Below are 55,469 nucleotides of genomic sequence, written 5' to 3'. Positions count from 1 at the left end.
GCGGCAGGTGACGGGAGTGGACAGCACCCGAAAGGGCGCCGCCGCTGGGGGGTGTTTCCCTCAGCGGCGGCGCCCCCGGTGCGATGCGCTCCGGTCCGGCGCAGCAGCCACCGGTTTCGGAGCGGCTCGCGGTTCGGGCCGACGGTCACAGCAGCCAGCGGTTGCGGTTGACGAAGGGCAGCCGTGCCCAGACCCTGCCCAGGCCCCAGGTGGCGCCGGCGCCCGCCGCCGCGAGGGCGACCAGCACGACGGCGTAGACGAGGTGGTAGTCGGCGAACGGGTTGGTGGACATGCTCAGCGACCCGTCCGAGAGGTGCTTGGCCGGGGGCCACTCCGCCATCCACATCAGGGCCATCATCGCCGTGCCCGCCACCGCGGTGAGCCGCAGCGCGACGCCCGAGACGAGTGCCAGGCCGATGCCCAGCAGGCCGAGCATGAACAGCCAGTCCGCCCAGCCGGCCCCGGCCCAGTCGTGGAACGTGGACTCCAGCGGCCCGGCCGCGACCGAGCTCAGGAAGCCCTTGGTCGGCGAACCGCCGTCGATCCAGCCCTTGCCGGACGGTGTGGCGTAGCCGAAGCCGAAGGTCTTGTCGAGGAACGCCCACAGGAAGACGAACCCGGTCAGCAGGCGCAGCCCGGCGAGCACGTGCGCACCGGTCACGGTCGCCGTCGCGGTGTCCGCGGCCTGCGGAGCCGCTTCCGCCCGGTGCCGGGACGGGAGACGGAATCCCAGGTGGCGTTGCGGGTGGTGGTGCACTGCCATGATCTTCATCCCCTCCGAGGAGTGTCACGCGGGGGCTGTCGCGGCCCTCGTCGCGTTTCCAATGTCCCGCCTGCGCGCCGCCGGCCGGAGGGGCTGCACGGGCCCCACCGACGGCCCGAACGTCCCCTGTCGCAGGACCACTTGGCGACAGCGGACGCTCATGTCACCGGCCCGTGGGCACCAGTACGACCGGACAGTGCGAGCGGTGCAGCAGGGTGTGTGCGACGGGGCCGAGGTGCGGCCCGGGGTGGCCCTTCCGGCGGTGGGCGCCGATGACCACGACAGCCGCCTCACGGGTCGCCGCCAGCAGGGCGTGGGAAGGTCCGGAGCGCACGGTGCGGCCATCGACGCTCACGCCGGGGTAACGCTCCTGCAGACGCGAGAGGCTGAAGCGGGGCACGGCCGCCTCCGCCCGGTCCCGCTGGGCCAGACGCTGCCCACCGGGGCCCGACGCGGGGACCTGCCAGGGCAACTCCGGTGTGACGTACCGGTGGTCGGGTGCGTGCAGGGCCCACAGCCAGGCGCCACGACGTTCCGCCTCCTCGAAGGCGTACACCGCTGCCCGAACGTCGGTGTCGTCCCGCAGGCCGAGCAGCACCGCCGGCCGCTCACCGAGGCGCGCGTCGCCGGTGTCGCACGGGTGGTCCTCCCTCACGACCATCAGCGGACCGTGCACATGCGCGGCCAGCCTCAGGCTCACCGAGCCGAACAGGGCGCCGGTGACCCCGCCGAACCCTCGCGTGCCGACGACGGTGAGGGCGGCGCACCTGCTCTCTTCGGTCAACACCTTTACGGCACTTCCCTGTACGGCCTTGGTCACCACACGCAGGCCGGGGTGGCGAACGGCGACGCGCGCGGCGGCCGACGCCAGGATGGGCCCGGCCTCGTCGTCGTCCGGCACCGCATAGACGACGCGCAGTTCGGTGTGGCGGCGTACGGCTTCGCCGGCGGCCCGGTCCAGGGCCCGGACGGCTACCAGCGAACCGTCCACTCCGACGGTCACGTGATGGAGAGTCATGTCCCTTTTCCCTTCTGTGCCTTGCTGCTCGCACGCGGCGGAAGGGGCCGCCGGGACCAGGGCGCGGACACCGCCGGGCGGCTCGCGGGTTCCGATACGGCTCCGAGGACGATGCTGGTGCCGCGCGCACACCCGGGGCAGGGACCGCGAGAACCCCACCGCACGCCGTACGGCCCCTTGTCGTGGGGCCGTACGGTCCGTTGGCGGTTCTCGTCCTCGGTGGCGCGTTCCGCGGCGTCGGGCATGCGCACCGTCTTGTCCACGGGTTCTCCCGGTCGGCCACTCAGCCGGAGGTCCTCAGGTCCACGCCGTACATGGTGCGTCCGGCGACCAGTTCGCGTCCGGTCACCAGCTCCGGCTCGATACGGACGAAGACCTCCTCCGGGGAAGCCACCCAGGAGCGGGGCCCGGTAAGGGCAAGGCGCTGCTGCTCGACGGGGTCGGTGACGACCGTGGCACGCCCGGTGACGACGACGCTCCAGCCCGAGTGGGCCTCCGCATCGACCTCGTCGGCCTCGAAGGCGACCACCGCGCCGTCGATCGCGTGGACAAGCTCCGAGGCGGCCGAGGTACGCAGCAGCACCGCACCGTCCCGGTCCAGGCAGAAATTGACCGGAAGCACGGCGGGCAGGGCGTGGCGCGTGTGAACGATACGGCCGACAGCCGCCCGCGTCAGCAGCCGCAGGCACTCGTACCGATCGAGTTCACGGAATCCGTCGTCGGGGTACATGAGCCGGCCATTCCTCAGCTCGTCGTCCACCGCCGGGTGCGGCGGTATGGGTACAACCCCATCTTTCGCTTCGCAAAGCCGAGTACCAGGGGCCGTCCGTCCCGGCCTGTGCGGACAGTGGCCCCTTGTGGCGGGTCGGCTCCGGCTGACGGCAAGGCGCGGTCCCCGCGTGACGACTGTTCACAAGTGCGGCGACAGCAGACGGAGACGGCCCTCCTCTCGGGAGGCCCGAATCCGGGGCCGAACGTCCCGTTCCGGGGTCCGAGCGGCCTGTGGCGTTCGGACATTCCACCGCACACCCTGAGAAGAGGGACCCCTCGGGCCCGCCCGTCCATCCGAGGAGGAGACCATGCACGGCAAGCCGCATACCGTGAGCGAGGTCATGACGCACGCCGTGGCCGCCGTGGGCCGCGATGCCCCGTTCAAGGACGTCGTGACCCTGATGGAGCAGCGGAAGGTCAGTGCCGTGCCCGTCGTGGAGGGTGACGGCCGGGTGATCGGTGTCGTGTCCGAGGCCGATCTGCTGCGCAAGGAGGAGTTCCGGGACAGCGCCCCGGACCGGTTCACACAGCTGCGGCGTCTGGACGATCTGGCGAAGGCCGGCGCGGCGACCGCCCAGGAGTTGATGAGTTCGCCCGCCGTGACCGTGCATCCCGGTGCCACCCTCGCCCAGGCGGCGCGCATCATGGCGCACCGCAAGGTCAAGCGGCTTCCCGTGATCGACGACGAGGGCCTGCTCAAGGGCGTCGTCAGCCGTTCCGACCTGCTGAAGGTCTTCCTGCGCGACGACAAGGAACTCGCCGAAGAGGTGCGTCACGAGGTCGTCGACCGCCTCTTCCCCCTCTCCGCCGACCACATTCAGGTCGAGGTCGCAGAAGGCGTCGTCACCCTCACCGGGTGGATCGACGGCTCCGGCCTGGCCCCGGTCGCCGAGCGGCTGGCCCGCGCCGTCGAGGGCGTGGTGGACGTCCACTGTCTTCTCGTGCCGGTGTCCGCACGGAGTGACCTGGGATGACGGAGCCCTACGCGACAGGACCCCGGTATCGCAGGTTCTCCTGTCCGGCATCCGAGATCATCCCTTGCCCCCGCTGAAGTTCCGCCACTGGGGACCGATCTGCCGCCACTCCGCGTCCCACTCGTCGAGGCGGTGTCGCATCAACTGCCTGCGGAGCACCCAGCCGGCACCCCACACACCCGTGCCGGCGAGCGGGGCCACGAGGGCAGCGGTCATGACGGTCTCGAAGGTCGCCTCCGCCTGGCTCGGCGGCGGGCCGACGAGCCGTTCGCCGTGGTTCACCCAGACCTGGAGCCGACTGCCCGTGGTGGCCATGGGGTCGGCCTTCGCCAGACCGGTGTGCGTGGAGCCGTCGGCGGCCGTCCAGCGCACCGTGACCCACACCTTCCCCACGTCGTAGCCGGCGACGACCGGTGAGCCGACGGCCCCGTTCTCGGTCAGTTCGGCGGACACGGTACGAACGGCGGCGCGCCGTTCGGTGAACGTCTGGTCCACGGCATGGCCCGCGGCCCATCCGGCGAGCAGCCCCCCGAGGAGGGTCACCGTCCAGACGGCGAGCACGATCCAGGCTTCGACGACGTCGCTGTGCCGGCGCAGCGCATTGTGCCGCCAGCGCCAGAGCGGTCTGGTGGTCGCGTGCGCTCGGTCGGTCGGTGCCATGGTCTCCGTCGCCTCCTTCCGGGACCCGCGACATGCGGGCGCCCGCGCCCTCAGACCGGGGAGACGCGCTCGTCGCCGGGGAGGTGCGGGACGATCGTGTGCCGGATCTCCTCGGTGATGTCCTCCTTGCGCAGCAGATCCGCTTCGGAGACGACACCGACCACACGTCCGTCGTCGTCCAGGACGGGTGTGCCGGTCATGGCGACCTCCAGGGCTCGGCTTCCGGGGTCCGACACGCTCAGACTCGGTCACCTGTCCGCGCGGGTCTTGGGCCGAACGGCCCCGTTCCCGGTGCCGGCCTTCCCCGATCCCGTCGGCTTGTACACCCGCAGCTGACATCGGCGCCATCGTGCCCGCGCGCGGGGAGCGCGCAACGGCACGTGGACTCGCGGACCGGCTGTGGGACCGGTTGCGCACCCGGGAGCGTAGGGGCCGGTCGGCACCGCGCACGTGACCATCGGCACCTGTGCGGGTCCGTGGCCCGCGAGAGACTGGCATCAGGAGCGGCACCGATCCCCCGCGGTGCCGCTCCGTGCGTACCCACAGCGCCTTTCCCGGCGGCCTCGAACAGACCGTGTACGACGCCCGGAACCCGTCGTCAGCTCGCGCGGACGGCGACCTCGTGCTGCTCCCCGCCGAGCACGACCTTGAGCGCGCCGGTGTCGGCGGCGCCGGCGAAGACGTCGTACGCCTCGGCCATGTGGTCCAGCGGGAAGGTGTGGGTGACCAGCTGTGCGGTGGGCAGCCGGCCGGCCGCCGTCATCCGCAGCAGGGTGGGCGTGGAGTGGGTGTCCACCAGACCCGTCGTGATGGTGACGTTCTTGATCCACAGGGTTTCGAGGTGGAGCGTGGCCGGCCTGCCGTGCACGCCGATGTTGGCGACGCGACCGCCGGGCCGCACCATGCGGGTGCACAGCTCGAAGGTCTCCGGCACGCCCACGGCTTCCAACGGCGGTTCTGTGCCGGGCGCGCAACCGCGTCCGCGCACGGAGGGGCAGACTCCGGCTCGTCCCGCCCGGCGGTGATCTCCCACGACTGTTGCGCGGCACGGGCCTCGGCGGTGCCTTCGAGCTGTACCCGGGAGTCCCCGAGGCCCTTGCCGAAAAGGCCGCACCGGGACCGACCGCCGCCGCGGTCGCGCGACCCGTCCCCGACAGGGGCTGAACGTCCCTTGCCGACGGCGGAGTTGGCCTGAGCGGCCCCGCGCCTGTCCCTGGTCGGCCCCTGCCCCGGCCCACGGCCTGCTGCCACTTTCGGAAGTGTCATCACGACCAGGAGGAGGTGCGCACCGATGCGCCGGACCAGGCACACGAAAAAGCTGCTGTGGCGGTGGCGGAGCAACCCGTTGCGGCGACGCGACGACATCATCGAGGCCTGGATCGTCCTGGCCGTATGGACGCTCGTCGCGGTGGGCGGGACCGTCACCGCACTGGTGACCGCCCGGGCCGCGGACGACGTCTTCGCACAGCAACGAACGGAGCGGGAGTCCGTACGGGCCGTGCTTCTCTTCGACGTCCCGCAGAGCGTCAGCGGGATCGGCACGACGGGCGAGCGCACGACGACCACGGTGGTCTGGACCGCACCCGACGGCACCACGCACACCGGCCGGACCCTCGTGGACACCGGCAGCCGGGCCGGCTCCACGGTCACGGTCTGGGAGGACCGCCAGGGCCGGCTGACCAGCCGGCCGCCCAGCCCCACGGCGGCCGCGGTCGAGGCCGGCGTCCTGGGGACGGCGGCCGGCACCGCACTGGCAGGAGCGGTCGTGGGCGCGGGTGCGATCGCCCGCTGGCGACTGGAGCAGCGGCGGCTGGACCTGTGGGGCCGCGAGTGGACGTCCGTCGGACCGCGCTGGGGTCACAAGACCGGCTGACCCATGACAAAGCGCGTGAACGGCGCGGCCGTTGCGAATGCTCGGCCGGGCGCCGGTGACCGTCCACGGCGTGACCGGGTGGACGGCACCGCGCCCTTTCCGTGCCGCTCGGCGCTCGGCCGCGTCTCGTCCGACGGCGGTCACCCGGCGCGTCGACGGCGGTCACCCGGCGCGTCGACGCCGGCGCAACCCGGGCCGCCCCGTCGGTCCACGGCCGACACGAGGTCAGCCGTGGGCGACCACGGCAACGGGCGCGGCGACATGGTGCAGAGCCGCATGGGCGACATGACCGATGTGGGCGCCGATCGAACCGGTGCGGATACGACGGCCGACCACGGCCAGCGAGGCATCGCGGGCGGCACTGACCAGGACCTGTGCGGCGCTCCCGCACCGGCTCGCCTCGATCACTTCGACGCCCGGGAACTTCTGCCGCCAAGGACGCAGTGCCTCGGTCAGAGCGGCGGCGTTCTGGCGTTCCAGCTCGTCGTAGAGTTCGGCGTCGCCGGGGAAGCGGTAGTAGGAGATGGACGGATCGGGCCAGGCGTGGACCGCCCGCAGCGGTGCCTCGCGGTGCGCCGCGGCGTCGAAGGCGAACTCCAGCAGCGTGTCGTCCGGGTGCCTGGTGTCCAGGCCGAGCACGACGGGCCGGAACGGCGTGGCGGCGGACGGGACGCCCGCCGGATCCATCCCGTGCTCGTCGGCGGCCTGCTCCCCCGCGCGCACGAGGACCACGGGGCGTTCCGCGCGGGCTACGACGGCAAGGCTCACCGAGCCGACCATGAACCCGCCGATGCCGCCGAAGCCCCGCGAGCCCAGCGCGAGCAGGTCGGCGCGGCCGGCCGCCTCGCACAGCGCGTCGGCGACCGTACCGGCCGGCTGTTCCGTGAGTACGTCGACACCGGGGTGCCGCAGCCGGATGCCTTCCGCGAACTCCTGTGGCATCTGCTCGGTCCACCGCTGGTGCGTCTCAGGCCCCACCAGGGGAGCCTGTGCCAGAGGCTCGGGAGCCGGCTCCCTGACGTGCACGATGTTCAGAGGCAGTCCGCGCAGCCGTGCTTCGCGCGCTGCCCACTCGGCGGCGGCCCGGCTCTCGGGCGATCCGTCGAGTCCTACGGTGACGGTTCGGACCATGATCTTCACCTCGGCCTGCCCGCTCTCCGTGGATGTAGCGGCTGCCACGACCTGTGACGTCGTGCCCGTCGGGAGCCCGCCGGGCGTCCGGAGTCGGGTACAGCACCATTCTGGGGAACGGGCAGCGGTCCTGCGAACTCACCTCGCGTCACCCGGCCACGGGAGCGGGCCTCACCAGGACGTCCCGGTAAGGCCCGATGCCGCCGTCGTCTGCCCGGCCTGTCGGGCACCGTCAGTGTTTCAGCTCGCCTGCGATCCCGGCCGCCCACGCCTGGACGGCCTCGAAGTCACGGAAGTCGCCGCCCTTTCCGGAGTGCAGGATCCTCCGGGCCAGCCAGCCGTCCGCATCGGTGTCGAGGCAGCCGCCGAAGGTGGCATGGTCTCGGGCGTGCACCTCGTCCATGGCGTGCCGCACCCCGCGCACGGGCGGGATGTCGCGGCCGGAGGCAGAGGTGTCGAGCGGGCCACTGCTGAAGAACCACACGGGCCGCTCGGCGAGGTCGTTGCGGTGCCTGCGGATGAACGTCCGGGCGTCCTTGTGCCAGCGGCCGGCGTACAGTGCGCCGCCGATGACGACCGCGTCGTACCGCGTGACGAAGGGCACGGACGCGGCCGCCATCGTCTCGACGGTCAGCCCTTTCTCACGCAAGGTGTCGGCGATCGACTCCGCGATGTGCGCCGTCGAACCGTTCCTGGTGCCATAAGTGACCAACACGGTGCCAGTCATGGGGATGATCCTCCTCTCACAGTCCGCGCGGCCAGTCGTCGGCCGCGCCGTGCAGTGCCTGTTCCTCGCGGATCCGGGAGTCGTCCAGGCGGTAGGTGAGCCTGTCGACGACGTCGGCCACGCCGTCGATCCGGCGGGTCATGGAGACGGCGATCTCGGAGCAGGTCGTCCGTCATCGCTCTCCAAACCGGTCGGCACTGCGAGCATCGGGCGCGCCGGAGCCGGGTCCCATGGGCTGTCCGGGGCGAGGGGAGGGGCCGACCGGCCCCGACTGTGGCCCGCGCCGAGCGTGCGTCGGCCGTCCTCGCTCTGATCGAAGGCGCTCGGCCAACCGCCGGATCGACAACCGTGCCGGAGGGGCCGCACGGGCCCGGCCTGTGACCAATGGCCCCATGACGCCGTCGCCCCCGCCGGGAAGCGTGGGACGTGCGGATTCCATGCACGGACGCAAGCGACGAGGAGTGGTGTCATGGCGAAGGCATATCTGGTGGGCAGCGGAATCGCGGCGCTGGCCGCGGCCGGTTTCCTGATCCGTGACGGCGGTTTCGACGGCGCGGACATCCATCTCTTCGAGGAGCAGATGGGCATCGGGGGCAGCCTGGACGCGGGCGGCACGGCGGAGGCCGGCTACACCATGCGTGGCGGGCGGATGTTCGAGGCTGAATTCCGCTGCACCTACGACCTGTTGTCCGGCATTCCCTCGCTGGACGATCCCTCGGTGTCGGTGACCGAGGAGATCCTGGCCGGGCACGAGGACTTCGCCTGGGACGACATCGCCCGTCTGGTCGACGGCGACGGCAAGATCGTCGACACCCGCTCGATGGGATTCTCCGAGCGAGACCGGCTGGACCTGGTCCGGTGCCTGGCGAGTCGCGAGGGACACCTGGACGGCAAACGGATCACGGACTGCTTCGGCGAACACTTCTTCACCACGAACTTCTGGTTCATGTGGTGCACCACGTTCGCCTTCCAGCCCTGGCACAGCGCGATCGAGTTCCGCCGCTACCTCAGGCGCTTCGTCCACCTCTTCCCCGAGTTCGCCTCCATGTCCGGCATCCACCGCACCCGCTACAACCAGTACGACTCCATCGTGCGGCCCCTGGCCGACTGGCTGCGCGGGCAGGGCGTGACCATCCACCCCGGGTGCAAGGTCACCGACCTCGACCTCGCCCCCGGAACCGGCAACGTCACCGTGGAGGCCATCAGGATGTCCCGGGCCGGCCGCGAGGACAGGATCGCCGTCACTCCCGAGGACCTGGTCCTGGTGACCAACGGCTCCATGACCGACGCCTCCAGCCGGGGCACCCACACCTCACCCCCGCCTCCGCCCACTTCCCGCTCGGACGCATGGCTGCTCTGGCACCGGCTGGCCCGCGGACACGAGAACTTCGGTAACCCCGACGTCTTCGACAAGCATGTGAAGGAATCCCGCTGGGAGTCATTCACGGTCACCGCCAAGGACCCCGCCTTCCTCGACGCGCTGGCCGAGTTCAGCGGGCGGGAGACCGGCAGGGGCGGGCTGATGACGTTCACCGACTCCAACTGGCTGCTCACCATCGTCGCCAACCGCCAGCCCGTGTACCGCGACCAGCCCGAGGGCGTCTCGGTCTGGTGGGGCTACGGCCTCTTCCCCGCCCGGGCCGGCAACCACACGCCCAAGCCCATGACCATGTGCTCGGGCCGGGAGATCCTCGAAGAGGTCCTGCACCACCTTCACTTCGACGACCGCACCAGCGCCCGCGTCCTGGAGACCTCCACCGTCATCCCCTGCGTGATGCCCTACATCACCAGCCAGTTCCTGGCCCGCCGCCGCGACGACCGCCCGGACGTGGTCCCGGAGGGGTCGGTGAACCTCGCCTTCATCGGACAGTTCACCGAGGTACCCGACGACGTCGTCTTCACCGTCGAGTACTCGGTACGAACGGCCTGGACTGCCGTGTCCCAGCTGCTGCACCTCGGCACACAGCCGCCGGCGGTCTACAAGGGCCACCACGATCCGCATGTCCTGGCCGCGGCCCTGGAGACCCTGCACCGCCGGTAGCGCGTGCAGCGCAGGGGAACATGGGGCAGCCCTTGTCCTTGGCCATGGACGCCGACGGAATGGCCGCCGTTACGGTGCCGTGCTCTCGCGCGGGATGTCGAACTCCACGTCCACGACCCCTTCGACGGCCCTGACCAGACGCGCTGCCACGGGGACGAGGGCCGTGTCGTGGATGCGTCCGGCGAGCGTCACGACACCTTCGCTCACCTCCACCCGCACGGCCGACGTCGGGAAGAGGTACGACCCGATGTCGCGCCGCACCTCGTCGGCGATCTCCGCGTCGCCCCGCAGGAAGACCTTGAGCAGATCGCCCCGGCTGACGATCCCCGTGAGCAGCCCGGCTTCGTCCACCACGGGCAGCCTCTTGACTCCTTCTCGCGCCATGGTGCCCGCGGCCTCGGAGAGGGTGGCGTCGGGCCGGACCGTGACGGCGGGGAGCGACATGAGGTCTCCCGCGGTGAGGGCGTCCGCCTTCGCCACGTCGACCGCCTGGCGCAGCTGGAGGTAGGCCGCGTCGGGGTCGTCCCGGAGTTCCTCGTTGGCCAGCAGGTCTGCCTCGGACACCACGCCGACCACCCGGCCCGCACCCTCGATCACCGGCAGGGCGCTGACCTGCCGGTCCCGCATGAGCCGCACGATCTCCTTGAAGGGGGCTCGGCGGCCGACGGCAGCGACCGTGCGGGTCATGACATCGCTGACGTGGTGCGGGGTGCCGGACATGGCGACTCCGTCGGGCTCGGGGGACATATCGGGGTCCCTTCCAGGGTGCGCCGGACGGACAGAACGAGCCAAGGGCTGCCCGGCCCTTCCACCGGCCGTTCGGCTTCCGTGCCGGAAGGGCCGCTCGCGCCGCACTGGGGACTTGTGGCCCTTGACCCCGACCACCGCGTCAACGCCACGCTGGTTGTCTCAGCCCTTGCCTCGGGAGGTGGAGACCATGTCCGCTACCGTCACCGTAGGTCTCGACGGGTCGCCGGAGAGCCGGGCGGCAGCCGAGTGGGCGGCGCGGGAGGCGCTGCTGCGGGCGCTGCCCCTGAAGATCATGTGTGTCCGGGAGCCGACGCCCCGGCGCGTTGCCCAGACCCTGTTGTTCGACCCCGACGCCTATCAGCACTGGGCCGAGCGGACGGCGCACGAGTCAGCGGAGAGCATCCGGCTGCGTCACCCGGGCATCACGGTGTTCACCGAGCACCCCACGGGGACCGTGGCCGACGTCCTGAACGAGGCGGCGGGCTTCGCCGAGCTTCTGGTGCTCGGCTCCCAGGGCCTCGGTGCCTTCGGCGGCTTCGTGGTCGGCTCGGTGAGTCTGGCGGTCGTGGCGCGCGCCGAGCGCCCGGTGGTGCTGGTTCGCGCGGCAGAGCAGGCCGCCGACGAACACCGGGCGGCCCCGGTCGGCGTGCCGTCCGCCGAGGCGCCGTTCCGGCCGGTGGTACTCGGCCTCGACATCGATCACGCCGACGACACCCTGTTGGAGTTCGCCTTCGACGCGGCCGCACGCCGGAAGGCCGCCCTGCGGGTCGTCCATGCCTGGCCCGAGCCGCCGGCCTCCCGCGGCCACCGCCATGAGGCTGAACTCCACGACTCGCTCGAGCGCGGACAGGCCGCTCTCCTGAGGAAGTCCCTGCGTCCCTGGGGGCAGAAGTTCCCGGACGTCGAGGTGATCGAGGCGAGCCGGTGCGGCAGCGCGGCGCAGATCGTCGTCGACGACGCCCGTGACGCCTCGCTGGTGGTCGTCGGCCGTCGTATTCGCACCGGATCGTTCGGTCCGCACATCGGCCATGTCACCCACGCCGCCCTGCACCACATCGCGGTCCCCGTCGCGGTTGTCGCACACGGCTGACCTGCTAACCCAGCGGAGGGCAAGCCACGGGCGCACCGTTGGTACATCGCTGACGGCCGTCCCGCAGGCGCCGGCCCCAGCGGGCCCGGCCTGGGCCGGTCGGGCCGGCACTCGGCTGACCGTCCGGGCCGGAGGGTCTGCCGTGCGGGCCGCTCGGCCCATGCCCGGGGGCAGCTCGTGGCGCAGCCTGAAGGTGTCGCGGAACGGCACCCAGCTCCTGGAGGACGCCATGAACGGCGTGCACTGCGAGCTGTCGGGCCCGCGCCGCCGTCCGGACCTCCCCGCCTCCCAGCGAGCGGCCCCCGCCTGATCCCGGGTCCCGGCAGGTCCGTCGCCGGATCGGGGTTCACGCGGCGTCGGCGGCGGTGAGCCGGCAGTTGACGCCGATCACGCCTTCGACGCCCCGGACCAGACGTGCGGCCAGCGGGATCCGGGCGGCATCCGCGACACGTCCGGTCAGGGTCACGACGCCCTCGGTGACCACGACGTGCACGGGTTCGATCGGGGCCGGGAAAAGGACGTCGACGATGTCGCGGCGGATTTCGTCGGCGAGATCGTTGTCCGGGCGCAGAAAGACCTTCAGCAGGTCGCCGCGGCTGACCACGCCTTCAAGTGCGCCCTCGGCATTCACCACGGGCAGCCGTTTGACGTGCCGCAGGGCCATGATCCGTGCTGCCTCGGCCAGCGCGGCGTCGCTGTGAACGGTGACCGCCGGTGTGCTCATCAGCTCCTCGGCGCGCACCGCCCCGGCCTTGGCCAGGTCGGGCAACCGGCGCAGCTGGGTGAACCGGTCCGGATCACTGTCCCGGAATTCCTCCTTGGGCAGCAGGTCGGCCTCGGAGATCACTCCGATCACCCGCCCGTCGCCCTCAAGCACGGGCAGAGCACTGACCTTGAACTGCTCCATGCGCTCCACGATGTCCTTGAACAGGGTCTCGCGGCCCACGGCCACGACGGCGCGTGTCATGACGTCACCGACCCTGTGCGGGCTGCCGTGCATGGTCCTCTCCTCAAGAGCCGCGTTCATGGCCGTGCGGAGGTCATCCCACCGACTGCCCTTCCTGTGCTGATGAAACCAGCGTGCGCGCGCCCGGGCTCCGGCGCCACAGGCCACCCGGTCCGGCACAGGACCCTGCCCCGCAGTGCAGGGATGTCCATGCCTTCGCCGCTCGCACGTGGTCCTGGACGTCCGCGGCCCGACGCGAGCGGCGCCACCCCTTTTCGAGGGTGTGCGCGGCCGGCGAGCGACCGGCCGCGCACACCTGGTGCGACTCCGGCATGCCCTGTCTCAGCCGCGCCGCACCGGGATGGTCCTCGTTCCCGCCTTCTCCTCCGGGACCGGGACCGTGATGGTCAGCACACCGTCCTTGTACTGCGCGGTCGCCTCGTCGCCCTTCGCACCGGAGGGCAGGCGGACCGAACGGGCGAAGGTGCCGTAGCGGAACTCGGTGCGGTGCTTCTCCGTCTTCTCCTCACCGCGTTCGGCGCGCAGGGTCAGAACGTTCTCCTCCACCGTGATCTCGACGTCCTTCTCGGAGTCGATGCCGGGGAGTTCGGCGCGCAGGACGTAGATCCCGTCCTTCAGGTGTTCCTCGATGCGGATGCCGTGGACTCCCGCAGGCATATGTGTCCCGGGGATTCCTCCCTCGACCCAGCCGAACAGCTCGGGCAGTGCCGGGAAACCGGGCAGCCGCTCCATCACGCCGCTCATGCTCCGCCTCCTCTCCTGAGTGGTCGCGTCAAGCGTCCCGCCGGCGCGGCACGGTACGCGTGGGCCGTCCGGGCCCCTGATGGACCCGGACGGCCCTCGCCTCCGCCGCCCGTCACGGTGTCGCCCCGTCAGTCGTGCGGCACCACGGCGACCGGCGCGGAGGCGTGTTGCAGCACCGCATGGGTCACCGGGCCGATGTGACCGCCGAGCGAGGCCTGGCGCCGCTTTCGTCCCACGACGACCAGCGCCGCGTCCCGTGAGGCGTGTACGAGGTGACGGCCGGCGCCGCCGACCACGGCCTGTGCCCTCACCTCCACGCCGGGGAACTTGTCCCGCCAGGGCCGCAGGGCATCGCCCAGCTCCTGCCGTATCTCCTCCGCCAGTTCGAGGTTCAACCCTGCATCCAGGACGGCGCCATAGCCGTAGGGGGCCGCCTGGGTCCAGCCGTGGACCACCCGCAGACCGGCCGCCCGGCGCCGGGCGGCCTCGAACGCGAACTCGATGACGGCGTCGTCCGGGTCGGCGGCATCGAGTCCGAGCACGATGTCGCGGAAGGGGGCGGTGATCGACCCGGCGCCCGTGGCGTCCGGCAGATGCTCGTCCTCGGCGCGCTCACCGGCCCGTACGAGGACGACCGGCCGCTCGGCGCGCGCCACGAGGGCGAGTGCGACGGAGCCGACGATGAACCCGGGCACGGTCCCGAGTCCCCTGGACCCGAGGACCAGCAGTTCCCCGTCCTCGGCGGCTGCCAACAGGGCGGGGACGGCCTTCTCCTCGACGTCCCGGCTCGTGATCCGGAGCCCGGGGTGGCGCCCGGCGAGCCGGGTCTCCGCGTCGCGCAACAGGCCGTCGGACCGTCTGCGCCGTACGTCGAGCACGTCGAGTGCCGGAAATGCCGCGCACGGGGCGTACATGGGGCGCGGTGGGTCATCGGCATGTACGAGGCACAGGGGCACATCACGTTGTGCCGCCTCGCGGGCGGCCCAGTCTGCGGCGGCCAGGCTTTCGGGCGAGCCGTCGAGACCGACGATGATGCCGGACATGTGCGGACCTCCTTGAGGGATACACGCTCAGTCTCCGACGCACGCGCATGTGACAGCAGGGGCCCGAGGTCCCTGCCACGGGGCCCGATCGGCCCTCCGGGACCAGGGAGACGTGCGGCTCCACCGCGAGGGAAAGCCCGGCGTGACCGCCGTGTCGTCGGCGCACCGACCGCAGCGGGGGGGGGGGGGGGGGGGGGGGGGGGGCGGGGGGGGGGGGGGGGGGGGGAGGGGGGGGGGGTCCCCACGCGGGGAGGAAAGCCCTGGTCTCCTTTTCGTTTCCCCCCCCCCCCCCCCCGCCGGGGCCCCCCCCCCCCCCCCCCCCCCGCTCTGGGCCCTGACTGCCACGCGCGTCAGGAGTGCACCGCCGTGCGGTGGTCCTTCCGGACCACCCCGTGCCGGATCGGCTGGTGCGCCGGAGACCTCCGGTGCGCCCGACGGCGCTGCAGCCGGACCACGAGGTCGTCGAAGAACGCGGCTAGGACGCACGTGAGTCCCGTCGCCAGCACGAGCAACACCGCGAACCTCTCCCAGAACTCCGGTGTGAGACTGGTACCCAATGTCCTCGCCCTCCCTGATCTGCGTCGTTCTTCTTGCTTCCAGCACACTCCGGCGCCGGGTGCGGCGCATGAGCCGAGGGGGTCGGGCGGAGGTCCGACGGGGCCCTTGCGCGCGGGACCGCATGGGCCCCGGGGCCGTCGGCGCTGGATGGCCTCTCGTGGCCACGGCGACCGACGGCCGTAGGACGCGGTGGCTCCGGGCTCCCGCCTGGGCCGGTCGGCCCAGTGGCGGGGACCGACAGCACCTGCCAGCACGGGCCCTGCGCTCCGACGCTGGAGCTGTACGCCGCCCCGAGACCGACGGAGGAGACCGGCGCCATGATCCGTTACGTGTACGACTTCACAGAGGGCGGCCGTGACAGGGCCGACCTGCTCGGCGGCAAGGGGGCGAACCTGGCCGAGATGACCCGGCTGGGGCTGCCCGTCCCGCCGGGCTTCACCGTCACCACCGAGGCCTGCCGGGCGTTTCTCGCCACCGGCGCCGAGCCGGACGGTCTGGCCGGCGAGATCGCCGAGCACCTGACGGCCCTGGAGCGAGCGTCCGGACGGCGGCTGGGCCGGTCCGACGACCCGCTCCTGCTGTCCGTCCGCTCCGGGGCGCGGTTCTCGATGCCCGGCATGATGGAGACCATCCTCGACATCGGGCTCAACGACGACTCCGTCCTCGGCCTGGCCAAGGTGTCCGGGAACGAACGCTTCGCCTGGGACTCCTACCGTCGTCTCGTGCAGATGTTCGGCAGCACCGTCATGGGGGTCGACGGCGCTCTCTTCGAGAACGCCATGGCCGATCTCAAACGGGACCGTGGCGCGGCGAACGACCTGGGCCTGGACGCGGCGGACCTGGCGGGGCTCGTCGGGACGTACAAGGAACTCATCCGGCGGGAGACCGGGAAGGACTTCCCGCAGTCCCCGGACGAGCAGCTGCGCCGGGCCGTCCTCGCCGTCTTCGAGTCCTGGCAGGGCGAACGCGCCCGCGTCTACCGCCGACGCGAGCACATCGCCGACGACCTGGGCACCGCGGTCAACGTGCAGACCATGGTCTTCGGCAACCTCGGCCCCGACTCCGGCAGCGGCGTCGCCTTCACCCGCGACCCGGCCACGGGACTGCGCGGCCTCTACGGGGACTATCTGGCGAACGCGCAGGGCGAGGACGTCGTCGCCGGCATCCGCAACACCGTCCCGCTGACCGCGCTGGAGGAACTGGACCCGGCCTCGTACACCCAACTGCTCGGCCACCTGCGGACGCTGGAGACCCACTACCGCGACCTGTGCGACATCGAGTTCACCATCGAGCGCGGCCGGCTGTGGATGCTGCAGACCCGGGTGGGCAAGCGCACCGCCGAAGCCGCGTTCGCCATCGCCTCCGAGCTGACCGACGAGGGCCTGATCACCGCCGACGAGGGCCTGGCCCGCGTGAGCGGGGACGGCCTCGCCCGGCTGATGTTCCCCCGATTCGACACCAAGGCCGTCGGCGAGGCGCTGGCGCACGGTCTGCCGGCCTCGCCGGGTGCGGCCGTGGGCGCCGCCGTGTTCGACTCGGCCGAAGCCGTCCGCCGCGCCGCCGCAGGCGAGAAGGTCGTCCTCGTACGCCAGGAGACCACCCCCGACGACCTCCCGGGCATGCTCGCCGCACAGGCGGTGCTGACCAGCCGGGGCGGCAAGACCAGCCACGCGGCCGTGGTCGCCCGCGGCATGGGCAGGGTGTGCGTGTGCGGCGCGGAAGCACTCATCGTGGACACCGCGGCGCGACGCTTCGCCGTGGACGACACCGTGGTCGAGGAGGGCACCGTCGTCTCCGTCGACGGCTCCGGGGGTGCCGTGTACCTGGGTGCCGCGCCGCTGGTCGACTCCGAGGTGATGCGGTACTTCGAGACCGGTGAGCGGTCGGCGGGGCTGGTCGACGCCGTGGCCCGGGCCATGTCGCGGGCCGACGGGGTGCGGCGTCTTGAGGTGCGGGTGAACGCCGACACGCCCGAGGACGCCGCCCGGGCCCGGCGGTTCGGCGCGCAGGGCGTCGGGTTGTGCCGCACCGAGCACATGTTCCTCGGTGAGCGCCGCAAGCTGGTCGAGGCGATGATCCTGGCCCGAAACGAGACCGAGCGCGAGGCGGCGCTCGGCGCGCTGCTGCCGCTCCAGCGCCAGGACTTCACCGGCATCCTGGAGGCGATGGACGGCCTGCCGGTCACCATCCGGCTCATCGACCCGCCGCTGCACGAGTTCCTGCCCGACCGCACCGACCTCGCCGTGCGCATCGCCACCGCCGAGGCCCGGGGCGAGCACCCGGACCCGCACGACACCGAGCTGCTCGACGCGGTCAACCGGATGCACGAGGAGAACCCGATGCTCGGGCTGCGGGGGGTGCGCCTGGGCCTGGTGGTGCCCGGTCTGGTCGCCATGCAGGTGCGGGCGATCGCCGAGGCGGTCGTGGCGCGTACGAGGGCCGGGGGCTCCCCCGAGGCCGAGATCATGGTGCCGCTCGTCGGCGCGGTCGAGGAGCTGCGGATCGAACGCGAAGAGGTGGAACGCGTCCTTGCCGAGGTCTCCGAGGAGTCCGGCGTCCCGGTGCACTGCCCGGTCGGCACCATGATCGAGCTGCCCCGGGCCGCGCTCACGGCCGGCCGGATCGCTGAGGAGGCGGAGTTCTTCTCCTTCGGCACCAACGACCTCACCCAGACCACCTGGGGCTTCTCCCGCGACGACGTCGAGGCCGCGTTCTTCTCCGCCTATCTCGACAAGGGCATCTTCGCCACCTCACCGTTCGAGACGCTGGACGTCACGGGCGTGGGCCGGCTGGTGCGGATCGCCGTCGACGAGGGGCGCGCGCGGCGACCGGACCTGAAGATCGGCGTCTGCGGTGAGCACGGCGGGGATCCGGACTCCGTCCACTTCTTCCATGCGGCGGGCCTCGACTACGTCTCCTGCTCGCCGTTCCGCGTACCGGTCGCCCGACTGGAGGCCGGACGGGCCGCGCTCCCCGAGCCGGGGACGAGCGACAGCAGGTGACAGGGGGCGGGCTCCGTGGCGGAGCGGCCCTCACCGACGGCAGCGGGACCTTCTGTTCTCGAGTCCCGGAGACCCGCCCACCGAGACGTGGGCGGGTCGGACCCTCCGCACAGGACGCTCGGCCCTGCTCGGGCCGAGGCACGGGAGGGAGCCTGGAACCAGGTATCGGATCCGGCCGGCGACGGCCCGCCCCGCACGCAGGCCCGGTGGACGACCCGACCTGGACACCGGACGAGGAAGGAAGTGGGTGCCATGGCCCGCATCGTCGGCGAGGTGATGACAGGCGACGTCGTCGAGGCGCACCGGGACACGTCGTTCAAGGATCTGGTGCGGTTGCTGGACCGGCATCGGATCAGCGGGCTGCCCGTCGTGGATCACGACGACAAGGTCGTGGGCGTGGTCTCCGAGACGGATCTGATCCGGCACCAGGCAACCAGGTCGGCATCCGGCCGGGCGGGAAGGCTCCGTATCCCTCCGCTGAGGCGCGCGGCCCGTCGGGCCGCCGCGGTCACCCGCGCCGGGTCCGGCACCGCACAGGAGCTGATGACGACGCCCGCGGTCACCGTGCATCCGGAACAGCGGATCGCGGACGCCGCGCGCGTGATGGAGCGGCACGGCGTGGAGCGTCTCCCGGTCGTCGACGAGGAGGACCGGCTGATCGGCATCGCCACCCGCCGGGATCTGCTGCGTGTCTTCCTGCGCACCGACGACGAGATCCGCCAGGAGGTGTCCGACGACGTGGTGACCCGTGCCCTGGGCCTGCCGGCCGACAACGTGGCCGTGTCGGTCCGCGACGGCATGGTCACGCTCGCCGGGGCCGTCGGGCGACGGGACGACATCCCGCTCGCGATCCGGCTGACGTATCGGGTGGACGGAGTGGTCGGCGTTGTCAACGGGCTGAACGTCCGCATCGGTTCGGGGCCGGTCAGCCCTCCGAAGGGACCGGCGGGACCTGGGGGCGGGCTCCGCTGAAGAGAGACGCTGCTGGTGGGAGCGGTACCGATCCCCCGCAGTGCCGATCCCACCCCGTGCTCTCACCCCGCACCGCCGCCCCCGCGGCGGCGGTCTCCCGACGACGGAGGCCCGCCCACCATGACCCGCCACGACGACCGCAGCGCGACCACCGGACTCACCGAGGCGCCGTCCGACATCGCCATCGCGGTGGACCGGCTGGTGACGAACGGACTCAAGGCACTGGCCGACTACGAGGCGCTGGACCAGGAACAGGTCGACCACATCGTGAAGAAGGCCTCGGTCGCCGCCCTCGACCAGCACACCGCGCTCGCGCGGCTCGCCGTGGACGAGACCGGACGCGGTGTCTTCGAGGACAAGGCCGCCAAGAACATGTTCGCCTGTGAACACGTCACCCACAGCATGGGCCGGATGAAGACGGTCGGGGTCATCGCCCGCGACGACATCGACGACATGATCGAGGTCGCCGAGCCCGTCGGCGTCGTGTGCGCGGTCACACCCGTCACCAACCCGACCTCCACCACGATCTTCAAGGGGCTGATGGCGCTGAAGACCCGCAACCCGGTCGTGTTCGCCTTCCACCCCTCCGCCCAGCGCTGCAGCGCGCAGGCGGCCCGTGTCGTGCGCGACGCGGCGGTCGCCGCGGGCGCGCCCGAGCACTGCGTGCAGTGGATCGAAACCCCCTCCGTCGAGGCGACCGGCGCCCTCATGCGCCACCCGGGCGTCTCGCTCATCCTCGCCACCGGCGGCAACGCCATGGTCAAGGCCGCCTACTCGGCCGGCAAACCCGCCCTGGGCGTGGGCGCCGGCAACGTCCCCGCGTACATACACAAGAGCGCCGAGTTGCGCCGGGCCGTCAACGACCTGGTGCTGTCCAAGTCGTTCGACAACGGCATGATCTGCGCCTCCGAACAGGCCGTCATCCTGGACGAGGAGATCTACGACGCGGCCCTGGCCGAATTCCGCACGCTGCACGCCCACGTGGCGACCGCCGAGGAGAAGGCGAAGCTGGAGGCGTTCCTGTTCCCGGCCTCCCGGTCGGCCGACAAGGACACGGGGGTGGGCTGCGAGCCCAAGGTGAACTCCGCGGCCGTCGGCCGGAGCCCGGCGTGGATCGCCGAGCAGGCCGGGTTCGCCGTACCGGCCGACACGTCGCTCATCCTGGTCGAGGCCGCTCAGGTCGGCCCGCAGGAACCGCTCACCCGGGAGAAACTGTGCCCGGTCCTCGCCGTCCTGCGCGCCGACTCCGAGCAGCGGGGCTTCGACCTCGCCGCCGACATGGTCGCCTTCCACGGGCAGGGCCACAGCGCCGTCATCCACACCGAGGACAGCGCCCTGGCCGAGGCGTACGGCCGCCGCATGAAGACCGTACGGATCATCGTCAACTCACCCTCGTCGCAGGGCGCGATCGGCGGGATCTACAACAGCCTGCTCCCGTCACTGACACTGGGATGCGGCTCCTGGGGCAGCACCTCGGTCTCCAACAACGTCTCCGCGGCCCAGCTCCTGAACGTCAAGCGCGTCTCGGTGCGCCACAACAACCTCCAGTGGTTCAAGGTCCCACCGAAGATCTACTTCGAGCCGCAGTCCATCCGCTACCTGACCTCCATGCCGGACGTCCACCGCGTCACCGTCGTCACGGACGCGACGATGACCCGCCTCGGTCTCGTCGACCGGGTCGAGCGGGTGCTGCGCCGACGCCGGGAGCCGGTCACCATCCAGGTCATCGACAACGTCGAACCCGAGCCCAGCATCGACTCCGTGCGGCGCGGCGCCCGGCTGATGGGCGACTTCCGCCCCGACACCGTCATCGCGCTCGGCGGCGGCTCCCCCATGGACGCGGCCAAGGTGATGTGGCTGCTGTACGAGCAGCAGGCGGAGGGCAAGGACGTCGACTTCGCCGACATGCGGCACAAGTTCTCCGACATCCGCAAGCGCGCCTTCCGCTTCCCGACACTGGGCGGGCTGGCCCGCCTGGTGTGCATCCCCACCACCTCCGGCACCGGTGCCGAGGTGACCCCGTTCGCCGTCATCTCGGATCCCGCCACCGGCAAGAAGTACCCGCTGGCCGACTACGCGCTCACCCCCAGCGTGGCCATCATCGACCCGCTGCTCACGACCGGGCTGCCCAGGGCACTGGCCGCCGACAGCGGATTCGACGCCCTCACCCACGCCGTCGAGGCGTATGTGTCCGTCTACGCCAACGACTTCACCGACGGCCCGGCCCTGCACGCGATCCGGCTGATCTTCGACAACATCGAGGCCGCGGTGAACGACCGTGCGGCACAGCCCGGGGCCCGGGAGAAGATGCACAACGCCGGCACCATCGCGGGCATGGCGTTCGGCAACGCCTTCCTCGGCATCGTCCACGCGATGTCCCACACCCTCGGCGCCACCTTCCACATCGCGCACGGCCGCACCAACGCCGTTCTCCTGCCGCACGTCATCCGCTACAACGGCACCGTCCCCACGAAGCTCACCGGCTGGCCCAAGTACGAGAACTACCGTGCTCCGGAACGCTTCCAGGACATCGCCCGCACCCTCGGCCTGCCCGCCACCACGCCCGGCGAGGGCGTCGACTCGCTGGCCTCGGCGGTGGAGCGGCTCCGCGACGCGGTGGGCATCGAGCCGACGTTCCAGGCCCTCGGCGTCGACGAGCGCGCGTTCCTCGACGCCCTGCCCCAGCAGGCCCTCAACGCCTACGAGGACCAGTGCGCGCCCGCCAACCCGCGGATGCCCATGCTCGACGACATGCAGGATCTCATGCGCCTCGCCTACTACGGCCGTCCGCAGGACCGTCCCGGGACTGAGCAGTCGGCACGGCCGTAGCGCGAGGGCGCCACCGTCGCGCCGGCGTCCGCTCCGACCGCCGGTCGTGACAGGGGCCGCCGGGCCGGTACCGCAGAGGTGGCGGGCCCTTCGGCCCCTCTCCGGACCCCCGCCCTTGGAACGGCACCGCTCCTGGCCGACGCACTGCGCCCGTGGCACGAGAAGTACCCGGACGTGCCGGTGCTCCAGGACGTACTTCTGCTGCCTCCGGTGCAGGCGCTGCTGCACCACTGCGGGAGCGCCGCGCTGGTCGTGGTGAGTGCCGGCCCCGGTCCGGAGTGCGGCGAGGTGATACGGACCCTCCAACACGAGGCCGAATGCCCCGTCACCGTGATGCCGACGCCGACGGCATCGAACTGACCCGCCCCGGCACCCCGCGCTGAACGGCCCTGGCACACGACGTGAGCCGTGTGCCAGGGCCGTTCGGTGTCGACGGAGCACCGCCCCCGGTCCTCCTGCCACATGTACGCCACGGCACCGGCGCCCGGAACCGGTCGGGCCTCGGTCACAGGGGCCGGCGGCGACTCGACGGTCAGGCCGTCCTTGCGCGGTGCGTCGGCGACGACCTCGGCGATCCGTGCCGTCGATCCGGCGGGTCGTGCACCGGGCGATCTCCGTCCCGCTCTTGCGGGGCCCGGCCGCGGGGGTCAGTCGTCGGCCACCAGGGCGGTGAGGTCGAGGAGCCGGTTGGTGTAGCCCCACTCGTTGTCGTACCAGCCGAACACCTTGGCCAGGGTGCCGTTGGCCTGTGTCAGGGCCGGGTCGAAGACGCACGAGGAGGGGTCACCGATGACGTCACGGGAGACGATCGGGGCCTTGGACACTCGCAGGATGCCGTTCAGCGGTCCGTCCGCGGCCGCCTCGAACACGGCGTTGATCTCGTCCACGCTCGCCTCCCGGCCGAGCACCACCGCAAGGTCGGTGAGCGAACCGTCCTCCACCGGTACCCGGACCGCGATCCCGTCCAGCGCCCCGGCCAGCTCCGGCACCACCAGCCCCACCGCGCGGGCGGCACCCGTGCTGGTCGGGATAATGCTCAGGGCCGCCGAGCGAGCCCGCCGCAGGTCCTTGTGCGGGCCGTCGAGCAGGGACTGATCATTGGTGTAGCCGTGGATCGTGGTCATCACACCGCGCTCGATACCGAAGGCGTCGTCGAGCACCTTCACCATCGGAGCGACACAGTTGGTGGTGCAGGACGCGGCGGAGACGATCCGGTGCTGATGCCGGTCGTAGGAGGCGTCGTTGACGCCCATCACGATCGTGGCGTCGACGTCCTTGCCCGGCGCCGACAGCAGCACGGTGTGGGCGCCCGCCTTCAGGTGCAGGGCGGCGGAGTCGCGGTCACGGAAGCGGCCGGTGGACTCGACGACGATCCCCGCGCCGTAGTCCGACCAGTGCAGGGCGGCCGGGTCGCGCTCCGCGGTGACGGCGATGCGCCGGCCGTCCACCGTGATGGAGCTGTCGTCGTGCAGGACGTCGCGTCCGATGTGCCCGAACGTCGAGTCGTACTCCAGCAGATGGGCGAGCGTGGCGGGCGAGGTGACGTCGTTGATCGCGACCACCTCGACGTCCTGCGTGCCCGCCTCGGCACGGTCCAGGGCGGCGCGCAGGTAGGTGCGGCCGATGCGGCCGAAGCCGTTGATGCCGACGCGTACGGTCATGGCGGTGAACTCCTTACAGGGTCGGTGGTGCTCAGGCGTTCCAGGTCCAGTCGGCGACCTCGGGCAGGTCGGTGCCGTGCTCGCGGATCCAGGCCTGGTGGCGGGTGCGGGCGTCGGCCATCTGCTGGCGTACGGCGGCGGCCCGGACCCCGAGGCCGGGCACCCGGTCGATGACGTCCATGACCAGCCGGTAACGGTCCAGGTCGTTGCGGACGACCATGTCGAACGGCGTGGTCGTGGTCCCCGACTCCTTGTAACCGCGCACGTGGTTGTGGTGGGTGTACACGAGGTTCAGGCCCGGTGAGGTGCCCCAGTGGCCGAGCAGCCGGGGCTTGATGTGCTCGGGACGCAGCGGCTCGGTGAGCAGCGGGTTGGACATCAGGTAGATCTGGCCCGCCGCCAGGTAGTTGGCGGCACGCCAGTGCGCGTCCAGGGTGCGTACTTCCTCGTCGGACAGTACGGTGGCGTCCTGGTGTTCGACCGTGGACATCGATGACACTCCGGAAGTCGTCGGTGTGAAGGCCGCCAAGGGGCCTTGGCGGCCGCAGAGTTCAGCGGGTGGCCGAAGCGGCACGGTCGGCGAGACGGCGGCGGGTCGCTGGGCAGCCGGCCACCGCGCTCACGCCTGTTCGGGTACGACGGCCACCGGGCAGGCGGAGTGGTGCAGCACCGCATGTGCGACGCGCCCCAGTTGGAGTCCGAGGTTCTCCGGGTTGCGCCGGGCGCCGACCACCAGGAGGTCGGCCTCGTGGGAGGCGGCCAGGAGCAGTCGGCGGGCCGGACCCTCGACCGTGCGGGAACGCACCTTCACATCGGCAGGGGCGTCCTTCAGCGCGTCGGCGAGGACTTCGGCGGCGTGCTGTTCGTGCAGCCGCGCGGGTTCACCGGCGAGCAGGGGGTGGTCGGTGGTCTCGTGGGCCGGGCACCGCCAGGCCCGTACGGCGTCCAGGGTCGCGCCGCGCAGCCTCGCCTCCTGGACGGCGAAGCGCAGGGCGGCGGAATCCGTCCCGCGCTCGCCGACGCCCAGGAGGACGTGGCCGTGATCTCCCGCACGGACCTGGTTGTCGTGACTGCCGCGCAGCACGATCACCGGGCAGGCCGCGTGGGCGGCGACGGCCAGGCTGACCGAGCCGAGCAGCATGTCGACGAAACCACTGCGACCACGGGTGCCGAGAACCAGCGCGGAGGCGCTGCGGCTCTCATGTACCAGCGCGTACTCGGGTTCCTCGGGCAGCACCTCGGTGGAGATCCTGACACCGGTCTGGCGCTGGTGGGCCCGCTGTGCGGCGGTCCGGACGACGTCCTCGGCCATGACCTGCTCGGACGGCTTGCCCAGGTCCTCGGCCAGTGAGAAGCCCTCGTACCGCTCCCAGAGAGAGGCGTACACCAGCCGCAGCGGCGCCCCGCGCAGGGCCGCCTCGTCGGCCGCCCAGTCGACGGCCCGCAGGCTGGGCTCGGAGCCGTCGACGCCGACGACGAGGGGGAGGTCCATCGTCCTCACCGCCCCGCGCCCATGTCGAAGACGATCCGGGCCTTGACCTCGCCGCGCAGCACCTCGTCGATGGACTCGTTCACGGAGGCCAGGGGGCGCGTCTCGCAGATCACCTGGGTCTGTCCGGCGGCGTGCAGCTGGAAGACCTCGGCGAGGTCCTGGCGGGTGCCGACGATCGAGCCGATGACGCTCGTGCCGTTCAGGACGGTGTCGAAGATCGGGACGCGGACCGTGCCGTGGGCGGGCAGCGCGACCATGACCAGCTTGCCGCCGCGCCGCAGTCCGGAGTTGACGGCCTCGAAGGCGGCGTCGTTCACCGCGAGCGCGATCGCGGCGTGCGCGCCGCCGTGGCGCTTGAGGACCTCGCCGACGTCGTCCTTGCGGGCGTCGATGACGAGGTCCGCACCGAGCGCGGTGGCGAGTTCGAGCTTCTCGTCGGTGACGTCGACGGCCGCCACCGTGGCACCGGCGATCTTCGCGTACTGCACGGCGAGGTGGCCGAGCCCGCCGATGCCGGAGATCGCGACGAGCTGGGTCGGCCGCACTCCGGCGACCTTGAGCGCCTTGTACGTCGTCACGCCGGCGCAGGTCAGCGGGGCGGCGTCGACGGCGCTGACGCCGTCGGGCACGGGCTGCGCGAAGTCGGCCCAGGCCAGCATCTTCTCCGCGTACCCGCCGTCGCAGCCGTAGCCGGTGTTGACCTGCTGCTCGCACAGGGTCTCCCAGCCGGACAGGCAGTGCTCGCACCGCCCGCACGCCTTGCCCAGCCACGGCACGGCGACCCGCTGGCCGACGGCCAGGTGGGTGACGCCCTCGCCGAGCTTCTCGACGAGTCCGACGCCCTCGTGACCGGGGACGAACGGCGGGTTCGGCTTCACCGGCCAGTCGCCGTGCGCGGCATGGATGTCGGTGTGGCAGAGCCCGGAGGCCTCGACGCGGACGCGGACCTGGCCGGGGCCGGGCTCGGGGTCGGGGCGCTCCTCGATGACCAGGGGCTCGCCGAAGGCTCGTACGACTGCTGCCTTCATGGTGGTTCTCTCCTCGCAGTATCGGGGTGGTCAGTCGTGCGGGACGACGGCGACGGGGGCGGTGGAGTGGTGCAGCACGGCGTGCGTGACGTGGCCGATGTGGGCGCCGAGGGGATTGCGCCGGATGCGCCGGCCGACGACGACGAGGGACGCCGTCCGTGCCGCGTCGACGAGGAGTACGGCGGCGCTGCCGTAGTGGGACTCCTCCACGACCTCGACGTCCGGGTACTTCTGCCGCCAGGGGCGCAGCACCTCGGCGAGTGCCTTTTGCTCGCTCAGGGAGAGCGCTTCGTGCAGGGGCGGATTCACGGGCATCCCGTACGCGTAGTACGGCGGCGGGAACCAGCCGTGCACGACACGCAGGGAGGTGGCGCGGAGCCTTGCGGCCTCGCATGCGAATTCGATCAGCGTGCCGTCGGGGTGATCGGTGTCCAGTCCCAGGACGACGGGCCGGAAGGGCGCCGCGACGGAGGGAACTCCCGCCGGGTCCGTCTCGTGCTCGTCGACGGCCTGCTCCCCGGCTCTGACCAGGACCACGGGTCGCCCCGTGTGGGCCACGGCGGTCAGTCCGACGGAGCCGACCATGAAGCCGCCGATGCCGCCGATGCCGCGCGAACCGAGAACGAGCAGTTCGGTGTCCTTCGCCGCCTCGGCGAGCACGTCACCGGGCGTGCCCGACAGTTGCTCGACGGTCACCTCGACGCCGGGGTGGCGCCGGCGGAGCCCGTCGGCGGCTTCGCGTGGTATTCGCTCGGTCCAGTGCTGCTGGGTCTCGGGTCCGACCAGCGGCGCCTGCGCCATCGGGTCGGGGACCGGCTCCCAGACATGGACGATCTTCAGGGCCAGGTCGCGCAGCTTCGCCTCACGGGCTGCCCTCCCCCACTGCCTAAAGCGTGGGAGGTGCCCCCACGCTGCGGCCCGGCTCTCCGGTGATCCGTCGAGGCCGATCGTGATGGTTCCGGGCATGGTCTCTGCCTCCTGGGGCGGGGGACGCGATTCCAGCGTCAACTTCGAGGGGGTGTTCGGGCAGGGGCCACTGGTCCCCCATGGGGTCCGGCCGTCCCCTGCGCGGCCCAGCGCGGTGGGCCGCGTGCGGCCCAGCGCGTCCGGTCGGTCAGCGCAGCCAGCCGTGCTCACGGACGAGCGGCAGCCTGGCCCAGAGCCTGCCCAGGCCCACGGCGTTCCCGGCGGCGGCAACGGCCGGCACGACCAGAGCGAGGGCGTAGATGACGTGGTAGTCGACGAACGGGTTGGTGGACATGCTCGGCGACCCGTCGGAGAGGTGCTTGGCGGGCGGCCACTCGGCGATCCACATCAGCGCCATCATCACGGTGCCCGCGACGGCGGCGAGCCGCAGCGCGACCCCAACGACCAGAGCGAGGCCGATACCGAGCAGGCCGAGCATGAACAGCCAGTCGGCCCATGAGTCGCCGGCCCAGGAGTGGAAGGTGGACTCCATCGGCCCGGCGGCGACGGAGCCGAGGAAGCCCTTGGTCGGCGAGCCGCCGTCGATCCAGCCCTTGCCGGACGGTGTGGCGTAGCCGAAGCCGAAGGTCTTGTCGAGGAACGCCCACAGGAAGACGAACCCGGTCAGCAGGCGCAGGGAGGCGAAGGCGTAGGCCCGCGCGGTGTGCGTGCCGGTGCGCGCCGACACGGCCGGCTCGGCCGCGGAGGCGCTCCGGCCCCTGCGGAACGACGGCAGGTGGCGGCCGGAGGTCCGGTGCGGGTGCTCGTGCACGGCCATGATGGTGATTCCCTTCGGGGCGGTGGGGCGTTACCTGACGTCCCTCACTCTCGTGCCGGACGCCGGGCGCCACCGGATGCCGAAGGTCCGTCACCATGGGGCTGAACGGCCCTGCTCGCGAGGGCTGTTGGGGGCCGGCGCAGCGGACTCGGTCGGCGAGGACCGGGTCTTCCCGACGCTCCCGACGGCCGTGGCCGTGTACCGGCGCTGGTCCCAGGAGAACCCCAGACAGACCTGACCGGTGCGGCTCGGCAGCTGACCGACCGCTTCGTCCCCGTTCAGTACGCCGACAGGCCGTGCGCGCGGAACTGTTCCCGCACCTGCTCGACCGATTCCCGTGTCGGAGTCGGGGTGCCCCGCAACGGGAAGGGAATCCCCAGATCGGCGTACTTCGCGGCGCCGAGCTTGTGGAACGGCAGGACGTCCACGCGGTCGACGGAACCGAGCGCGGCGACGAAGCCGGCCAGGCCCTCGACGGAGTGCGGCTCGTCCGTCCAGCCGGGGACCAGGACGTACCGGATCCACATCGGGACGCCGAGACGGTCGAGACGGGTGGCGAAGTTCAGCGTGGGGGCGAGTTCTCCGCCTGTCAGCCGACGGTAGGTCGGGACGTCGAAGGACTTGATGTCCAGCAGGACCAGGTCGGTGTGGGAGAGGAGTTCGTCGGTGGCGCGGGTGCCGAGGTAGCCGGAGGTGTCCAGGGCGGTGTGCAGGCCGGCCTCCTTGCAGCGGCGCAGCAGTTCGCCGGTGAAGGCGGACTGGAGCAGTGGTTCGCCTCCCGTGACGGTGACTCCGCCGCCTGCGGTGGTGACGAAGGCGCGGTACTTCTCGATCTCCGCCATCACCTCGTCGACGGTCGTCTCCTTGCCGTCGCGCATGTGCCAGGTGTCCGGGTTGGCGCAGTACAGGCAGCGCAGCGGGCAGCCGGAGACGAAGAGGACGAACCGGGTCCCGGGACCGTCCACGCCGGTGGACAGGTCCCAGGAGTGGATCCGGCCGCGCCGGACGCGGCTCACAGCGATCCGTGGAAGGTGCGGCTGATCACGTCGAGCTGCTGCTCGCGGGTCAGGCGGACGAAGTTGACGGCGTAGCCGGAGACCCTGATGGTCAGGTCGGGGTGGTTCTCCGGGTGCTCCATCGCGTCCTCCAGAGTGGCCCGGTCCAGGACGTTGACGTTCATGTGGAAGCCACCGTCCGCCGTGTACGCGTCGAGGATGCCCACCAGATTGCCCGCGCGCTCGGCCGGGTTGTGGCCCAGACCCTCGGGCGTGATGGTCGTGGTCAGGGAGATGCCGTCGCGGGCCTGCTCGTAGGGCAGTTTGGCCACCGAGAGGGCCGAGGCGGCGACGCCGTGGCGGTCGCGGCCGTTCATCGGGTTGGCGCCGGGGGCGAAGGGCTGTCCGGCGTGGCGGCCGTCGGGGGTGTTGCCGGTGTGCTTGCCGTAGACGACGTTGGAGGTGATGGTGAGGACGGACTGGGTGTGTTCGGCGCCCCGGTAGGTGGGGTACTGGCGGACCTTCGCCATGAAGGACTCCACCAGGCCGACGGCGATGTCGTCGGCGCGGTCGTCGTTGTTGCCGTACGCCGGGAAGGAGCCCTCGGTGCGGAAGTCGACGGCGAGTCCGGTGGCGTCCCGGAACACCTTCACCCGGGCGTACTTGACGGCGGACAGGCTGTCGGCGGCGACCGAGAGTCCGGCGATGCCGCACGCCATGAAGCGGTGCACCGGGTAGTCGTGCAGGGCCATCTCGATGCGTTCGTAGGCGTACTTGTCGTGCATGTAGTGGATGACGTTGAGCGCGTTGACGTAGGTCCGGGCCAGCCAGTCCAGGACGTGGTCGTAGGCCGCCGAGAGTTCCTCGTAGTCGAGGTACTGGCCGGTCAGCGGGGGCGCCACGGGGCCGATCTGTTCGCCGGTCATCTCGTCACGGCCACCGTTGACCGCGTACAGCAGGGCCTTGGCGAGGTTGACCCGGGCGCCGAAGAACTGCATCTGCCGGCCGACCTGCATCGCCGACACGCAGCAGGCGATCGCGGTGTCGTCGCCGGTGCGCGGGCGCATCAGTTCGTCGGACTCGTACTGGACGGCACTGGTGTCGATCGAGACCCGGGCGCAGAACTCCTTGAATCCGGCGGGCAGCCGGGGCGACCACAGCACGGTGAGGTTGGGTTCGGGGGCGGGGCCGAGGTTGTACAGGGTCTGCAGGAACCGGAAGGAGGTGCGGGTGACCAGGGTGCGGCCGTCGGCGCCCATGCCGCCGATGGACTCGGTCACCCAGGTCGGGTCGCCGGAGAACAGGGCGTCGTACTCGGGGGTGCGCAGGAAGCGGACGATCCGCAGCTTGATCACGAAGTCGTCGATCAGTTCCTGGGCGCCTGTCTCGTCGAGGATCCCGTCCGCCAGGTCCCGCTGGAGGTAGACGTCGAGGAAGGTGGAGGTGCGGCCCAGCGACATCGCGGCGCCGTTCTGCTCCTTCACGGCGGCCAGGTAGCCGAGGTAGAGCCACTGCACGGCCTCGTGGGCGGTGGTGGCGGGCCGGGAGACGTCACAGCCGTAGCCGGCCGCCATCTGGGTCAGCTCGCCCAACGCACGTATCTGCTCGGCGAGTTCCTCCCGGTCACGGATGACATCGGTACCGGACGCGCAGGCGTCGAGCCTGGCCCGCTCGGCCTTCTTGGCCTCGATCAGCCGGTCGGTTCCGTAGAGCGCCACGCGCCGGTAGTCGCCGATGATCCGGCCGCGGCCGTAGGCGTCGGGCAGTCCGGTGATGACGCCGGCCTTGCGGGCGGCGCGCATCTCGGGGGTGTAGGCGTCGAAGACGCCGTCGTTGTGGGTCTTGCGGTAGGTACCGAAGACCGTGGTCACGAACGGGTCGGCCTCGTAGCCGTACGCGCGCAGCCCGTTCTCCACCATCCGCAGGCCACCGTTCGGCATGATCGCGCGCTTGAGCGGGGCATCGGTCTGGAGACCGACGATCAGCTCGCGGTCGCGGTCGATGTAGCCGGGCGCGTGCGAGGTGATCGTGGACGGGGTGGCGGTGTCGACGGCGAGGACGCCCCGGCGGCGCTCCTCCGGGAACAGGTCGCTGACTTTCCCCCAGACCGTGCGGGTGCGCTCGGTGGGGCCGGTCAGGAAGGACGCGTCGCCCCCGTACGGGGTGTAGTTGGCCTGGATGAAGTCGCGCACGTCGATCCGCTCGCGCCAGGTGGTCCCGTCGAACCCTCGCCAGGCCTCGGTGACCCGGTCGCCGACTGTCACGGTGGTGGTCATCGCCGTCTCTCCTCGGTTCGCACATGTCCTGCAGTTCGATGCTTGTCGTCCGTGATCGCCACGGGGAGTGCCGGACAGTGCCGGTGGGCGGGCCGTCCGGCCCCCGGTCCCGTGGGCCGGACGGCCCAGCCGCTCCCCCGCTCCGGTACGTCAGCCGGCCATGAGGTCGGGACGGATCAAGGTGCCCGACCTGCCGTGGACGATCTCGTACGCCGCGTCCAGGGCGCCGATGGCGGCCAGCCCCCCGGTCCGTTCCACGAAGCGGGCGGTCGCCTCCGCCTTGGGCCCCATGGAGCCCTCGGGGAAGCCGGCGGTGCGCAGCCGATCCGGGGTGGCGTCCAGCACGGGCTGCTGCTCCGGGGTGCCGTAACCCTCGTACACACAGGGCACGTCGGTGAGGACGAGCAGGAAGTCGGCCTTCAGCTCCTCGGCGAGCAGGGCGGCTGTGAGGTCCTTGTCGACGACCGCCTCGACGCCGGTGAGAGCCCCGGTGTCCTGGTCGGCGGTGACGGGGACGCCTCCGCCGCCTGCGCAGATCACCAGCGTGCCGCTGTTGAGGAGTTCGTGGAGGGTCTCCGTCTCGACGATGCCCTGCGGGAACGGGGAGGGCACCACGCGGCGCCAGCCCTTGCCGTCCAGCCCCATGCGCCAGCCGCGGTGCCGTGCGAGGGCCTTGGCGACGTCCTGGCCGTAGACCTGGCCGACGAACTTGGTGGGCCAGGCGAAGGCCGGGTCGTCGGCCCGGACGAGGGTGTGGGTGACCAGGGTGGCGATGCGGCGGCCGGGCAGCGCGTTGTGCAGGGCGCGGGCCAGCAGGGCGCCGATCATGCCCTGGGTCTCGGCGCCCAGCACGTCGAGGGGGTAGGGGACGGTCAGCGCCGGGTCGGCCGCGCTCTCCATGGCGAGCAGGCCGATCTGGGGGCCGTTGCCGTGGGTGATGACCAGTTCGTGTTCGTGAGCGAGGGCGGCCAGGGCGGTGACGACCCGGTCGACGTTCTCCTGCTGGACGGCCGCGTCGGGGCGGTCGCCCCGGCGCAGCAGGGCGTTGCCGCCGAGGGCGACGACGATGCGCATGGCTCAGTCCTCCAGGGTGGCGACGAGCACGGCCTTGATGGTGTGCAGCCGGTTCTCCGCCTGGTCGAAGACGATCGACGCCGGGGAGGTGAAGACGTCGTCGGTGACTTCCAGGCCGTCCAGGCCGTAGGTGTCGAAGAGGTCCCGGCCGAGGCGGGTGCCGCGGTCGTGCAGGGCCGGCAGGCAGTGCATGAACTTCACGTCGGGGTTGCCGGTGAGGGCGAGGGTCTTGTCGCTGACCTGGTACGGGAGCAGCAGTTCGATGCGCTCCCGCCAGGTGTCGGCGGGCTCGCCCATGGAGACCCACACGTCGGTGTGCAGGAAGTCGGCGCCGCGTACGGCCGTCTCGACGTCCTCGGTGAGCAGGATCCGGGCTCCGCTGTGCTCGGCGAGCTCACGGCACCGGGCGACGAGTCCGCCGTCCGCCCACAGCTGACGAGGGGCGGCGATCCGGACGTCCATGCCGAGCAGCGCGCCCATGGACAGCAGCGAGTTGCCCATGTTGTTGCGGGCGTCGCCGAGGTAGCAGTAGGCGATGTCCTGCAGGGGCTTGCGGCTGTGCTCGTGCATGGTGAGGACGTCGCACAGGCTCTGGGTGGGGTGGGCGGTGTCGGTGAGCCCGTTGTGGACGGGGACGCCGGAGCGGGCGGCGAGCTCGGTGACGAGCGCCTGGTCGGAGCCGCGGTACTCGATGGCGTCGAACATGCGGCCGAGGACGCGTGCCGTGTCGGCGATGGACTCCTTGCCGCCGATGTGGGTGTCGCCGGGGCCGAGGTAGGTGGTGTGGGCGCCCTGGTCGGCGGCTGCCACCTCGAAGGCGCAGCGGGTGCGGGTGGAGGTCTTCTCGAAGATCAGCGCGAGGTTCCGGCCGGTCAGCCGGGGCCGCTCGGTGCGGGTGTGCTTCTCCGCCTTGAGGTGGGCGGCGAGGGTGAGGAGGTGGTGGATCTCGGCGGCGTTGAAGTCGAGTTCGCTCAGGTAGGAGCGGCCTCGGAGGTCGACGGTCATGGTGGTTTTCCCTTGCTGCGTCAGTTGGCCGGGTCGCGTTCGATGGGACAGCTCATGCAGCGCGGTCCGCCCCGGCCGCGGCCGAGTTCGGCGCCGGCGATGGTGACGATCTCGATGCCCTGCTTGCGGAGGTAGGTGTTGGTGGTGACGTTGCGCTCGTAGCCGACGACGACCCCTGGGGCGACGGCGAGGAAGTTGCTGCCGTCGTCCCACTGCTCACGCTCAGCACCCCGGATGTCCTGCGGCGCGGAGAGCATCCGGACCTTGTCCAGGTCCAGGGCCTCCGCCAGGGCGGTGACCAGGTCGGAGTCGGCGGTGACGTCGAAGCCGGTCTCGCGGGTGCCGCTGGGCAGCAGCGTCCAGGAGCGCAGCGAGTCGGCGAGGCCCGGGTAGATCGTGAAGGCGTCCCGGTCGACCATGGTCAGCACCGTGTCGAGGTGCATGAAGGCGCGGGTGGCGGGCAGTTGGACGGCGATCAGCCGGTTCGCGGTGCCGTCGGCGAACAGCCGGGCGGCGAGGTTCTCAACGGCCTGCGCGGTGGTGCGCTCGCCCATGCCGACCATGACGGCGCCGTTGCCGAGGACGTGCACGTCACCGCCCTCCAGGGTGCCGACCGCACCGTCCAGGAGCGGTTCGGGGGCGACGCCCGCGAACAGCGGGTGGAAGCGGTAGATGGCCTCGGCGTGCAGGCTCTCCCGGCGGCGGGCGAGCTTGGCCATGGGGTTGACCGACAGACGGCCGTAGATCCAGCACGAGTTGTCGCGCGGGAAGAGGTGGTTGGGCAGCGGGGTGAGCGCGAAGTCGTCCGCGTCGAGCGCGTTCCAGACCAGGCTGTGCGGGGGCGCGAGCGGCAGGTCGCTCTTGAGGATGCCGCCGATCAGGTATCCGGCGAGCGTCTCCCCGTCGAGTTCGGCGCACAGCTCACGCACGGGGTCGACGAGGGCGGGACCGACGCCGGCCGGGGTGACGATCCGGTCCAGGAGCCAGTCGCGGGCCTCGGCAGTGTCGAGGGTCTCGGCGAGCAGGTCGGCGAAGTAGTGGACGCGCGCGCCGTGGTCGCGCAGCACCTGCGCGAAGGCGTCGTGTTCCTCGCGGGCCCGCTTGGCCCACAGGATGTCGTCGAAGAGCAGGGCGTCGACGTTGCGCGGGGTGAGGCGGGCGAGTTCGAGGCCGGGGCGGTGCAGGATCACCTGGCGAAGGCGGCCGACCTCGGAGTCGACGTGAAACGTGTTCATGGCTTTGATTCCTCTGGCGTGGGGCACGGGGCGGCCTTGGGCGGGGAGGCTCTGTCTGTCCAGATGACCGCGGCCAGTCCTGGTGACGGCGGCCAGTCCCGGTGACGGCGGCCAGTCCTGGTGACGGCGGCCAGTCCCGGTGACGGCGGCCAGTCCCGGTGACGGCGGCCAGTCCTGGTGACGGCGGTCAGTCCCGGTGACGGCGGTCAGTCCTGGTGGCGGTGGACGCTCCGCTTGCGTGGGCCGCCGACTCGGTTGGTGCCCAGCCCCCGGGAGATCCGCTTGACCGGCGCCGGGACCGCTGTCTCGGGGGCTCGCCCTTCGCGCGGCGCGCGGGCGAGGGGGATCGCCGCGTTCGCGTCGCCGTAGGTGCCCTGGCTCCGCTTAAGCCAGACGTAGACCGGCAGGCCCAGCAGCAGCACGAACAGGCCGTAGTAGACGGTCTGGTAGCCGCTGCCCTGGATCGACCAGTAGGAGAAGGCCATGGCGACGGCGGCGATGGTCACGTCCCGGGCCAGTCGACGCGGGCTGAGGCTCTCCCGCCCGCGCACCAGCAGCCAGTACAGCTGGGCGGCGGCGGAGAAGAGGTAGGGGATCACCGCGGTGAGCACACTCAGGAGCACGATCTTGGTGAAGACGTCCTCGAAGCGGGTGTAGCTGAACACGGTGATCAGCGAGGCCAGCACGGTGGAGGCGACGATGCCGAAGGCCGGCACGCCGCTCTGCCCGCGGAGCTTGGCGAAGGCGCCGGGGAAGAGGCCGTCGCGGGCGGCGGCGTACGGCATCTCCGCGCACAGCATGGTCCAGCCGTTGAGCGCGCCGATGCCGGAGACGATCGCGGCGATGGCGACGGCGTTCCCGGCCCAGGTGCCGCCGAAGATGTTGTTGGCGGCATCGGTGAACGGCGCGGTGGAGGAACCCAGTTGGGCGTGGGAGACGGTGCCGAAGACGGCCAGGGTGCCCAGGATGTAGATGACGGCGCAGACGAGCGTGCCGTAGACGGTGGCACGGGGCACGTTCCGCTCCGGGTCGCGCACCCGGCCGGCGACCACCGAGGCGGCTTCCAGCCCGAGGTAGCTGAACAGGGCGATGGCCCCCGCCGCGGAGATCGCGCCCAGCGCCGACTGGCCTCCGGCGTTGAAGGAACCGAAGTTGGCTGGGTCGATGAAGAACAGCCCGATGCTGGCCATGAAGATCAACGGGATGAACTTCAGCACGGTCGTGATCACCTGGAACGCGCCGATGTTGCGGACCCCGGTGAGGTTGATCGCCGCGGGTGTCCAGAGTCCGACCAGCGCGAGGGCCACCGAGATCCACGTCTTGTGGCCGGTGTTCACGAAGACCTCGACGTAGCCGACCCAGGCCACGACGATCGCCGCGTTGCCGGCCCATGCGGTGATCCAGTACGACCAGGCGTTCAGGAAGCCCGCGAACTCACCGAAGGCCTCCCTGGCGTAGACGTACGGTCCGCCGCTCGCCGGGACCCGCTTCGACAGGGAACCGAAGGTCGACGCGAGCGCCAGCGCGCCCAGGGTCACGGCGGCGAAGGCGACCAGGGAGATCGGCCCGTAGGAAGCGAGGGCCGAGGGCAGGGCGAAGACTCCGGTACCGATGATGCTGCCGATCACGAGTGCGGACGCGGCGGGCAGCCCGAGAGCTGCCTTGGGCGCCGCTCGCTCACCACTGGTCGTGGTTCTGGACATGGCTGTGCTCCTTGTGCAAGTCGCTGGAGGTGCGGTCGATGCAGGTCGCTGCGAGGGCCGCGGCCACGAACGATGCTTCTGCGCCATGCCGGATCGGGGCAGCGGCCACACGGTCCCGCGCGGTTGCCGAAGGTCCCGGTCCTCAAGGTCCGTGCAGCCCAACCGGCCTTGGACGCGGGTCGTGTGGGCCGCTCTGAGGGATCGTCAGCACCCGGGGCTTCGACGCCTCGAAGTCCCGCGGCCAGAAGACGATCAGCCGTCACCCCCACCGCGGGGCCGGGAGACAGGCGCACCGTCCCCTTGCGGCGCACGTCGGGGCCGTACCGACATTCCCTCTGCGGTACCGAACGGACCGATCAGTGGACCGAGCGGCCCATGGCCCGCCCGGAGACCGTGGCCGCACGCTGGCTCCGGAAACTCACACATCCGCCCGGAGGCAGGCCATGACCGCTTCGCCCACCCCCACCATGGCGCTTTCGCTGTCCGCCGCACACCGCGAGCGGCTCATGCGCCTCGCCCGCGAGGTGTCCATCCCGCAGGAGACCCGCCTGTTCGAGGAGGGCGAACGCGCCGACCGCTTCTGGATCATCCGCACCGGCAGCATCGAACTCGACCTCCAGATGCCCGGTCGCCGCACGACCGTCGTCGAGAACCTCGGGCACAACGAACTGGTCGGCTGGTCCTGGCTCTTCGCCCCGCATTTCTGGCACCTGGGCGCCGGGACGACCACACCGGTACGGGCCTACGAGTTCGACGGCACCGCCGTCCGGTCCATGTGCGAGGACGACCCGGCGCTGGGCAACGACGTCAGCCGGTGGGTCGGTCAGGTGCTCGCCCACCGTCTCCGCACCACCAGGACGCGGCTTGTGGACCTGTACGCCCCGCACGGCGCCGGCAGCGCTGTCTGAACCCTCCCCGGCACAGGACGAAGGAGTGACCATGCACGGCACGCCGCACATCGTCAGCGATGTCATGACCCACACGGTCGCCGCGGTCGGTCGCGAGGCGACCTTCAAGGAGATCGTGCGGCTGATGCAGGACTGGAAGGTCAGCGCCCTGCCCGTCGTCGAGGGCGAGAACCGCGTCGTCGGCGTCGTCTCCGAGGCCGACCTGCTGCACAAGGAGGAGTTCCGCGACAGCGACCCCGACAGGTACACGCAGCTGCGTCGTCTCTCCGAACTGAGGAAGGCCGGCGCGGTGACCGCGCAGGAACTCATGACCTCCCCCGCCCTCACCGTCCACCCGGACGCCACGCTCGCCCAGGCCGCCCGGACCATGGCCCGGGCGAAGGTCAAGCGGCTTCCCGTGGTGGACGCCGTGGGCATGCTCGAAGGCGTCGTCAGCCGTGCCGACCTCCTCAAGGTCTTCCTCCGCACCGACGAGGAGATCGCCGAAGAGGTGCGGCGCGAGGTCGTCTCCTACCTGTTCCCCACGCCGGAGTCCAAGGTGCGCGTGGACGTGTCGGACGGCCTCGTGAAGCTCGTCGGCCGGGTACGGGACGCCTCCCTGGTACCGGTGGCGGCACGGCTGGTCCGCGCCGTCGAGGGCGTCGTGGACGTGGACTTCGACCTCACAGGCCGCGGCCGTCCGGCCGAGCCGAAGAAGACTCCCGGGGAGGGCGTCGGGACCGTCGACTCCGCGTGATCCTGCGGGGACACTCCGGGCGGGTTGGGCCGGTCGGCCCTAGCACATTCGATCCGGGCGCGTGATGATCGGCGTCAAGGACAGCCCGAAGTCTGTCCTCCGTCGGGGAACGAGAGGTCACCATGCCGGAGTCACGCACGTTCAGCGAGCAGAACCCGATTCGCGTGTTCCTGCTCGACGACCATGAGGTCGTCCGCCGTGGCCTGGCCGACCTGCTCGACTCCGAGCCGGACATCTCCGTGGTCGGCGACGCCGGCACCGTCGACCACGCGCTCGCGCGAGGCCCGGCGCTGCGCCCCGACGTCGCCGTCCTGGACGTACGGCTGCCCGACGGCGACGGCATCACGGTCTGCCGGGAGCTGCGTGACCAGATGCCGGAACTGGCCTGCCTCATGCTGACCTCGTTCGACGACGAGGAGGCCCTGCTCGACGCGATCATGGCCGGGGCGTCGGGCTATGTCCTCAAGCAGATCAAGGGCTCCGACCTGGTCTCCGCGGTGCGCACGGTGGCGTCGGGCCAGTCGATGCTGGATCCCGCCACCACCGCCCGCCTGATGCGCTCGCTGCGGGCGGAACCCGCGGACAGTCCCGCCGTGCCGTCGGAGATCGCCGGTCTCTCACCTCGTGAGCGGGACATCCTCGCGCTGATCGGCGACGGGCTGACCAACCGCGAGATCGGCAAGCGGCTCTACCTGTCGGAGAAGACCGTCAAGAACCACATCTCCCGGCTGCTGGCCAAGCTGGGCGTGCAGCGCCGGGTCCAGGCCGCCGTCCTCGCCTCCCACCTGGAGCAGCCGGAGACCGGCGAACGCCCGGCGCGGTGAGACGGGCCGGGCCGTCAGGGAGGGGCCGGCCCGGAGCGTCGCCGGGGCGGCGTGCGCACATTCGCGAACCCGGCGGACGGCCGTCCCGGCAGCCGGGTCACCGAGCATGCCCGAACGAGCACGGCGTCCGCCCCAGGAGGTGTCGGTCATGAGTGGGTCCCGCTCCCCCCGGGCGGTTCGAGGGCAGCGCTCGCGCCGGAGGCCCGGTTCGTGCAGTGGCCGAACCGGTGGGCCGTGGACACCGGAGTTCCCGTGCTGACGGCCGCGACCGGGGGCGCGGAGCAGACGCGTCCGTCCCGGACACCCGGCCCGCCGGTACAGACGCTGGCGTCGCCGGAGGTGTTCACCGCGCTTGACGCCTCCGCTCGGGGCCTCGGCTCGGCGGACGCGGCGGCGCGCCGGGACCGGTTCGGGCCCAACGAACTGCCGCCCGCGCGACGCAGGAGCCTGTGGCGGGAGCTGGCCGGACAGTTCACCGACCTCTTCGCGGTCGTCCTGCTGGTCGCGTCGGCGATCACTTTCCTGGCCTACGGGCTCCAGGAGCCCCGCGAGGCGGGCACCCTGCAACTGGCCGTGGCGATCGCGGGTGTGGTCGTACTGAACGCGGGCATCGGCTTCGCCCAGGAGTACTCCGCGGAGCGGACGGCGGAGTCCCTGCAGGCCATGGTCCCGCACACCTGCCGGGTGCTGCGCGACGGGGAGCGGCAGGAGCTGCCCGCGCGGGATCTCGTGCCCGGGGACGTCGTCGTCCTGGAGGCCGGGGACGCGGTGCCTGCGGACTGCCGCCTCGTCGAGGCGCACGAGGTCTCCGTCAACAACGCGGCGCTGACCGGGGAGAGCGACGCGGTCGCCCGTACCTCCGACCCGGTGCCCGCCGGGCCGGTGCTGGATGCGCGCAACTGCCTGTTCATGGGCACCGACGTCGTGGCGGGCTCCGCGAAGGCCGTGGTGTTCGCCACCGGCGCGGCGACCGAGTTCGGCGGGATCTTCCGGCTCGCCTCCTCGGCGACGCGCCAGAAGACCCCGCTGCAGCTCCAGGTGGCCTCGATGGCCCGGCGGGTGGCGGGGGCGGCGCTGGCGATCGGAGCCGCCCTGTTCGCGGTGCGGCTGCCCTCGGGGCAGCCGTTCGTCGAGACCTTCGTGTTCTCCCTGGGGGTGATGGTGGCCCTTGTGCCGGAGGGTCTGCCCGCGACGCTGTCCGTCTCGCTGGCGATCGGCGTACGGCGCATGGCCCGTCGGCACGCGCTGGTCAAACAGCTGCTCGCCGTGGAGGCGCTGGGGTCCACCACTGTCGTGTGCACGGACAAGACCGGAACGCTCACCCAGGCCGAGATGACCGTCGTCCAGGCGTGGGCCGGCGGTGTGCGGCACCCGGTGTCCGGGGTGGGGTACGCGCCCGAGGGCGAAGTGGCCGACCCCCGGTCGGTGGGGGATCTGCTGCGGGCGTCCGCGCTGTGCTCCAACGCCCGGCTCCTCCCGCCCTCCGCCGACGGCGGGACGTCCGCCCCGGCGGAGCACCGGGGCTGGCGGGTGCTCGGCGACACCACCGAAGGCGCGCTGCTGGTGGCGGCGGCCAAGGCGGGACTCTACCGTGCCGCGGAGGAGGCCGCCGCCCCGCGGGTGGCGGAGTACCCCTTCGACTCGGTCCGCAAGCTGATGAGCACGGTGCACGGTGACGCCGGCCGCGGGTACCGCGCCTATGTCAAGGGCGCGCCGCAGGAGCTGCTCGCCCGCTGCACGACGATCGACTGGGGCGGAGAGCGGCGCCCGCTGAACGAGGAACTCCGTGCCGCCGTCATCGCCGCGAACGACGAGCTGGCGTCGCAGGGGCTCCGCGTGCTGGCCGCGGCGTGGCGTCCTGTGTCGGGTCCGCACCCGGCACAGGAGGAAGCGGAGTCGGAGCTGACGCTCCTGGGGCTGGTGGGCATGCTCGACCCGCCCCGGCCCGAGGTCAGCGACGCGGTCGCCGCCTGCCGACGGGCCGGTATCCGTATCGTCATGGTCACCGGGGACCACCCGCTGACCGCGGAGGCCGTCGCCCGCCGGGTGGGCATCGTCACCGGGCCCGCACCGACCGTGGTGACCGGTGACCGGCTCGACGCCCTGGACGACGACGCCCTGGACCGGCTGCTGGCCGTTCCCGACGAGCTGCTGATGTGCCGGGTCAGCCCGGAACACAAGATGCGCGTGGTCACCGCCTTGCAGCGACGCGGCGAGGTCGTCGCCGTGACCGGCGACGGTGCCAACGACGCGCCCGCTCTCAAACACGCCGACATCGGTGTCGCGATGGGCGCCTCGGGCACAGACGTCGCCAGGGAGGCCGCGGTGATGGTGCTGCTGGACGACTCGTTCGCCTCCATCGCGGCGGCGGTCAGGCTCGGCCGGTCCGTCTACCAGAACATCCGCAAGTTCCTGATCTACCTGTTCAGCCACAACATCGCCGAGCTCGTCCCGATCCTGGCCGCGACCTTCGCCGGGTTCCCCCTGGTGCCGATCAGCGCGGTGCAGATCCTCGCCATCGACCTCGGCTCCGACGTCCTGCCCGCGCTCGCGCTCGGCGCCGAGCCACCGGAGTCCGACGTCATGGACCGCCCCCCGCGCTCCCGGCGCGAACGGCTCTTCTCGACCTCCGTGATGGGACGCATCCTCTTCCTCGGCGGCATCCAGGCCCTGGGCGTGACCGCCGTGTTCTTCTGGCACATCCACGCCTCCGGAATCCCGTACTCGGACTTCACCAGACACGACCTCGTCTACCGGGAAGCGATCACCATGGTCCAGGCGGGCATCGTGGTCAGCCAGTTCTTCAACGCGCTCGCGGTGCGCACCGACCGGCAGAGCGTGTTCCGGGTCGGGCTGCTGTCCAACCCGTGGCTGCTGGCCGCCGGCGGCTTCGGCATCGCCCTGATGGCGGCGATCAGCTACCTGCCCCCGCTCCAGTCCCTCTTCGACACGGCTCCGCTGACCGCGTCCGACTGGGCGGCCCTCGCGGCTTTCGGCGCACTGCTGCTGGCCGCGGAGGAAGCCCGCAAGTGGTGGCTGCGGCGACCCTGGGCGACCCGTCCGAAAGGAGAAGCACGATGAGAGTGATCATCGCGGGCTGCGGCCGGGTGGGCTCCACACTCGCGGCCCGGCTCGTCACCGAAGGCCATGACGTGCGGATCGTCGACCGGTCCGCCCGGACCCGCCGACGCCTTCCCACCGGATTCCCGGGTCAGTTCCACGAGGGCAACGCCTACAGCCGCACCGTGCTCGAAGCAGCCGGAGTCGAGCACGCGGACGCGTTCGTCGCCGTCACCTCCGGCGACAACAGCAACATCGTCAGCGCGCGGACGGCCAAGGAGTCGTACCGGGTGCCGATCGTCCTCGCCCGTATCTACGACCCCCGCCGCGCCGACATCTACCGCGACCTCGGCATCCCCACCGTCGCCAGTGTCCGCTGGACGGTGCACGAGATCCACCGGACGCTGCTGCACCGCCATCTCACGCCCGAACTCACCTTCGGCAACGGCGAGACGCTGCTGGTCCGCTCGCAGCTGCCCGACCATCTCACCGGGCGGCGCCTGACCGAATGCGACGTCGACGGCGAGATCCGCGTCGTGGAGGTCACCCGCGCGGGTCGCTCGCTCGTGCCCGGCCACGGCACCCCGGCCGAGCCGGGAGACCTGGTCACCTTCGCCGTCGCCGCCACCGCACTCGGGCGGTTGCGCGGCTTCCTGGACAGGGAGTTGGGGACATGAGGGCTCTCATCGCCGGCGCCGGGCGCCTGGGCACCCAGATCGCCCAGGTCCTCGCAGCCGCCCGCAACGACGTCACCCTCGTCGACGTCGACGAGGACCGCGTCGCCGAACTCGAAGGCCATCTCGCCGTGCGCCTGCTGGCCGGGGATGCCTGTGAACCGGCCTTCCTGGAGGAGGCCGGGGCACTCACCGCCGACCTGGTCGTCGCGGCCACCGGCGAGGACGAGGACAACCTCGTCATCAGCCTCCTGGCCAAGCGACAGTTCACCGTTCCGCGCGTCGCGGCCCGGGTCAACGACGCGGAGAACACGTGGCTGTTCGACCAGAGCTGGGGAGTGGACACCGCGGTCCCCGCGGCCACCCCCCTGATCTCCCTCATCGAGGAGGCCACCGGCGCCACCGACACCGTCGCCCTGCTGCGGCTGAGCAAGGCGGGCGTCGACGTCATCGAGACCGCCATCACGCCGGAATCCGGTGCCGTGGGCCGTACGCTCGCCGGGATCCGCCTGCCCGCGGGCGCCGTCATCGCGACCGTCATCCGCGACGGCCAGCCCACCGTCCCGGCCCTCGAGATGCGTCTCCAGCCCGGCGACGAGCTCCTCGTCGTCTCCCACGCCGCCACCGAACAGGAGATCCACGCCGCCTTCCAGTGACGACCGCGGTCCGGGCGCCCGCTCACGAACGCCTGACCAGGACGGACAACCTGGAGGCATGAGTAAGCCGGGCACCCGTTCCGCACACAGCCCGCTCCACCGCCCTGCCGGCCGAGGACCAACGTCCCGGGGTGGAAGGGCCCCTCCGGCCCATGCCGGGCAGGGGGACGGGGCCCACCCTGGAGGGGGGACGCAAGGACCACGGGGGCCCACGGACGAGAAGACCCTCGTCCTGTCGCCGCGAGGAAGCGAGTGACCGTGATGCTGTGGTACGGACATGACTCCGGTGGATGGAGCTGGATGGCCATGTCGGCCGGCGTGATCCTCTTCTGGGTCGTGCTGGTCGCCGTCGGCGTCCTGCTGTTCCGGGCACTTTCCCGGTCGGCCGACAGCGGGGCGACCGCCACCGCTCCGCCGACGGGTCCGACGCCCGAGCGAGTCCTCGCCGAACGCTTCGCCCGCGGGGAGATCGACGAGGACGAATACCGACGCCGCCTGGCAGTCCTGCGCGCCGACGACGGCCCCCGTCCCAGCAAGAGCTGACCACGTCCGGCGACACCGCCCAGAGGCCCCTCGCAGGGCGGAACGGCTCGTCCTCGGACCTCCTCGGCTGGGCGCACCCGGACCTCGATACACGGACCGTGACGGCCCTGGTCGAAGACGCCGCAGCCGCTCCGCCCATGCACAACGCGCAACCGTGGAAGTTCAGCTTCCGCCGCGGCGACAGCACCGCCGCGACCACCCCGCGGGACGTGACCCCGTGTCCGCCAGTGCGCGGGGCGATCTGTCCGCCACCGGGGGCAAACCCGTGGCCGTTGACAGGCCGCCTGCGTCAGGCTCGCGGTGTGGTCGAGGACGGCCGCCCCCGGCGGCCGAGCCGCCGAACGCTTCCGCCCGGCTGACCCGACAACGCCGGCCTATGCGGTGCCGGCGGTCAGGCGGCGTACCTGCTGCGCCCTCTCCTGTGCCTCGCGCTCGGCCTGCGCAACGACATCGGCAGCGGACCGGCTCTGTTCGTCTGCTTCCTCCTGGTCGTTCTCCGCTTGCTGAACCTCCTCGCGCGCCTGCTGCAACCGTTCCTCGGCGGCAGACATCCGCCGGCGGGCCTGCTCGGTGCGCTCGCGCGCCTGCCGCAGCCCGGCGTCGGCGTCCTCTCGCCGGGCGCGCTCATCACGCAGGCGCTGCTCGGCCACCTCGGCCGCCTCCCTGGCCCGGGCAAGCTCCTCCTGGCGGGCGCGGCGCCGGTCTGCGACTTCGTTCTTGGGAGCCCGTGGCCGAGGCGAGGGCGCCGGGGGGTCCCGGGAGCCGGGCCGATCTTCCGACGGGGCAGTGCTGAGGCTGAAGTCCGAGGGCGGGGTGAGGGCGTTGACCAGGCGGCCGGCCGCCCACTGGTCGGCGGCGTCCGGATCGGCGAGCACGGCTTGCAGAGTCGCTTCGAGGTCCTGCTGGACCGACTGCGAGAGCCGGTGCCCGGCGTCGCGGGCGAGTTGGGCGGTCTCCCGGGACAGGGCGGCTACGACGCGGCGGCGTTGCGTGGAGAGCTCTTTGAGCCCGTCGGCGTCCAGGGCGTGGTAGGCCTCGCGCAGTGCCTGTCCCAGTTCGAGGAACTGCCGGCTGTCTTCTGGCTGGGAGCGCAGCAGCAGGTTGGCCGCCCAGGCCGCGAGGGTGGGGCGGCGGGCGGCTTGGATCCTGCGGGCGTCGTCCGGCCGGCCGGCTGTTCTCGCGGCGGCGGCCAGTGTCTGCCGCCGGGCGACGAAGTCGGACGGCGGCGTGACGTACAGCTCGTCGAGGACGGACTCCACGTCGTGTCCTGCGCCGCCCCGGCGGCCTTTGCGCGCGTTCAGCGTTTCCCCACCTCCAACCCGCCCACCAGCAGGCACGCTGAGGTCACGCCCGGCCCGGTGCGGCAGACCGGTCCTGGCCGGGGCGGCCCAGGAAGCCGCGGGCGGACAACGGCGGTGGGCCGTGGCGGTCGCGGGTGTTCTCGTCGAAGTCGTCGAGGAACGCGTGCAGGGCGTCGCCGGTCTGCGCGAGGGAGCCTGCGGCGAACAGCACGGGCTGATACCCGGCCACCTGGTACGGCACCCGGACCAGGTCGGGGATGTTCCGCTGCCGGATCTCCGCCTGCGCGAAGCGGGCCGGCTCCCCGTACGACGACAGCAGCGAGGCCCCGTGAAACGCGCGGCGAGGGGGCACCGACTCGGTGTCCGTCGGCGGCAGCCACGATCACGTCCCGCCGCCGCACGTACGCGGGTCGGCGAAGCCTGGATGCTCCCGAGCGTCTGCTGGCGTACGGCCCTGCGGATCCAGCGGGCTCCAGCCAAAACCATGGGTCACGCGCAGCATCCTGCGCCGGACTCAGGGCCGCAGCCAGCGGACTCGCCGATTACACCCGAGACGGCCGGGGTGCTGCCGGCCTCCCATGCCCCGGTCGCCCTCTCCACCGCCCGCACCCGCGCCCGGACGGCGCAGGCCGTCGCCACCCGCCACACCGTCGGCGAGGCCATGGGCGTCCTCATGGCGCACCAGGGGGCCGGGAGAGAGCCGCAGCCGTTCGTATGCCCTTGCTGCCGGAGTGTGAAGGTTGCCTACGTGGGTGGGGCAGGGGTACCCGGCGCTTCTGAGGCTTTTGTGCCAGATGAGGAGTGCTGTGCAGATGAAGGAACAACTCGCCGGCCCCCTCTTTCCGGGCACGAAACAGCCAGGCCGCACGGTGCGTGTCGCCTCCGTGCCTGCCGGCCACGTGTACGTCCGGCACTGCGCCGATCCCCACGGAGCGGACGGAGTGGTGCGTCTCGCGGATCCCCGGCCCAACGGCGCGCCCAGTACATCTCAGCGCTGGTGGCCCCCGGTCATGCTGGATCCGGCCTGGGTCGCCCGCCACCAAGATCGGTTCGACGTGTTCCATCTGCATTTCGGGTTCGACGCGCAGGGGCCCGACGCACTCCGTGGACTCGTCGACGCCTTGCACCGGCACGGCAAGCCGTTGGTCTACACCGTGCACGACCTGCGCAACCCGCATCAGGCAGATCCGGCGCCGCATCTCGCCGCTCTCGACGTTCTGGTTGCCCATGCGGACCAGCTGATCACCCTCACCCCGGGCGCCGCGGACGAGATCGCCCGGCGCTGGGGCCGTACGGCGAAGGTACTACCGCATCCTCATGTGGTGGAACTCTCTCGCCTGGCGCGTGCACGGCCGAGACGGCCAGGTTTTCGGGTGGGAGTACACGCCAAGAGCCTGCGTCCGAACATGGCCGTCCTGCCTGTGGTGACAGCGCTCAGTGAGGCGATGTCCGAACTGCCCGGTGCCGAGCTGCTGGTGAACATTCACCGCGAAGTCGGCGACCCGTCCGCGCACGCGTACAGCCCGGACGCCCTGACCGAACTGGAAACGCTCGCCGCGCGCGGCCGGTTGACGCTGCAGGTCCACGACTACTTCGACGACGACCGACTGTGGGACTATCTGAGCGCCTTGGACGTGTCGGTGCTGCCGTACACCTTCGGTACCCATTCCGGCTGGCTGGAGGCGTGCCACGACCTCGGTACCGCTGTCATCGCTCCGAGCTGCGGTTTCTACTCCCAGCAGCGTCCTTGCCTGTCCTACGGGCATACCCAGCGTGAGGGCCTGGACGAAGAGTCGCTGCGCGACGCGGTGGTGACCGCCTACCGCACCCGGCCGGCCTGGCGGGCCACAGTGGCCGGCCGGGAAGCCGAACGCGTCCGCGTGGGCGACGCCCACCGCGCCCTGTACAGGGAGTTGTTGGAGTGACCGCGGCCCTGCGCATCGCCCTGATCGCATCCGCCCGGTACCCCGTCCGGGAACCCTTCGCGGGCGGGCTGGAGGCACACACCTGGACGCTTGCCAGAACGCTCACCGCCCGCGGCCACCGCGTGGGCCTGTTCGCCGCGCCGGGATCGGACCCGATGCTGGATCTGGACGAACTGCCGGTTCACCGGGCGGCGCTCAGCACCGCTGCCCGTGCCGATGTCAGCATGCCCGACCCCCAGTGGATGGACGAACACCACGCCTATTTGCGGCTCATGCTGGACTTGTCCGAGAACGGCGGCAAGCGCTTCGACCTGGTGCACAACAACAGCCTGCACTACCTGCCGATAGCGATGGCCGCGACCGTGCCCCTGCCGGTGGTGACCACGCTGCACACCCCGCCCACCCCCTGGCTGGAATCGGCCATTCAGACACGTCAGCACTGCCCGGTCACGTTCACGGCCGTCAGCGCCCATACCGCACGTGCCTGGCGGCCCACCGTGCCCGCGGCACGGATCGTGCGCAACGGCGTCGACACCCGCGCATGGTCTCAGGGCCCGGGTGGAACCTACCTGGTGTGGTCGGGACGGCTGGTTCCCGAGAAGGGCCCCCATCTGGCGGCCGAGGCGGCCCGCAAGGCCGGTTTTCCCCTGCGACTGGTCGGCCCGATAGGCGACCTGCGGTACTTCACCGATTACGTCGAGCCTCAGCTCGGCGACGGTGTCGACTACGTCGGGCATCTGGACCGCCGTCGGCTTGCGAGCCTGGTGGGCGGTGCATGCGCCGCGCTCGTCACGCCGTGCTGGGACGAGCCGTACGGGCTGGTCGTGGCCGAGGCCCTGGCCTGTGGCACCCCGGTGGGCGGCTTCGACCGAGGGGCGTTGCGCGAGATCCTCGATCCCGGGTGCGGACTCCTCGCCCCGGCCGGGGACACCACCGCTCTTGCCGAACTGATCCCACAGGTCGTGCGGTTGGACCGCGGGGCCGCCCGGGAGCGCGCCGAACGCTTCTGTTCGCTCGAGGTGATGGCCGACCAGTACGGCGCGCTCTACGAGGAGCTGGTCACATGATCGGCTACTACGTCCACCACCACGGCCTCGGCCACCTGCACCGCGCACGCTGCGTGGCCCGGCACGCGCGGACGTCGATCACCGGCATGTCCTGTCTGCCTCGGCCCACCGACTGGAGCGGCGACTGGGTCCGGCTGGCACCGGACGCCGGGCCGGAGACCGCTGCGGCAGACCCGACGGCGCACGGCCGGCTGCACTGGGTTCCGCGACGCCACCCGGGGCTCCGCACCCGTATGGCGGACATCGCGCACTGGATCGAGCGGGCCGACCCGGAACTCCTGGTCTGCGACGTCTCCGTCGAAGTGGCCGCACTCGGCCGGCTCATGGGCGTCCCCGTCGTGGTGGCCGCCATGCGTGGCGAGCGCGGCGACCCCGGCCATCGTCTCGCCTACGACCTCGCCGAAGCCCTCCTGGCCCCTTGGCCGGCGCTGGCCGCCGAGCCGGGCTGGCCCGTCGGCTGGTATGCCAAGACGACGCACACGGGGGCCTTTTCCCGCTACGACGGCCGGGAGCGGCCGGAGCGGCCCGGGAACGGTGGCGAAGTACTGCTGATGCTGGGAGCCGGGGGCGCGGACGTGGATGAGGCTGACGTGCGCAAGGCGGCGGAGGCCACACCCGGCTGGAAGTGGACCGTACTGGGGGGAGCCGCCGGCTGGGTGGAGGACCCGTGGCCGCTGCTGTGCCGGGCCGACGTGGTCGTCACGCATGCCGGGCAGAACGCCATCGCCGAGTGTGCCGCCGCCCGCGTCCCCGCCGTGGTCGTCCCGCAGACCCGGCCACACGGCGAACAGCATGCCACCGCTCGTGCGCTGACGGCCGCTTCGCTGGCCACCGTGTGCGACACCTGGCCGGAGCCACAGGACTGGCCCGCGCTGCTCGCGCGGGCGCGACAAGCAGGCGGCGAGCGCTGGGACCGGTGGGCGCCCGGCGACGGCGCCGCTCTCGCCGCTCGGCTGATCGACACCTTGGCAACCCGTTACGGGCCGCCGGGGAGCTCGGTCCCGCCGGCCCAGGAGGGTTCCTCATGCGTACGGCGGTGATCACCCTGGTTGCGGGGCGGCACCGGCATCTGGCGCTCCAGCAGCGTGGGCTGGCCGACGGCACGCACCACCCGGACCATTACGTCGTGGTCACCCTCGACGACCCGGATGTCGCCGAGGTCGTCCGAGACCGGTCACCGGACGCCGACGTGACCACGGTGAAGCTGGCCGCCGGCCGGTTGCCGCTCGCCACCGCTCGCAACGTCGGTGCCCGACGAGCTCTGGCCGCCGGCGCTGAACTGCTGGTCTTCCTCGACGTGGACTGCGTTCCAGGGCGGACCCTGCTCCGCCGCTACACCGACACGGCCGCCATCGCCGAGGCAACCGGCGACCGCGCCCTGCTCTGTGGCATCGTCGCCTACCTGCCCCCGCCGCCACCGAGCGGGTATCGACTGGAGGAACTGCCCGAGTTGGCGCCGCCACATCCAGGACGGCCGAGCCCGGCCGACGGCGAGATCCTGCGCGGCGGCGATCACCGGCTCTTCTGGTCCCTGTCGTTCGCTCTGACCGCTGATACCTGGCGACACACAGGCGGCTTCTGCGAGGACTACACCGGTTACGGCGGAGAGGACACGGACTTCGCCCGCACCGCCGCGGCACGAGGTGTGAACCTGTGGTGGGTCGGAGGCGCCCCCGCCTATCACCAGTACCACCCGGTCAGCCACCCCCCGGTGGAGCACCTGGACGACATTCTGCGCAACGGAGCTGTGTTCCACCGGCGCTGGGGCAGCTGGCCCATGGAGAACTGGCTGCTCGACTTCGCCCGCCTCGGATTGATCCGCCACGACGCCACCACCGACACCTGGCACCGCACCGGCAAGCCCGTGACGCGGACCGCCGAGGTGGCCGGCGCCGACCTGGGTGCGGGCGATCACTGACGCGGTGGCCCGTTCGACCGCGACTTCGTCGAAGCGCACACCTCGGCATCGAGGAACTCGCCGAACGCGTCGCCGAACACCGCCCCGGCCCGGGCTGCCCGCATCTGTGACGTACCCGCCCGAGAGAGCACCGACCCGCCCGAGAGAGCACCGAGGCAGCGAAGATCTTCGGCGGTGCCAAGCGCCTGCTGTCCCCCGTCCTCCAGGGCTTCTACCAGTCCCACCAGGCCACCGCAGCCGCGGCGCCGGCTCCGTGCCGGTTTCCGCACACCTGGCGCACTACGGCAGCGGGGACCCGCCGGTGGCGTTGACGATCTCCGCGGTGACGTAGCTCGCCTCCGCAGAGGCGAGGAAGACATACGCGGGAGCCATCTCCGCGGGCTGGGCGGGGCGACCCATGGGTGACTGCTTTCCGAACTCCGTCGTGTCCGGAAGCGTTGCCGGGATCAGCGGGGTCCAGACCGGCCCCGGTGCGACGGCGTTGACGCGGACTCCGTCGGCGGCGACCATCTGGGCCAGCCCCTTGGTGAAGGTCACGATGGCCCCCTTGGTCATGGCGTAGTCCAGCAGGTGAGGGCTGGGCTGGTAGGCCTGGACCGAGGTGGTGTTGATGATGGAACCGCCCCGGGGAATGTGCGGCAGCGCCATCTTCGACAGCCAGAACATGCCGTACAGGTTGGTGCGCACCACGCGGTCGAACTGCTCGGTGGTGATCGCGGCGATGCCGTCCGGCTGCGACATCTGGTAGGCCGCGTTGTTGACGAGGATGTCGATGCGGCCCCATTCCTCCACCGCCCGGGCGACCAGCCGCCGGCACTGCTCCTCCTCCCGGATGTCGCAGGGCACGGCCACCGCCGTGCGGCCCGCGTCCTTGACGAGCCGCGTGGTCTCCGCTGCCTCGTCGCCCTCCTCGGGCAGGTAGGTGAACAGCACGTCGGCGCCCTCACGAGCGAAGGCCAGCGCGACGGCGCGCCCGATGCCCGAGTCGCCGCCCGTCAGCACCGCCTTGCGATCCTGGAGCCGTCCCGCGCCCCGGTAGGAGTCCTCGCCGTGATCCGGTGGCGGGTCCATGGGACCCGTCCACCCGGGATGCTCCTGGTCCTGCTCCGGAAAGTCCGGTGCAGGCTGCCGGGGCTGGGAGCGTGATGTGTCAGACATCGGATCGTCCTTCCTCCCGGGCTGCGACGGACACGCTGGGCTTTTCCTGTACGTCCGCTCGCATGCCGACGCGCCCTTATGGCTGCGCAGTGGGCATTCCGTCCGCTCAGGGCTGAGTGCCCGGGACCAGTTGATCCATTCGGGCTTGTCGACGGTCGGGTGGGAGTTCCACGGTCCCTGCCCCCCGCGCGGGTACCGGCGAGGGAAGGGGGATGATGTCACCGTTTGGCCGCATAGGCGATGGAAACTCGAAATGCCGAGTTCATGTGCAAAGACGCAAGGACGCAACGCCCGCAATCCGTGGCCCACCGCCGCGGTCCAACGAGATCCGAGAGGAGTCCGTGTCATGACGACTCCTGATCCTGCACCGGGCCGAACCCCCGGACTCACACCGGGCGACGGTGTGCCACCAGGTGAAACTCCACCCGCTGAGGGAAGCACCTCCTCCGGCATCTCCTATCCCGAGCCGCCCGAGCCGCGCAAGGGGTGGGCGGCCTTGCCACTCGTCCTCATCGGGGCCGTGGTGCTGCTGGTCGCGATCGGCCTCATCGCGATGGTGGTGGCACTGATCGGGTAGCGATGCACGGTGCCGGCCCGGATGCGAGGGCCGCGTGGAGCTCGCCGAGAGGGCGGCGGGCGGCGGCGGTCAGGTCGGTGAGGGCGGTGATCTGGCCGGCGGGACGGCGCAGGTCGGCCGCGTTGGCGCGGGCCCAGGTGGCGGTGGTGCGTTCGGCGGCCCGGGCCTGGCGGGTGGCCGTCACGCGCCGCTCTCCGGTGGTCCCTGCCGGTCCGGGGCGGCCGCGCAGGTAGCGGCGTTCGGCGGCCTGGCGGCTTGCGACGCCGAGAGGCTGGGCGAGGTCGGCCCAGCTCGCGCCCGCGTCGCGGGCGGTCTCGATCAGGCCGGTCTCCCAGCCGGCGAGCCGCTCGCGCACCTGCCGCAGCAGCATCAGGGAGGCCAGCGCCTGCTCGGGACCGGGGCCCGCGGCGTCGGGGATCTCGTGCTGGGCATCGCGCAGCGCGTCGTCGATGGCGTTCAGGGCCGCCGCGGCGGCGAGGAACGACGCCGGCTGTGGGCGTTCGCGCCAGTCGTGGACGGCTGGTCGGCCGCGGTCACGGGCACCTCCTTCCGGTTGTCATCACTTGGACGACGTCGTGTTTGTCATCCATCGGATGACGTGTTACAACGGTGTTCGTGAGGCGCATTGGCAGCAACTGCCTGAACCCGCTGGAGGTGTTTTCACGATGTTGATGCGCACCGACCCCTTCCGTGAGCTGGACCGGCTGGCACAGCAGCTGATGGGCCCCGGCACCTGGTCCCGCCCGTCGCCGATGCCGATGGACGCCTACCGCGAGGGCGAGGAGTACGTCGTGGCCTTCGACGTGCCCGGTGTCACCGCGGACGCGATCGACATCGACGTCGAACGGAACATGCTCACCGTCAAGGCCGAGCGCCGGCCGGTCGCGAAGGCCGACGACGTGCAGATGGAGCTGTCCGAGCGGCCGCTCGGCGTCTTCTCCCGCCAGATCGTGCTCGCCGACACCCTGGACACCGAGCACATCAAGGCGGACTACGAGGCGGGCGTGCTCACCCTGCGCATCCCGATCGCCGAGCGCGCCAAGCCCCGCAAGATCTCCATCGACGTCGGCTCCGACCGCAAGGAGATCTCCGGCTGACACCGGCCGGACGGGTGCGGAGGGGCGGGCCCCCGATCTCCCCTCCCCCGCCCTCCGCACCCCCCAAGCAGCCCGAAGAGGAAGGGGTGGCGGCTGAGATGACCCTGCGACGCGAAGCGTTCCTCGGCCAAGTGAAGGAACGCGGCGAATACGGCACGGCGGAGGAAGCCGAGCGGGCAGCCCGCGTGGTGCTCGCGCTGCTCGGCGCGCATCTGGTCGGCGACGTCCGCGCCCAGCTCGCGGCGCGCCTGCCGGAAGGCTTCGCCCTGATCCTGCTCAACCCGCTCCAGAGTGCCGAACCGCTGCCTCCGGAGCGTTTCGTCCGGGCAACCGCCGCCTGGATCGAAGGCGCTACCGAGCAGACCGCGGCCTGGGACGTCAGCGCCGTGCTGTCCACCGTCGCCGACGCCGCCGGCGACGACCTGCTGGGCCAGATCCTGCTCCAGCTCCCCGCCGGCTACGACCTTCTCTTCGGCCGCCCCCAGCCCGCCTGACCATGACGGGTGGCGCCGCACCAGCGGCACCACCCGCCCGGCTGCTCCGGGTTACGCCAGGGGCCGGTGCGGAAACGTCCGTCGGCGGTGCCGGGCGAGAACGACCGGCCCGGGGCGGAAACGTCCGAGGCAGCTGAATCGTGAAGGCGCTTCCTCGGTTCGTCCGGTCACGGCGGCAACCGCGACGACGGTCACACCGACGCGCGGACCACGATCCGGCCCGGAACGGGCGCCAACCCCCCGGCGTCGATGCCCAGGGCGTGGCGAGCGGCGATGCGTCCGAGGATCTCGGCATCGATGTGGACGGTGGTGAGCGCCGGCGTGGAGAGGGCGCCGTACTCGATCTCGTCGAAGCCGATCACGGCCACGTCCTCGGGCACCCGCAGTCCGAGGTCGCGCAGGGCGGTCAGCGCCCGCAGCGCGATGTCGTCGTCGAAGGCGGCCAGCGCGGTCAGCCGCGGGTGAGCGGCCAGGAACGCCTCGACGGCTGCAGCGCCCGCCGCCCGGGGCCGCGGCACGACGAATCGCTCCAGGGGAGGCAGCCCGAGCCGGTGGGCGGCCTCCCGGGCGAAGCCGAGCCGCGTCTCGGTCAGCGGGAAGTCGTGGTCCGGCAGGGCCATCGCGATCCGGGAGTGCCCCCGCTCGGCGAGGTGGCCGATCTGCAGCGCGGCGTTGAAGGCGAAGCCGCTCTCCCAGTCCTCCTCGGCAGGCTCCTGCCCCCGCATGTAGACCTCGCCGAGCCGCAGCACCGCCCGCGGCGCGATGGTGTCCAGGACCTTCTGCGTTGCCTCCGGGATCGCGTGCCCGTGCCGGACCAGCAGGATATGGTCGTGCTCGGCCAACTCCTCGTCCAGGCCCCGGACATAGCTGCGCGAGAAGTTCCCCTCCATGCCCCAGTCGACGTTGAGCACGACGATGCGCGAAGACCCCTCGCGCAGCGCACGGGCGATGCCGTGCGGGACGTACCCCAGCTCCCGGGCGGCCTCCACGACCCGTTCCCTGGTCGCGGTGGAGATCGTCTGCCGGGGGTCGTCGTTGAGAACGAAGCTCACCGTCGCCCGCGACACCCCGGACGCCTTCGCCACGTCGGTCAGGGTCACCCGGCCCGAACGGCCCATGCCGGCTCTCTCCCTCTCAGTGGACCGAATCGCCCCCGGCCGACGCCTTCGGCGAAAGACCGTGTCCGGGCTCTAGAACGATTAAGCATCTGGCGCTACCCTACGCCGCTAGATCGTTTCAGCGCTGTGTCCGGGGCACGCCGCATCTCCCCGAGTCCCGACCGCCGGCAGCTCTCCGGACGGGCCGGCAACAGTGATCGTCGCGGACCCGCGGAACCCCGCCCGCCGGGCCCTACACCGCGACAGCCCTGCGCTCGGCACCCCACTGGGCGGCGCGCACGGTGTTGACCAGGAGCATGGCGATGGTCATGGGGCCGACGCCGCCGGGGACCGGGGTGATGCGGTCGGCGATGCCGTCGAGTTCGTCGGAGCGGACGTCGCCGGTCAGTCCGGCGGGTGTGCGGTGGATGCCGACGTCGATGACGACGGCACCGGGCCGGACGTGTTCGGGTCCGACGAGCCCGCGCACGCCGGTGGCGACCACGACGATGTCGGCGGGCCGGGTGACGGCCGCGAGGTCGGTGGTGTGCTCGTGGGCGACGGACACGGTCGCCCCGCGCCGCAGCAGCAGGTGGGTCAGGGGTCTGCCGACGAGCTCGCCCCAGCCGACCACCGCGACGTGGGCGCCCCGGAGGGGAATGGCCTCGGCGTCGAGGAGTTCGATGACGCCGCTGGGGGTGCACGGGCGCAGGCCCCGTTCGCCGCGGGCGAGGCGGCCGAGACTGGCGGTGGTGAGACCGTCGACGTCCTTGGTGACGGGGATGCGGTCGATGAGGCGGGCCGCGTCCAGGTGTGCGGGCAGCGGGAGTTGGAGCAGGATGCCGGAGACCTCCGGGTCGGCGGCCAGTTCGTCGATGACGGCGGCCACGTCGTCGTGGGTGGCGTCCTGGGCGAGGTGGCGGTGGAAGTCGCGCATGCCGGCCTCCCTGATGGCGCGGCGTTTGGCGGCGACGTACACGGCGCTGGCCGGGTCGTCGCCGACGAGGACGGTCGCGAGCCCTGGGACCATGCCCGAACCGGCCGCTCCGGCGACCTCCTCGGCGACCCGTGCCCGGATCCGCCGGGCGATCCCGCTGCCGTCGATCGTGGTTGTCATAGTGGCGAACCGCTTTCTTGTCGTGAGGAACGATTCGCCCGGGTGGGAGGGTGCTGCGTGCGGTCGGTGTGACCTCGGCTGTACGGCGCCGGGGGGGGTGGGGGGGGGGGGGGGGGGGGGAGGGAAGGGAGGGGAGGGGGGGGGGGGGGGGGGGTCGGCGGGGGGGGGGGGGGGGGGGGGGGTGGGTGGCT

The 55,469-nt window shown here is 71.8% G+C and carries 52 protein-coding genes and 4 pseudogenes; 24 read left to right on the top strand and 32 right to left on the bottom strand.

Annotated elements, in window-relative coordinates:
- Positions 1-145 precede the first annotated feature (145 nt).
- The 3 genes from ACZ63F_RS02685 to ACZ63F_RS02675 all read right to left on the bottom strand — a co-directional run bounded on the left by ACZ63F_RS02685 (position 146) and on the right by ACZ63F_RS02675 (position 2,511).
- Positions 146-763 (bottom strand): hypothetical protein, encoded by a 618-nt coding sequence (locus tag ACZ63F_RS02685; RefSeq protein ID WP_469708007.1) that lies wholly within the window; start codon positions 761-763, stop codon positions 146-148.
- A gap of 163 nt (positions 764-926) precedes the next feature.
- Positions 927-1,781, bottom strand: a complete 855-nt coding sequence (locus ACZ63F_RS02680; protein ID WP_469708005.1) for a universal stress protein — start codon at positions 1,779-1,781, stop codon at positions 927-929.
- A gap of 283 nt (positions 1,782-2,064) precedes the next feature.
- On the bottom strand, positions 2,065-2,511 hold the full coding sequence (locus tag ACZ63F_RS02675) for a pyridoxamine 5'-phosphate oxidase family protein (RefSeq protein ID WP_469708003.1): 447 nt from the start codon (positions 2,509-2,511) through the stop codon (positions 2,065-2,067).
- 349 nt (positions 2,512-2,860) lie between these two features.
- On the opposite strand from ACZ63F_RS02675, the gene ACZ63F_RS02670 reads away from it, so the two are divergent.
- Complete coding sequence (locus tag ACZ63F_RS02670) at positions 2,861-3,526, top strand: CBS domain-containing protein (protein ID WP_469708002.1); 666 nt, start codon at positions 2,861-2,863, stop codon at positions 3,524-3,526.
- Between the two features lie 57 nt (positions 3,527-3,583).
- Here the strand turns inward: ACZ63F_RS02670 and ACZ63F_RS02665 are convergent, their stop codons facing one another.
- The 3 genes and pseudogenes from ACZ63F_RS02665 to ACZ63F_RS02655 form a co-directional block, all read right to left on the bottom strand.
- Positions 3,584-4,186, bottom strand: coding sequence for an Rv1733c family protein (locus ACZ63F_RS02665; protein WP_469708000.1), 603 nt, complete (start codon positions 4,184-4,186; stop codon positions 3,584-3,586).
- A 50-nt stretch (positions 4,187-4,236) separates the two neighbouring features.
- Positions 4,237-4,422: a CBS domain-containing protein gene (locus ACZ63F_RS02660; protein WP_469707998.1), complete on the bottom strand. Its 186-nt coding sequence runs from the start codon at positions 4,420-4,422 to the stop codon at positions 4,237-4,239.
- Between the two features lie 362 nt (positions 4,423-4,784).
- Positions 4,785-5,135: pseudogene (locus ACZ63F_RS02655) on the bottom strand (zinc-binding dehydrogenase); the annotation flags it as partial.
- Positions 5,136-5,477: 342 nt separating this feature from the next.
- Here ACZ63F_RS02655 and ACZ63F_RS02650 point away from each other — a divergent pair.
- Positions 5,478-6,059, top strand: coding sequence for an Rv1733c family protein (locus ACZ63F_RS02650; RefSeq protein WP_469707996.1), 582 nt, complete (start codon positions 5,478-5,480; stop codon positions 6,057-6,059).
- A gap of 225 nt (positions 6,060-6,284) precedes the next feature.
- On the opposite strand, the gene ACZ63F_RS02645 is transcribed toward ACZ63F_RS02650, so the two are convergent.
- From ACZ63F_RS02645 to ACZ63F_RS02635, 3 genes are all read right to left on the bottom strand, one after another.
- Entirely contained in the window at positions 6,285-7,190 is a 906-nt protein-coding gene (locus ACZ63F_RS02645) for a universal stress protein (protein WP_469707994.1), read from the bottom strand.
- Between the two features lie 232 nt (positions 7,191-7,422).
- Entirely contained in the window at positions 7,423-7,917 is a 495-nt protein-coding gene (locus ACZ63F_RS02640) for a flavodoxin domain-containing protein (protein ID WP_469707993.1), read from the bottom strand.
- A 16-nt stretch (positions 7,918-7,933) separates the two neighbouring features.
- The gene (locus ACZ63F_RS02635; protein ID WP_469707991.1) at positions 7,934-8,059 is read right to left on the bottom strand and encodes a hypothetical protein; all 126 of its coding nucleotides are present in this window, start codon (positions 8,057-8,059) and stop codon (positions 7,934-7,936) included.
- Positions 8,060-8,371: 312 nt separating this feature from the next.
- On the opposite strand from ACZ63F_RS02635, the pseudogene ACZ63F_RS02630 reads away from it, so the two are divergent.
- Positions 8,372-9,958: pseudogene (locus tag ACZ63F_RS02630) on the top strand (oleate hydratase); the annotation flags it as partial.
- Between the two features lie 69 nt (positions 9,959-10,027).
- Here ACZ63F_RS02630 and ACZ63F_RS02625 read toward each other — a convergent pair.
- On the bottom strand, positions 10,028-10,678 hold the full coding sequence (locus ACZ63F_RS02625; protein ID WP_469709301.1) for a CBS domain-containing protein: 651 nt from the start codon (positions 10,676-10,678) through the stop codon (positions 10,028-10,030).
- 217 nt (positions 10,679-10,895) lie between these two features.
- On the opposite strand from ACZ63F_RS02625, the gene ACZ63F_RS02620 reads away from it, so the two are divergent.
- Together ACZ63F_RS02620 and ACZ63F_RS02615 are read left to right on the top strand one after the other, a co-directional pair.
- Positions 10,896-11,798: a universal stress protein gene (locus ACZ63F_RS02620; RefSeq protein WP_469707989.1), complete on the top strand. Its 903-nt coding sequence runs from the start codon at positions 10,896-10,898 to the stop codon at positions 11,796-11,798.
- 160 nt (positions 11,799-11,958) lie between these two features.
- Complete coding sequence (locus ACZ63F_RS02615) at positions 11,959-12,108, top strand: hypothetical protein (RefSeq protein ID WP_469707987.1); 150 nt, start codon at positions 11,959-11,961, stop codon at positions 12,106-12,108.
- A 36-nt stretch (positions 12,109-12,144) separates the two neighbouring features.
- On the opposite strand, the gene ACZ63F_RS02610 is transcribed toward ACZ63F_RS02615, so the two are convergent.
- The 4 genes from ACZ63F_RS02610 to ACZ63F_RS02595 form a co-directional block, all read right to left on the bottom strand.
- On the bottom strand, positions 12,145-12,798 hold the full coding sequence (locus tag ACZ63F_RS02610; RefSeq protein ID WP_469709299.1) for a CBS domain-containing protein: 654 nt from the start codon (positions 12,796-12,798) through the stop codon (positions 12,145-12,147).
- Between the two features lie 288 nt (positions 12,799-13,086).
- Positions 13,087-13,509, bottom strand: coding sequence for an Hsp20/alpha crystallin family protein (locus ACZ63F_RS02605; RefSeq protein WP_469707985.1), 423 nt, complete (start codon positions 13,507-13,509; stop codon positions 13,087-13,089).
- Positions 13,510-13,637: 128 nt separating this feature from the next.
- The gene (locus ACZ63F_RS02600; protein WP_469707983.1) at positions 13,638-14,552 is read right to left on the bottom strand and encodes a universal stress protein; all 915 of its coding nucleotides are present in this window, start codon (positions 14,550-14,552) and stop codon (positions 13,638-13,640) included.
- Positions 14,553-14,902: 350 nt separating this feature from the next.
- Positions 14,903-15,109: a hypothetical protein gene (locus ACZ63F_RS02595; RefSeq protein WP_469707981.1), complete on the bottom strand. Its 207-nt coding sequence runs from the start codon at positions 15,107-15,109 to the stop codon at positions 14,903-14,905.
- Between the two features lie 318 nt (positions 15,110-15,427).
- Here ACZ63F_RS02595 and ppdK point away from each other — a divergent pair, with 318 nt between their 5' ends.
- The 4 genes from ppdK to ACZ63F_RS02575 all read left to right on the top strand — a co-directional run bounded on the left by ppdK (position 15,428) and on the right by ACZ63F_RS02575 (position 22,273).
- Positions 15,428-18,112: a pyruvate, phosphate dikinase gene (gene ppdK / locus ACZ63F_RS02590; protein ID WP_469707979.1), complete on the top strand. Its 2,685-nt coding sequence runs from the start codon at positions 15,428-15,430 to the stop codon at positions 18,110-18,112.
- A 252-nt stretch (positions 18,113-18,364) separates the two neighbouring features.
- Positions 18,365-19,084 carry a CBS domain-containing protein gene (locus ACZ63F_RS02585; RefSeq protein WP_469707977.1) on the top strand — a complete coding sequence of 240 codons (720 nt, stop codon included), beginning with the start codon at positions 18,365-18,367 and terminating at the stop codon, positions 19,082-19,084.
- A gap of 120 nt (positions 19,085-19,204) precedes the next feature.
- Complete coding sequence (gene adhE, locus ACZ63F_RS02580) at positions 19,205-21,913, top strand: bifunctional acetaldehyde-CoA/alcohol dehydrogenase (protein ID WP_469707974.1); 2,709 nt, start codon at positions 19,205-19,207, stop codon at positions 21,911-21,913.
- 174 nt (positions 21,914-22,087) lie between these two features.
- On the top strand, positions 22,088-22,273 hold the full coding sequence (locus ACZ63F_RS02575; protein WP_469707973.1) for a hypothetical protein: 186 nt from the start codon (positions 22,088-22,090) through the stop codon (positions 22,271-22,273).
- A gap of 287 nt (positions 22,274-22,560) precedes the next feature.
- On the opposite strand, the gene gap is transcribed toward ACZ63F_RS02575, so the two are convergent.
- The 12 genes from gap to ACZ63F_RS02515 form a co-directional block, all read right to left on the bottom strand.
- Entirely contained in the window at positions 22,561-23,574 is a 1,014-nt protein-coding gene (gap, locus tag ACZ63F_RS02570; protein ID WP_469707971.1) for a type I glyceraldehyde-3-phosphate dehydrogenase, read from the bottom strand.
- Positions 23,575-23,605: 31 nt separating this feature from the next.
- On the bottom strand, positions 23,606-24,064 hold the full coding sequence (locus tag ACZ63F_RS02565; RefSeq protein WP_469707969.1) for a phosphoketolase family protein: 459 nt from the start codon (positions 24,062-24,064) through the stop codon (positions 23,606-23,608).
- 129 nt (positions 24,065-24,193) lie between these two features.
- Entirely contained in the window at positions 24,194-25,066 is an 873-nt protein-coding gene (locus ACZ63F_RS02560) for a universal stress protein (protein ID WP_469707967.1), read from the bottom strand.
- Positions 25,067-25,071: 5 nt separating this feature from the next.
- Entirely contained in the window at positions 25,072-26,094 is a 1,023-nt protein-coding gene (gene adhP / locus ACZ63F_RS02555) for an alcohol dehydrogenase AdhP (RefSeq protein ID WP_469707966.1), read from the bottom strand.
- Between the two features lie 30 nt (positions 26,095-26,124).
- Positions 26,125-27,060, bottom strand: a complete 936-nt coding sequence (locus tag ACZ63F_RS02550; RefSeq protein ID WP_469707963.1) for a universal stress protein — start codon at positions 27,058-27,060, stop codon at positions 26,125-26,127.
- A 148-nt stretch (positions 27,061-27,208) separates the two neighbouring features.
- The gene (locus ACZ63F_RS02545; protein ID WP_469707961.1) at positions 27,209-27,838 is read right to left on the bottom strand and encodes a hypothetical protein; all 630 of its coding nucleotides are present in this window, start codon (positions 27,836-27,838) and stop codon (positions 27,209-27,211) included.
- A 278-nt stretch (positions 27,839-28,116) separates the two neighbouring features.
- The gene (pflA, locus tag ACZ63F_RS02540) at positions 28,117-28,860 is read right to left on the bottom strand and encodes a pyruvate formate-lyase-activating protein (RefSeq protein WP_469709297.1); all 744 of its coding nucleotides are present in this window, start codon (positions 28,858-28,860) and stop codon (positions 28,117-28,119) included.
- Positions 28,851-31,109 (bottom strand): formate C-acetyltransferase, encoded by a 2,259-nt coding sequence (gene pflB, locus ACZ63F_RS02535; protein ID WP_469707959.1) that lies wholly within the window; start codon positions 31,107-31,109, stop codon positions 28,851-28,853. Before pflB ends, pflA begins: the two co-directional genes overlap by 10 nt.
- A 150-nt stretch (positions 31,110-31,259) precedes the next feature.
- The gene (locus ACZ63F_RS02530) at positions 31,260-32,183 is read right to left on the bottom strand and encodes a carbamate kinase (RefSeq protein ID WP_469707957.1); all 924 of its coding nucleotides are present in this window, start codon (positions 32,181-32,183) and stop codon (positions 31,260-31,262) included.
- Positions 32,184-32,186: 3 nt separating this feature from the next.
- The gene (argF, locus tag ACZ63F_RS02525) at positions 32,187-33,188 is read right to left on the bottom strand and encodes an ornithine carbamoyltransferase (protein WP_469707955.1); all 1,002 of its coding nucleotides are present in this window, start codon (positions 33,186-33,188) and stop codon (positions 32,187-32,189) included.
- 20 nt (positions 33,189-33,208) lie between these two features.
- Positions 33,209-34,423 carry an arginine deiminase gene (locus ACZ63F_RS02520; protein ID WP_469707953.1) on the bottom strand — a complete coding sequence of 405 codons (1,215 nt, stop codon included), beginning with the start codon at positions 34,421-34,423 and terminating at the stop codon, positions 33,209-33,211.
- Positions 34,424-34,629: 206 nt separating this feature from the next.
- A complete protein-coding gene (locus ACZ63F_RS02515; RefSeq protein WP_469709295.1) occupies positions 34,630-36,051 on the bottom strand; it encodes an APC family permease in 1,422 nt (473 codons plus the stop codon).
- A gap of 518 nt (positions 36,052-36,569) precedes the next feature.
- On the opposite strand from ACZ63F_RS02515, the gene ACZ63F_RS02510 reads away from it, so the two are divergent.
- From ACZ63F_RS02510 to ACZ63F_RS02480, 7 genes are all read left to right on the top strand, one after another.
- A complete protein-coding gene (locus tag ACZ63F_RS02510; RefSeq protein ID WP_469707951.1) occupies positions 36,570-37,034 on the top strand; it encodes a Crp/Fnr family transcriptional regulator in 465 nt (154 codons plus the stop codon).
- 31 nt (positions 37,035-37,065) lie between these two features.
- Positions 37,066-37,770: a CBS domain-containing protein gene (locus ACZ63F_RS02505; RefSeq protein ID WP_469707949.1), complete on the top strand. Its 705-nt coding sequence runs from the start codon at positions 37,066-37,068 to the stop codon at positions 37,768-37,770.
- Between the two features lie 122 nt (positions 37,771-37,892).
- A complete protein-coding gene (locus ACZ63F_RS02500; protein ID WP_469707947.1) occupies positions 37,893-38,594 on the top strand; it encodes a response regulator in 702 nt (233 codons plus the stop codon).
- A 210-nt stretch (positions 38,595-38,804) separates the two neighbouring features.
- The gene (locus ACZ63F_RS02495; RefSeq protein WP_469707945.1) at positions 38,805-41,675 is read left to right on the top strand and encodes a cation-translocating P-type ATPase; all 2,871 of its coding nucleotides are present in this window, start codon (positions 38,805-38,807) and stop codon (positions 41,673-41,675) included.
- Positions 41,672-42,331, top strand: coding sequence for a potassium channel family protein (locus tag ACZ63F_RS02490; RefSeq protein ID WP_469707943.1), 660 nt, complete (start codon positions 41,672-41,674; stop codon positions 42,329-42,331). The genes ACZ63F_RS02495 and ACZ63F_RS02490 overlap by 4 nt, the downstream gene beginning before the upstream one ends.
- On the top strand, positions 42,328-42,984 hold the full coding sequence (locus ACZ63F_RS02485) for a potassium channel family protein (RefSeq protein WP_469707941.1): 657 nt from the start codon (positions 42,328-42,330) through the stop codon (positions 42,982-42,984). Before ACZ63F_RS02490 ends, ACZ63F_RS02485 begins: the two co-directional genes overlap by 4 nt.
- Positions 42,985-43,245: 261 nt before the next feature.
- Positions 43,246-43,527 carry an SHOCT domain-containing protein gene (locus tag ACZ63F_RS02480; RefSeq protein WP_469709293.1) on the top strand — a complete coding sequence of 94 codons (282 nt, stop codon included), beginning with the start codon at positions 43,246-43,248 and terminating at the stop codon, positions 43,525-43,527.
- 374 nt (positions 43,528-43,901) lie between these two features.
- On the opposite strand, the gene ACZ63F_RS02475 is transcribed toward ACZ63F_RS02480, so the two are convergent.
- On the bottom strand, positions 43,902-44,786 hold the full coding sequence (locus tag ACZ63F_RS02475; protein WP_469707939.1) for a hypothetical protein: 885 nt from the start codon (positions 44,784-44,786) through the stop codon (positions 43,902-43,904).
- A gap of 85 nt (positions 44,787-44,871) precedes the next feature.
- Positions 44,872-45,180: a hypothetical protein gene (locus tag ACZ63F_RS02470; protein ID WP_469707937.1), complete on the bottom strand. Its 309-nt coding sequence runs from the start codon at positions 45,178-45,180 to the stop codon at positions 44,872-44,874.
- A 198-nt stretch (positions 45,181-45,378) separates the two neighbouring features.
- Between ACZ63F_RS02470 and ACZ63F_RS02465 the strand changes: the two are divergent.
- The 5 genes and pseudogenes from ACZ63F_RS02465 to ACZ63F_RS02445 all read left to right on the top strand — a co-directional run.
- Positions 45,379-45,504 (top strand): annotated as a pseudogene (locus tag ACZ63F_RS02465) (antitermination regulator); the annotation flags it as partial.
- Between the two features lie 136 nt (positions 45,505-45,640).
- Positions 45,641-46,753, top strand: a complete 1,113-nt coding sequence (locus ACZ63F_RS02460; protein ID WP_469707935.1) for a glycosyltransferase — start codon at positions 45,641-45,643, stop codon at positions 46,751-46,753.
- Positions 46,750-47,820, top strand: coding sequence for a glycosyltransferase family 4 protein (locus tag ACZ63F_RS02455; protein WP_469707933.1), 1,071 nt, complete (start codon positions 46,750-46,752; stop codon positions 47,818-47,820). Before ACZ63F_RS02460 ends, ACZ63F_RS02455 begins: the two co-directional genes overlap by 4 nt.
- Positions 47,817-48,860, top strand: a complete 1,044-nt coding sequence (locus tag ACZ63F_RS02450) for a glycosyltransferase (RefSeq protein WP_469707932.1) — start codon at positions 47,817-47,819, stop codon at positions 48,858-48,860. The genes ACZ63F_RS02455 and ACZ63F_RS02450 overlap by 4 nt, the downstream gene beginning before the upstream one ends.
- Positions 48,845-49,738, top strand: a complete 894-nt coding sequence (locus tag ACZ63F_RS02445; RefSeq protein ID WP_469707930.1) for a glycosyltransferase family 2 protein — start codon at positions 48,845-48,847, stop codon at positions 49,736-49,738. Before ACZ63F_RS02450 ends, ACZ63F_RS02445 begins: the two co-directional genes overlap by 16 nt.
- A 279-nt stretch (positions 49,739-50,017) precedes the next feature.
- On the opposite strand, the gene ACZ63F_RS02440 is transcribed toward ACZ63F_RS02445, so the two are convergent.
- A complete protein-coding gene (locus ACZ63F_RS02440; protein ID WP_469707927.1) occupies positions 50,018-50,896 on the bottom strand; it encodes an SDR family oxidoreductase in 879 nt (292 codons plus the stop codon).
- A gap of 346 nt (positions 50,897-51,242) precedes the next feature.
- Between ACZ63F_RS02440 and ACZ63F_RS02435 the strand changes: the two genes are divergently transcribed.
- Positions 51,243-51,473 (top strand): DUF6480 family protein, encoded by a 231-nt coding sequence (locus ACZ63F_RS02435; protein WP_469707925.1) that lies wholly within the window; start codon positions 51,243-51,245, stop codon positions 51,471-51,473.
- Here ACZ63F_RS02435 and ACZ63F_RS02430 read toward each other — a convergent pair.
- Positions 51,442-52,010 (bottom strand): annotated as a pseudogene (locus ACZ63F_RS02430) (type III effector protein). The gene ACZ63F_RS02435 and the pseudogene ACZ63F_RS02430 overlap by 32 nt on opposite strands.
- A gap of 128 nt (positions 52,011-52,138) precedes the next feature.
- Here ACZ63F_RS02430 and ACZ63F_RS02425 point away from each other — a divergent pair.
- Together ACZ63F_RS02425 and ACZ63F_RS02420 are read left to right on the top strand one after the other, a co-directional pair.
- Positions 52,139-52,570: an Hsp20/alpha crystallin family protein gene (locus tag ACZ63F_RS02425; RefSeq protein WP_469707922.1), complete on the top strand. Its 432-nt coding sequence runs from the start codon at positions 52,139-52,141 to the stop codon at positions 52,568-52,570.
- Between the two features lie 98 nt (positions 52,571-52,668).
- The gene (locus ACZ63F_RS02420; RefSeq protein ID WP_469707920.1) at positions 52,669-53,064 is read left to right on the top strand and encodes a DUF2267 domain-containing protein; all 396 of its coding nucleotides are present in this window, start codon (positions 52,669-52,671) and stop codon (positions 53,062-53,064) included.
- Positions 53,065-53,255: 191 nt separating this feature from the next.
- On the opposite strand, the gene ACZ63F_RS02415 is transcribed toward ACZ63F_RS02420, so the two are convergent.
- Entirely contained in the window at positions 53,256-54,182 is a 927-nt protein-coding gene (locus ACZ63F_RS02415) for a LacI family DNA-binding transcriptional regulator (protein ID WP_469707919.1), read from the bottom strand.
- A 232-nt stretch (positions 54,183-54,414) separates the two neighbouring features.
- On the bottom strand, positions 54,415-55,278 hold the full coding sequence (locus ACZ63F_RS02410; protein WP_469707918.1) for a bifunctional 5,10-methylenetetrahydrofolate dehydrogenase/5,10-methenyltetrahydrofolate cyclohydrolase: 864 nt from the start codon (positions 55,276-55,278) through the stop codon (positions 54,415-54,417).
- Between the last annotated feature and the right edge of the window lie 191 nt (positions 55,279-55,469).

It is taken from the genome of Streptomyces sp. NPDC104761, assembly GCF_055583445.1.
This window is presented reverse-complemented; position numbering and strand designations above follow the sequence as displayed.

Excerpts from the sequence above, each read along its gene's own strand:
- ACZ63F_RS02685 (WP_469708007.1), bottom strand. The coding sequence starts at position 763 with ATGGCAGTGCACCACCACCCGCAACGCCACCTGGGATTCCGTCTCCCG.
- ACZ63F_RS02680 (WP_469708005.1), bottom strand. The coding sequence starts at position 1,781 with ATGACTCTCCATCACGTGACCGTCGGAGTGGACGGTTCGCTGGTAGCC.
- ACZ63F_RS02675 (WP_469708003.1), bottom strand. The coding sequence starts at position 2,511 with ATGTACCCCGACGACGGATTCCGTGAACTCGATCGGTACGAGTGCCTG.
- ACZ63F_RS02670 (WP_469708002.1), top strand. The coding sequence starts at position 2,861 with ATGCACGGCAAGCCGCATACCGTGAGCGAGGTCATGACGCACGCCGTG.
- ACZ63F_RS02665 (WP_469708000.1), bottom strand. The coding sequence starts at position 4,186 with ATGGCACCGACCGACCGAGCGCACGCGACCACCAGACCGCTCTGGCGC.
- ACZ63F_RS02650 (WP_469707996.1), top strand. The coding sequence starts at position 5,478 with ATGCGCCGGACCAGGCACACGAAAAAGCTGCTGTGGCGGTGGCGGAGC.
- ACZ63F_RS02645 (WP_469707994.1), bottom strand. The coding sequence starts at position 7,190 with ATGGTCCGAACCGTCACCGTAGGACTCGACGGATCGCCCGAGAGCCGG.
- ACZ63F_RS02640 (WP_469707993.1), bottom strand. The coding sequence starts at position 7,917 with ATGACTGGCACCGTGTTGGTCACTTATGGCACCAGGAACGGTTCGACG.
- ACZ63F_RS02635 (WP_469707991.1), bottom strand. The coding sequence starts at position 8,059 with ATGACCCGCCGGATCGACGGCGTGGCCGACGTCGTCGACAGGCTCACC.
- ACZ63F_RS02625 (WP_469709301.1), bottom strand. The coding sequence starts at position 10,678 with ATGTCCGGCACCCCGCACCACGTCAGCGATGTCATGACCCGCACGGTC.
- ACZ63F_RS02620 (WP_469707989.1), top strand. The coding sequence starts at position 10,896 with ATGTCCGCTACCGTCACCGTAGGTCTCGACGGGTCGCCGGAGAGCCGG.
- ACZ63F_RS02615 (WP_469707987.1), top strand. The coding sequence starts at position 11,959 with ATGCCCGGGGGCAGCTCGTGGCGCAGCCTGAAGGTGTCGCGGAACGGC.
- ACZ63F_RS02610 (WP_469709299.1), bottom strand. The coding sequence starts at position 12,798 with ATGCACGGCAGCCCGCACAGGGTCGGTGACGTCATGACACGCGCCGTC.
- ACZ63F_RS02605 (WP_469707985.1), bottom strand. The coding sequence starts at position 13,509 with ATGAGCGGCGTGATGGAGCGGCTGCCCGGTTTCCCGGCACTGCCCGAG.
- ACZ63F_RS02600 (WP_469707983.1), bottom strand. The coding sequence starts at position 14,552 with ATGTCCGGCATCATCGTCGGTCTCGACGGCTCGCCCGAAAGCCTGGCC.
- ppdK (WP_469707979.1), top strand. The coding sequence starts at position 15,428 with ATGATCCGTTACGTGTACGACTTCACAGAGGGCGGCCGTGACAGGGCC.
- ACZ63F_RS02585 (WP_469707977.1), top strand. The coding sequence starts at position 18,365 with ATGGCCCGCATCGTCGGCGAGGTGATGACAGGCGACGTCGTCGAGGCG.
- adhE (WP_469707974.1), top strand. The coding sequence starts at position 19,205 with ATGACCCGCCACGACGACCGCAGCGCGACCACCGGACTCACCGAGGCG.
- gap (WP_469707971.1), bottom strand. The coding sequence starts at position 23,574 with ATGACCGTACGCGTCGGCATCAACGGCTTCGGCCGCATCGGCCGCACC.
- ACZ63F_RS02565 (WP_469707969.1), bottom strand. The coding sequence starts at position 24,064 with ATGTCCACGGTCGAACACCAGGACGCCACCGTACTGTCCGACGAGGAA.
- ACZ63F_RS02560 (WP_469707967.1), bottom strand. The coding sequence starts at position 25,066 with ATGGACCTCCCCCTCGTCGTCGGCGTCGACGGCTCCGAGCCCAGCCTG.
- adhP (WP_469707966.1), bottom strand. The coding sequence starts at position 26,094 with ATGAAGGCAGCAGTCGTACGAGCCTTCGGCGAGCCCCTGGTCATCGAG.
- ACZ63F_RS02550 (WP_469707963.1), bottom strand. The coding sequence starts at position 27,060 with ATGCCCGGAACCATCACGATCGGCCTCGACGGATCACCGGAGAGCCGG.
- ACZ63F_RS02545 (WP_469707961.1), bottom strand. The coding sequence starts at position 27,838 with ATGGCCGTGCACGAGCACCCGCACCGGACCTCCGGCCGCCACCTGCCG.
- pflB (WP_469707959.1), bottom strand. The coding sequence starts at position 31,109 with ATGACCACCACCGTGACAGTCGGCGACCGGGTCACCGAGGCCTGGCGA.
- ACZ63F_RS02530 (WP_469707957.1), bottom strand. The coding sequence starts at position 32,183 with ATGCGCATCGTCGTCGCCCTCGGCGGCAACGCCCTGCTGCGCCGGGGC.
- argF (WP_469707955.1), bottom strand. The coding sequence starts at position 33,188 with ATGACCGTCGACCTCCGAGGCCGCTCCTACCTGAGCGAACTCGACTTC.
- ACZ63F_RS02520 (WP_469707953.1), bottom strand. The coding sequence starts at position 34,423 with ATGAACACGTTTCACGTCGACTCCGAGGTCGGCCGCCTTCGCCAGGTG.
- ACZ63F_RS02510 (WP_469707951.1), top strand. The coding sequence starts at position 36,570 with ATGACCGCTTCGCCCACCCCCACCATGGCGCTTTCGCTGTCCGCCGCA.
- ACZ63F_RS02505 (WP_469707949.1), top strand. The coding sequence starts at position 37,066 with ATGCACGGCACGCCGCACATCGTCAGCGATGTCATGACCCACACGGTC.
- ACZ63F_RS02500 (WP_469707947.1), top strand. The coding sequence starts at position 37,893 with ATGCCGGAGTCACGCACGTTCAGCGAGCAGAACCCGATTCGCGTGTTC.
- ACZ63F_RS02490 (WP_469707943.1), top strand. The coding sequence starts at position 41,672 with ATGAGAGTGATCATCGCGGGCTGCGGCCGGGTGGGCTCCACACTCGCG.
- ACZ63F_RS02485 (WP_469707941.1), top strand. The coding sequence starts at position 42,328 with ATGAGGGCTCTCATCGCCGGCGCCGGGCGCCTGGGCACCCAGATCGCC.
- ACZ63F_RS02480 (WP_469709293.1), top strand. The coding sequence starts at position 43,246 with ATGCTGTGGTACGGACATGACTCCGGTGGATGGAGCTGGATGGCCATG.
- ACZ63F_RS02460 (WP_469707935.1), top strand. The coding sequence starts at position 45,641 with ATGAAGGAACAACTCGCCGGCCCCCTCTTTCCGGGCACGAAACAGCCA.
- ACZ63F_RS02450 (WP_469707932.1), top strand. The coding sequence starts at position 47,817 with ATGATCGGCTACTACGTCCACCACCACGGCCTCGGCCACCTGCACCGC.
- ACZ63F_RS02445 (WP_469707930.1), top strand. The coding sequence starts at position 48,845 with ATGCGTACGGCGGTGATCACCCTGGTTGCGGGGCGGCACCGGCATCTG.
- ACZ63F_RS02440 (WP_469707927.1), bottom strand. The coding sequence starts at position 50,896 with ATGTCTGACACATCACGCTCCCAGCCCCGGCAGCCTGCACCGGACTTT.
- ACZ63F_RS02435 (WP_469707925.1), top strand. The coding sequence starts at position 51,243 with ATGACGACTCCTGATCCTGCACCGGGCCGAACCCCCGGACTCACACCG.
- ACZ63F_RS02425 (WP_469707922.1), top strand. The coding sequence starts at position 52,139 with ATGTTGATGCGCACCGACCCCTTCCGTGAGCTGGACCGGCTGGCACAG.
- ACZ63F_RS02420 (WP_469707920.1), top strand. The coding sequence starts at position 52,669 with ATGACCCTGCGACGCGAAGCGTTCCTCGGCCAAGTGAAGGAACGCGGC.
- ACZ63F_RS02415 (WP_469707919.1), bottom strand. The coding sequence starts at position 54,182 with ATGGGCCGTTCGGGCCGGGTGACCCTGACCGACGTGGCGAAGGCGTCC.
- ACZ63F_RS02410 (WP_469707918.1), bottom strand. The coding sequence starts at position 55,278 with ATGACAACCACGATCGACGGCAGCGGGATCGCCCGGCGGATCCGGGCA.